The 57,671-nt window shown below is 47.0% G+C and carries 38 protein-coding genes (2 of these 38 running past the window's edge); 24 read left to right on the top strand and 14 right to left on the bottom strand.

The window, feature by feature from the left end:
* Together KOE27_RS29395 and KOE27_RS29390 are read left to right on the top strand one after the other, a co-directional pair.
* Window positions 1–374 carry the end of a phosphoribosylaminoimidazolesuccinocarboxamide synthase gene (locus KOE27_RS29395; RefSeq protein WP_215242399.1) on the top strand. Its footprint begins 559 nt before the window's first position, so 374 of the gene's 933 nt are visible here — the last part of the coding sequence; the start codon falls outside the window, past its left edge; its stop codon occupies window positions 372–374.
* 57 nt (window positions 375–431) lie between these two features.
* Window positions 432–854: an anti-anti-sigma factor gene (locus KOE27_RS29390; protein ID WP_215242398.1), complete on the top strand. Its 423-nt coding sequence runs from the start codon at window positions 432–434 to the stop codon at window positions 852–854.
* 98 nt (window positions 855–952) lie between these two features.
* On the opposite strand, the gene KOE27_RS29385 is transcribed toward KOE27_RS29390, so the two are convergent.
* The gene (locus KOE27_RS29385; RefSeq protein ID WP_215242397.1) at window positions 953–1,516 is read right to left on the bottom strand and encodes a DUF4142 domain-containing protein; all 564 of its coding nucleotides are present in this window, start codon (window positions 1,514–1,516) and stop codon (window positions 953–955) included.
* Window positions 1,517–1,887: 371 nt separating this feature from the next.
* Between KOE27_RS29385 and KOE27_RS29380 the strand changes: the two genes are divergently transcribed.
* The 8 genes from KOE27_RS29380 (at window position 1,888) to KOE27_RS29345 (ending at window position 13,851) form a co-directional block, all read left to right on the top strand.
* A complete protein-coding gene (locus KOE27_RS29380) occupies window positions 1,888–2,988 on the top strand; it encodes a DNA topoisomerase IB (RefSeq protein ID WP_215242396.1) in 1,101 nt (366 codons plus the stop codon).
* 175 nt (window positions 2,989–3,163) lie between these two features.
* Window positions 3,164–3,634 (top strand): ferritin-like domain-containing protein, encoded by a 471-nt coding sequence (locus KOE27_RS29375; protein WP_215242395.1) that lies wholly within the window; start codon window positions 3,164–3,166, stop codon window positions 3,632–3,634.
* Between the two features lie 382 nt (window positions 3,635–4,016).
* Window positions 4,017–8,600: a glutamate synthase large subunit gene (gene gltB, locus KOE27_RS29370; protein WP_215242394.1), complete on the top strand. Its 4,584-nt coding sequence runs from the start codon at window positions 4,017–4,019 to the stop codon at window positions 8,598–8,600.
* 56 nt (window positions 8,601–8,656) lie between these two features.
* Complete coding sequence (locus KOE27_RS29365; protein WP_215242393.1) at window positions 8,657–10,165, top strand: glutamate synthase subunit beta; 1,509 nt, start codon at window positions 8,657–8,659, stop codon at window positions 10,163–10,165.
* A 155-nt stretch (window positions 10,166–10,320) separates the two neighbouring features.
* Window positions 10,321–10,950, top strand: coding sequence for a polysaccharide deacetylase family protein (locus tag KOE27_RS29360; RefSeq protein ID WP_215242392.1), 630 nt, complete (start codon window positions 10,321–10,323; stop codon window positions 10,948–10,950).
* A gap of 18 nt (window positions 10,951–10,968) precedes the next feature.
* A complete protein-coding gene (locus tag KOE27_RS29355) occupies window positions 10,969–11,982 on the top strand; it encodes a glycosyltransferase (RefSeq protein WP_215242391.1) in 1,014 nt (337 codons plus the stop codon).
* A 25-nt stretch (window positions 11,983–12,007) separates the two neighbouring features.
* Window positions 12,008–12,766, top strand: a complete 759-nt coding sequence (locus KOE27_RS29350) for a TatD family hydrolase (RefSeq protein ID WP_215242390.1) — start codon at window positions 12,008–12,010, stop codon at window positions 12,764–12,766.
* Window positions 12,767–12,780: 14 nt separating this feature from the next.
* Entirely contained in the window at window positions 12,781–13,851 is a 1,071-nt protein-coding gene (locus KOE27_RS29345) for an asparaginase (protein WP_215242389.1), read from the top strand.
* A gap of 12 nt (window positions 13,852–13,863) precedes the next feature.
* Here the strand turns inward: KOE27_RS29345 and KOE27_RS29340 are convergent, their stop codons facing one another.
* Together KOE27_RS29340 and KOE27_RS29335 are read right to left on the bottom strand one after the other, a co-directional pair.
* Window positions 13,864–14,250 (bottom strand): iron chaperone, encoded by a 387-nt coding sequence (locus KOE27_RS29340; protein ID WP_215242388.1) that lies wholly within the window; start codon window positions 14,248–14,250, stop codon window positions 13,864–13,866.
* A 48-nt stretch (window positions 14,251–14,298) separates the two neighbouring features.
* A complete protein-coding gene (locus tag KOE27_RS29335; RefSeq protein WP_215242387.1) occupies window positions 14,299–14,637 on the bottom strand; it encodes a hypothetical protein in 339 nt (112 codons plus the stop codon).
* 340 nt (window positions 14,638–14,977) lie between these two features.
* Here KOE27_RS29335 and KOE27_RS29330 point away from each other — a divergent pair, with 340 nt between their 5' ends.
* From KOE27_RS29330 to KOE27_RS29320, 3 genes are all read left to right on the top strand, one after another.
* Window positions 14,978–16,156, top strand: a complete 1,179-nt coding sequence (locus tag KOE27_RS29330) for a cytochrome-c peroxidase (protein ID WP_215242386.1) — start codon at window positions 14,978–14,980, stop codon at window positions 16,154–16,156.
* A gap of 222 nt (window positions 16,157–16,378) precedes the next feature.
* On the top strand, window positions 16,379–18,037 hold the full coding sequence (locus KOE27_RS29325) for an ArnT family glycosyltransferase (protein WP_215242481.1): 1,659 nt from the start codon (window positions 16,379–16,381) through the stop codon (window positions 18,035–18,037).
* A 164-nt stretch (window positions 18,038–18,201) separates the two neighbouring features.
* Complete coding sequence (locus KOE27_RS29320) at window positions 18,202–18,894, top strand: DUF2461 domain-containing protein (protein WP_215242385.1); 693 nt, start codon at window positions 18,202–18,204, stop codon at window positions 18,892–18,894.
* Window positions 18,895–18,961: 67 nt separating this feature from the next.
* Here KOE27_RS29320 and KOE27_RS29315 read toward each other — a convergent pair whose 3' ends face one another.
* The 3 genes from KOE27_RS29315 to KOE27_RS29305 all read right to left on the bottom strand — a co-directional run bounded on the left by KOE27_RS29315 (window position 18,962) and on the right by KOE27_RS29305 (window position 22,832).
* Window positions 18,962–19,489 (bottom strand): DinB family protein, encoded by a 528-nt coding sequence (locus tag KOE27_RS29315; RefSeq protein ID WP_215242384.1) that lies wholly within the window; start codon window positions 19,487–19,489, stop codon window positions 18,962–18,964.
* Window positions 19,490–19,611: 122 nt separating this feature from the next.
* A complete protein-coding gene (locus tag KOE27_RS29310) occupies window positions 19,612–21,462 on the bottom strand; it encodes a MutS-related protein (protein WP_215242383.1) in 1,851 nt (616 codons plus the stop codon).
* Window positions 21,463–21,638: 176 nt separating this feature from the next.
* Window positions 21,639–22,832, bottom strand: coding sequence for a hypothetical protein (locus tag KOE27_RS29305; protein WP_215242382.1), 1,194 nt, complete (start codon window positions 22,830–22,832; stop codon window positions 21,639–21,641).
* A 279-nt stretch (window positions 22,833–23,111) separates the two neighbouring features.
* On the opposite strand from KOE27_RS29305, the gene KOE27_RS29300 reads away from it, so the two are divergent.
* The 7 genes from KOE27_RS29300 (at window position 23,112) to KOE27_RS29270 (ending at window position 37,143) form a co-directional block, all read left to right on the top strand.
* On the top strand, window positions 23,112–23,777 hold the full coding sequence (locus KOE27_RS29300; protein WP_215242381.1) for an RNA polymerase sigma-70 factor: 666 nt from the start codon (window positions 23,112–23,114) through the stop codon (window positions 23,775–23,777).
* 48 nt (window positions 23,778–23,825) lie between these two features.
* Window positions 23,826–24,830 (top strand): FecR family protein, encoded by a 1,005-nt coding sequence (locus KOE27_RS29295; protein ID WP_215242380.1) that lies wholly within the window; start codon window positions 23,826–23,828, stop codon window positions 24,828–24,830.
* A gap of 3 nt (window positions 24,831–24,833) precedes the next feature.
* Entirely contained in the window at window positions 24,834–28,271 is a 3,438-nt protein-coding gene (locus KOE27_RS29290) for a SusC/RagA family TonB-linked outer membrane protein (protein WP_229253058.1), read from the top strand.
* 20 nt (window positions 28,272–28,291) lie between these two features.
* The gene (locus KOE27_RS29285) at window positions 28,292–29,749 is read left to right on the top strand and encodes a RagB/SusD family nutrient uptake outer membrane protein (protein WP_215242379.1); all 1,458 of its coding nucleotides are present in this window, start codon (window positions 28,292–28,294) and stop codon (window positions 29,747–29,749) included.
* 499 nt (window positions 29,750–30,248) lie between these two features.
* Window positions 30,249–33,224, top strand: a complete 2,976-nt coding sequence (locus KOE27_RS29280; protein ID WP_215242378.1) for a PVC-type heme-binding CxxCH protein — start codon at window positions 30,249–30,251, stop codon at window positions 33,222–33,224.
* Window positions 33,225–33,346: 122 nt separating this feature from the next.
* Window positions 33,347–34,789: a hypothetical protein gene (locus KOE27_RS29275; RefSeq protein WP_215242377.1), complete on the top strand. Its 1,443-nt coding sequence runs from the start codon at window positions 33,347–33,349 to the stop codon at window positions 34,787–34,789.
* An 11-nt stretch (window positions 34,790–34,800) separates the two neighbouring features.
* Entirely contained in the window at window positions 34,801–37,143 is a 2,343-nt protein-coding gene (locus KOE27_RS29270; RefSeq protein WP_229253057.1) for a hypothetical protein, read from the top strand.
* A 129-nt stretch (window positions 37,144–37,272) separates the two neighbouring features.
* On the opposite strand, the gene KOE27_RS29265 is transcribed toward KOE27_RS29270, so the two are convergent.
* The 4 genes from KOE27_RS29265 to KOE27_RS29250 all read right to left on the bottom strand — a co-directional run bounded on the left by KOE27_RS29265 (window position 37,273) and on the right by KOE27_RS29250 (window position 44,270).
* A complete protein-coding gene (locus KOE27_RS29265) occupies window positions 37,273–38,772 on the bottom strand; it encodes a SusD/RagB family nutrient-binding outer membrane lipoprotein (protein ID WP_215242376.1) in 1,500 nt (499 codons plus the stop codon).
* Window positions 38,773–38,798: 26 nt separating this feature from the next.
* Window positions 38,799–42,452 (bottom strand): SusC/RagA family TonB-linked outer membrane protein, encoded by a 3,654-nt coding sequence (locus KOE27_RS29260; protein WP_229253056.1) that lies wholly within the window; start codon window positions 42,450–42,452, stop codon window positions 38,799–38,801.
* 26 nt (window positions 42,453–42,478) lie between these two features.
* Window positions 42,479–43,501 (bottom strand): FecR family protein, encoded by a 1,023-nt coding sequence (locus KOE27_RS29255; RefSeq protein ID WP_215242375.1) that lies wholly within the window; start codon window positions 43,499–43,501, stop codon window positions 42,479–42,481.
* Between the two features lie 106 nt (window positions 43,502–43,607).
* Complete coding sequence (locus tag KOE27_RS29250; RefSeq protein WP_229253055.1) at window positions 43,608–44,270, bottom strand: RNA polymerase sigma-70 factor; 663 nt, start codon at window positions 44,268–44,270, stop codon at window positions 43,608–43,610.
* 467 nt (window positions 44,271–44,737) lie between these two features.
* Here KOE27_RS29250 and KOE27_RS29245 point away from each other — a divergent pair, with 467 nt between their 5' ends.
* Both KOE27_RS29245 and KOE27_RS29240 read left to right on the top strand, forming a co-directional pair.
* Entirely contained in the window at window positions 44,738–48,697 is a 3,960-nt protein-coding gene (locus KOE27_RS29245; RefSeq protein WP_215242374.1) for a hypothetical protein, read from the top strand.
* A 345-nt stretch (window positions 48,698–49,042) separates the two neighbouring features.
* Window positions 49,043–50,584 (top strand): glycosyltransferase family 39 protein, encoded by a 1,542-nt coding sequence (locus tag KOE27_RS29240; RefSeq protein ID WP_215242373.1) that lies wholly within the window; start codon window positions 49,043–49,045, stop codon window positions 50,582–50,584.
* A gap of 95 nt (window positions 50,585–50,679) precedes the next feature.
* Here the strand turns inward: KOE27_RS29240 and KOE27_RS29235 are convergent, their stop codons facing one another.
* Both KOE27_RS29235 and KOE27_RS29230 read right to left on the bottom strand, forming a co-directional pair.
* A complete protein-coding gene (locus KOE27_RS29235) occupies window positions 50,680–52,503 on the bottom strand; it encodes a sulfatase family protein (RefSeq protein WP_229253054.1) in 1,824 nt (607 codons plus the stop codon).
* A 437-nt stretch (window positions 52,504–52,940) separates the two neighbouring features.
* The gene (locus tag KOE27_RS29230; RefSeq protein WP_215242372.1) at window positions 52,941–54,275 is read right to left on the bottom strand and encodes an acetyl-CoA hydrolase/transferase family protein; all 1,335 of its coding nucleotides are present in this window, start codon (window positions 54,273–54,275) and stop codon (window positions 52,941–52,943) included.
* Window positions 54,276–54,447: 172 nt separating this feature from the next.
* Between KOE27_RS29230 and KOE27_RS29940 the strand changes: the two genes are divergently transcribed.
* Both KOE27_RS29940 and KOE27_RS29220 read left to right on the top strand, forming a co-directional pair.
* Window positions 54,448–54,690 (top strand): type II toxin-antitoxin system HigB family toxin, encoded by a 243-nt coding sequence (locus tag KOE27_RS29940; protein ID WP_215242475.1) that lies wholly within the window; start codon window positions 54,448–54,450, stop codon window positions 54,688–54,690.
* 26 nt (window positions 54,691–54,716) lie between these two features.
* Entirely contained in the window at window positions 54,717–55,073 is a 357-nt protein-coding gene (locus KOE27_RS29220; RefSeq protein ID WP_215242371.1) for an iron chaperone, read from the top strand.
* 10 nt (window positions 55,074–55,083) lie between these two features.
* Here the strand turns inward: KOE27_RS29220 and KOE27_RS29215 are convergent, their stop codons facing one another.
* Together KOE27_RS29215 and KOE27_RS29210 are read right to left on the bottom strand one after the other, a co-directional pair.
* The gene (locus KOE27_RS29215; protein WP_215242370.1) at window positions 55,084–56,007 is read right to left on the bottom strand and encodes a glycerophosphodiester phosphodiesterase family protein; all 924 of its coding nucleotides are present in this window, start codon (window positions 56,005–56,007) and stop codon (window positions 55,084–55,086) included.
* 198 nt (window positions 56,008–56,205) lie between these two features.
* On the bottom strand, window positions 56,206–57,671 hold the 3' portion of the coding sequence (locus tag KOE27_RS29210) for a hypothetical protein (RefSeq protein WP_229253051.1). 910 nt of this gene lie beyond the right edge of the window; the window shows 1,466 of its 2,376 coding nt (coding positions 911–2,376); the start codon falls outside the window, past its right edge; it ends in the stop codon at window positions 56,206–56,208.

Below are 57,671 nucleotides of genomic sequence, written 5' to 3'. Positions count from 1 at the left end.
CCGCGGATCAGGGGCTTATACTGGTAGATACAAAGTACGAGTTCGGGAAACGCGACGGGGTGATTTATCTGATAGACGAAATCCATACGCCGGATTCCTCGCGCTATTTTTACCAGGATATTTATGCCGAAAACCAGGCACTCGGGAGATCACAGAAACAGCTTTCTAAGGAGTTTGTACGCGAATGGCTGATACAGAACGGTTTTCAGGGAAGGGATGGTCAGCAGGTTCCTGAAATGACCGATGAGAAAGTACAGGAAATTTCGGACCGTTACATCGAGCTGTTCGAAAAAGTAACAGGTAACAAATTCCAAAAAAACAAACTGGACAATCCGGTGGAACGAATAGAAAAAGCTATTCTGGCAACACTGTGATCTGGACCCGGCCAAGAAACAGATTTAAACAATTATTCCTGATAAAACAGAATAACGATGGATTACAAAATCGAAAAAAAGGAACAATTCGCATACATTGATTTGGAAGAGGCGGCATTTGCGAAAGAAGTCCCTGCCTCTTTTGAAGAAACTGCCCGGTCTCTTTTTCGTGAAGGTTATCACAGCCTCATAGTGAATATGCAGGTTACGAAGTCAATTGACGCAGGCGGCACTACGGTATTGAAAAAGGTAAATCGCCTTTGCGCAAATGACCTGGGATTATTGGTGGTGGTAACCCGTGACGATGATTTTATTGATACGCTGGAGGCATTAAAAATTCCCGATCTGAACATCCTTCCCACCAAAGAGGAAGCAATAGACGCTGTTTTTATGCATAACCTTGAAAATGAATTCGGTGCGGGGGATGATGATTATGATGATGAAGACTATGAAGGCGTGAGCGAATCATCCGAACCCTGATAAAATAGGATCGGAGCCGGAAAACCCTGGTCAGGATTCCGGCTCCGATCATTGCCTGAACGAATCATAGGCTACTCATGGAAGCCGTAAGCGGCATTTTATTTCAGTCCGTCCTTCACGGTTTTCGCCATTTCCAGGTGATGCTGCAGCGTCGATACTTTGCCGCCAGCCCACGCTTTTATATCAGGATCCTTGGCGTCTTTCGCAGTTTTCTCAAATTCCCGAACATCCTTTTCATGATCATCTACCATAAAGGCAGCATAGTCTTTGTCAAAATCCTTGCCTTTTTTCTCAGCCAGTTTGTCAAAATCTTTTTGTTTTTCATCACTGAGACTCATGGGTAAGGTAATGTTCTTTTGCTTGGCAAGCGCTGACAGTTCCTCGTTGGCCTTGGAATGATCAGCCACCATGGTTTTACCAAAATCCTTCACAGATTGTGCCGCACCGTTGGTTTGCGCAAGCTCTCCAAGCTTAACTTCCAGCATACTTCCCTCTGCGGCAGCTACCGCAAATTCGGTATCATCCTCCAGATTGGTATCATCAAATTTTTGCTCGTTCTGCTCTTCGGCTAATTCTTTTGAGTCTTCTTTTTGGGAATTGTTACAGGCAGAAAAAAGCAAGGCACTGGCCAATATAAATGAACTTAATGTGATCTTTTTCATAACGATTTACATTTTTTTGTGATTTGGATAACGGATCGGTTAAAAAATGCGTGCCACTGTCATTGGGGCTATCCACCCTAATTGATGCTGCGGTTAATGCTGCATTATATAGCAGTATCAGCAACATTCCTTATTTCCACGGTATGCTGTCTTTCGCCGGACTATCTGATTTCCTGTTCCACAATTGTGAGTACATACTTCCGCAATTCGGGTTTCTCCGGGCATTGCATGATTGACTGACAATGATATCTGCTCTCATTTTTGTCTGGTAAAATGTTGAATCATTGATTTTTAACCACTCACCGGCATTTGTATTTTACCCTGGTATCAGTTTGGATAGGATAATTCCGTACTTATTAAAATTCATCAGCATGACAGCACAGCAGGTTGCATCAGGTTCAACGGTGCCTTTTCTGATTCCTTCGGGACAAATAAAAAAACTACGGAACGATCCCGCCAAAACAGCCGCCGCAGCGGGACTTCATTACATTCAATCCGCCAACGCGCCCGGATATTTTCGTAAGGGCAGGCATCCTCGTTTTTATTATGTGGATGACAACGGCCAACGCTGCGCTGACAAAGCTCAGATCAGGCGGATTAAATCGCTGGTGTTGCCACCGGCCTGGCAAAGCGTGTGGATCAGCCAGGATCCGGAAGCACACCTTCAGGCCACTGGTATTGACGCGGACGGACGCAAGCAATACCGGTACCATCCGCACTGGAACCTGATCAGGAACCAGGCTAAGTATTACAGGCTTCTGGCGTTTTCGGAAGTGTTGCCAGCGTTGCGGGAGCAGGTGGAGCACGACCTCCGCCGTCATGAGCCGACGTTGGAAAAGGTAACGGCGCTGGTGATCAGGCTGATGGATAAAACCTGTATCAGGGTAGGAAACGAAAGGTACAGGGTGAAGCACGGTTCGGCTGGTATGACAACCCTGGATGCCAGGCATGCCACGGTAAGAGGAAGTACCATACGTTTTCTTTTTAAAGGAAAAAAGGGAATTAAGCAGGATATTGTCTTACGGGATGCGCGTCTGGCCCGTCTTGTGAAGCAATTCAAGGATATGCCCGGCAAAAGACTTTTTAAATATGTAAATGAAAACGGCGGAAAATGTGCCCTTAACGCCAGCCAGGTGAATGCGTATATACGGAAACATACCGGTGGGAATTATTCTGCAAAAGATTTCAGAACCTGGATGGGTACCCTGACGGCCTTTGAGTTTCTGGGAACACAGCAAAAATTTGAAAACCAGCGTCAGTTTACCCGTATCATCAATAGCTGTTATGATACTGTGGCGGGGCATCTGGGTAATACACGTGCCGTTTGCAAGAAATACTATATTCACCCGGCCGTGATTAGAGCCTACGAACATCACAAAATCCAGCGATTCCTTCACAAAGAGGTAGGGCCATCAGCACAATTGACTCCCAGTGAGCAGTTGCTTAAGTTGTTGCTGGCTCGTCCGGCTTAGGCGTAAGGAAGGATTGACACTAAACGGTTGAATAAGTTTCCCATTTGATGGTGCATAGTCAGCAGTGTTTGGTTCTGAAAACAGGCACAGGAGTACATCAGGGCACATCTGGACTGAATGGCACAGGTTTTTAGACTACTGCTGCAAGTTTATCACAAATTAAAAAATCAACATTATGGAAACGAATAGCAAATTAGTCGAGGTATTGAATGATCTGATACGTATCAATAATGACCGTATCGATGGTTACGAGAAAGCAATGGACGAAGTGGAAGACATTGATGTGGACCTGAAAGCAATATTCCAGAAAATGGCAAATGAAAGTCGTGGCAATGTGTCAGAGCTTAGCACGGAGGTAGCGGCTTTGGGCGGGGAAATAGCTACAGGTACCACCGGATCGGGTAAAATATATCGGGTATGGATGGATATCAAGGCAACGTTCACAGGCCATGACAGGCAGTCCGTACTGGAAAGTTGTGAATATGGTGAAGACGCAGCGCAAGACGCTTATGCAGATGCGCTGGCATCGGACGCTGAAATTCCGGCAAATGTGCGCCAGCTGATAACCGATCAGAAGGCAGAGCTAATGGAGTCACATAACCTTATAAAAGGGTACAGGGATGCGCATAAAGCGGTCAATGCCTGATCGCACAAAACGCTCTGACAAAAAAGGAACTTCTCAAAAGGAAGTTCCTTTTTTGTTTTTTTTCTAGTATATTATCCAAATCAAGAAGATCCTCTGAAAAAGGAAGTGTAGGTGGGGCGGAGGACATTTATGATTTTTTCATCGTCATTCCGGGTTTTATTGACAGATTATCAATATTTTCAGAAAAATTGTAACAAATTAACCAATTCGTGTTTTTGAAATAAAATTTTGCCATTTCCCTATTCGGCCAAATATTTTTTATGGTTAAATTGCGTGACTTTACCCAATTCTGAATGTAAACCCGGTAAGGCCAGTTATTTTAATTGCTTATTTATATAAATTCTATATACGAATTTGTTAATTACTCTACAATCTTCGATATATGTCGCAAATGTCTGAACCAATGGTAGAAAATCAAGGGCTGTATCGTCCTGAATTTGAGCACGATGCATGTGGGATAGGTTTCCGTGCTAACATTAAAGGCCGTAAGTCACACCAGATTGTGGCTGATGCCATACACATGTTGGAACGTATGGAACACAGGGGAGCTACCGGTTTTGACCCTAATACGGGAGATGGCGCAGGTATATTGATTCAAATTCCCCACGAATACTTTGTGGATGAATGTCTGAAATTAGGATTTCAGCTTCCTCCTGCGGGAGAATATGGCGTTGGGATGATATTCTTTCCTGGTAAGGAAGAGATGCGTGAAGAGTGCCGTGATATTCTGAACCGTAAAATCAAGCGCCTAGGCCTGCAGTTGCTGGGATATCGTAAAGTACCCACGCTTAATAACACATTGGGTGAAGGATCTCTCTCGGTGGAGCCATTTGTTGAGCAGGTATTTATTAAACGTCCGGACGACATTACCGATGATCTCGCTTTTGAACGCAGGCTGTATATCCTGCGCCAGGCTTCTGCAAGGTTGATATCTGATACGGTAAAAGGGGCGAAGAAAGCATTTTATTACTCGTCGTTATCTTGCCGTACCATCTCTTATAAAGGCCAGCTTACAACTGCCCAGCTAAAATATTATTTCCCTGACCTTGAAAATGAGTCGGTCGTATCTGCCCTGGCGGTAGTTCACTCCCGTTTCTCAACCAATACATTCCCATCGTGGGAACTTGCCCAGCCGTTCAGATACATTGCGCACAACGGTGAGATTAACACTGTGAAGGGCAACGTGAACTGGATACGGGCCGGTGAAAAAACTTTTTCTTCCGAGTTTTTTACAAAGGAAGAAATGGATATGATCCTGCCCATCTGCGATAGAAACCAGTCGGATTCTGCAAATTTGGATAATGCCATTGAACTGCTTCATTTGTCCGGACGTTCGCTTCCGCATGTCATGATGATGCTGGTGCCGGAAGCCTGGGACGGAAATGAGCAGATGGACCCGGCCCGGAAAGCATTCTACGAATACCATGCCGCTATTATGGAGCCATGGGATGGCCCGGCTTCCATTTCCTTTACGGATGGAAAAATGGTGGGAGCTACGCTGGACCGGAACGGATTGCGCCCTTCGCGCTATTGGGTACTGGATGATGATACCATCATCATGGCCTCCGAAGCGGGTGTGCTGGAAGTGGATCAGTCCCGTGTTGTAACGAAGGGGCGTCTCCAGCCTGGGCGTATGTTTATTGTAGATATGGAGCAGGGGCGGATTATCCCGGATGAGGAAGTGAAAGCAGCGGTATGTTCCGCACAGCCTTACCAGCAATGGATTGAAGAAAATAAACTTCAGCTCGAGGAACTTGAAGCGCCGATCCGTACTTACCGGCCCTACGAGGAAAATGCATTATTGAAACGTCAGGTTGCTTTTGGATATACTTCCGAAGACCTGCGCATGATACTGGCTCCGATGTCCCAGTCGGGAGCGGAGGCCATCGGGTCGATGGGAACGGATGTTCCGCTGGCGGTCCTATCAGAGCAAAGCCAGCACATGTCGAGTTATTTCAAGCAGCTTTTTGCACAGGTAACCAACCCGCCGATCGACTCGATCCGGGAGCGGGCGATTATGTCGCTGATCTCTTTTGTAGGAGCAACTGAAAACATTCTGACCGAAACACCGCTTCATTGCCGCCAGATATCTCTGCCGCATCCGGTGCTGACGGTTCATGAGTTTGATAAACTTCGTTTTGTAGATAAAAGTGGTTTTCAGGCTAAAACAATAAATACTTACTTCCGTGCCGATCAGGGCGGAAAAGCCTTGGAGCGTGCGCTGGAACGTATCTGCCGTTATGCCGTAGATGCCATCGAAGACGGGTTTGAGATACTGATACTGTCGGATCGTGCCATTGATTCCGATCATGCGCCGATTCCTTCACTGCTTGCTACGGCCACCATCCATCACCATCTGATCCGTGAAGGGTTAAGGGGTAAAGTAGGATTGCTGGTAGAAGCAGGTGACGTTTGGGAAACCCACCATTTTGCAACACTGATCGGATACGGCGCATCAGGGGTATGCCCTTATATGGCGTTTGAAACGTTGAGCCATATGAATTCCAAGGGGATGATCGAGCCCGGCTTTACAGACGACAAACTGCATTATAATTATATCAAAGCTGTTAACAAGGAACTACTGAAGATTTTCTCGAAAATGGGAATTTCTACCTTGCAGTCGTACCAGGGCGCGCAGATATTCGAATGTGTAGGTCTGAACAAAGATGTGGTTGACCGCTATTTTACGGGAACAATATCCAGGATAAGCGGGATGGGTATCTCTGAAATTGCGAGGGAAATTTTGGTTCGCCATAAAGTGGCATACCACGAAACCCCTGATAAGCATCCAAAACTGGAAGTAGGAGGGTTTTATCAGTGGAAGCAGCGCGGAGAAGCACATATTTTTAATCCGCAGACTGTCCATTTGTTACAACAGTCTACCAGAAATAACAGTTACGAACAGTTTAAGAAGTTCTCCAAACTTATTGATGATCAGAGCCATAAGGCGCTTACATTGAGAGGTCTTCTGAAATTCAAAAAAGGTAATCCAATACCTCTTTCTGAGGTGGAACCTGTTGAGAATATTTTCAAGCGCTTTGCCACAGGTGCAATGTCGTTTGGGTCGATATCCTGGGAAGCACATACCACACTGGCCATCGCAATGAACCGCATCGGTGGTAAGTCCAACTCCGGAGAAGGGGGTGAAGATGAACTGCGGTACAATAAATTGCCAAATGGCGACAGCATGAACTCGCAGATCAAGCAAGTCGCTTCGGGCCGTTTCGGGGTGACAAGCCATTACCTGAGCAACGCGGGCGAACTGCAGATCAAAACGGCGCAGGGTGCCAAGCCAGGCGAAGGAGGGCAGTTGCCAGGTTTCAAGGTCGACGACTGGATTGGCCGTACACGTCATTCCACACCGGGTGTGGGATTAATTTCTCCGCCTCCCCACCACGATATTTACTCGATCGAAGATTTAGCGCAGCTGATCTACGACTTGAAAAATGCAAACCGTGCGGCGCGTATCAGTGTGAAGCTGGTATCCGAAGCAGGTGTGGGAACGGTGGCATCCGGAGTTGCCAAAGCACACGCTGATCATATCCTGATCTCGGGTTATGATGGCGGAACAGGCGCATCTCCGTTGAGTTCGATTCGTCATGCCGGATTACCCTGGGAACTTGGACTGGCCGAAACGCATCAGACCCTGGTGAAGAATAAATTAAGAGGAAGAGTTACCGTTCAGGCGGATGGCCAGCTGCGTACCGGCCGGGACCTTGCTGTGGCTGCCCTTCTGGGTGCTGAGGAATGGGGTGTTGCCACGGCGGCGTTGGTGGCTGCTGGCTGTATCATGATGCGCAAATGCCACCTGAACACTTGTCCCGTCGGTGTTGCCACGCAGCGTAAAGAACTACGTGCACTGTTCTCAGGGAAACCTGAGCATGTGGTGAACATGTTCACTTTCATGGCAGAGGAACTCCGTGAAATTATGGCCCAGCTTGGATTCCGCACCGTGAATGAGATGGTCGGCCAGGCACAATACCTAGAGCTGCGTAATGATATCAAACATTGGAAATACAAGAACCTCAATTTCGACGCCATACTTTATAAAGAAGGAGATATCTCGGTGGCTCAGTTCAAACAGGAAGAACAGGATCACGGTATTGCAGAGGTACTGGACTGGGACCTGATCAAAGGTGCAGCGGCTGCTCTGGAAAACAAGGAAGAGGTATATGGTGAGTTCCCGATCAATAACCTGAACCGGGCTGTGGGTACGATGCTTTCCAACGAAATCTCCAAGAAATACGGTGGCCCAGGTTTACCTAAGGGTACTATCCATTATAAATTCAATGGAACAGCGGGACAAAGTTTCGGGGCTTTCAATACCTCGGGGCTGCGGCTGGAATTGGAAGGAGATGCCAATGACTATTTTGGAAAAGGTCTTTGTGGAGCAGAACTTATTGTGTACCCCGACCGGGATTCGAAGTTTAAACCAGAGGAAAATATCATCATAGGTAATGTGGCATTCTACGGGGCTACATCGGGTGATGCTTATATCAGAGGTACTGCAGGTGAACGTTTCTGTGTCCGTAACTCCGGAGCTAAGGTAGTGGTAGAAGGGGTAGGAGATCATGGCTGCGAGTACATGACGGGCGGTCTGGCAATTATCCTGGGAGAAACCGGGCGCAATTTCGCGGCAGGTATGTCGGGAGGTGTGGCTTATGTGCTGGATAAAGCGGGTGATTTTGCTGAGAAGGTCAATAAGGAAATGGTTACCCTGGAAGCATTGAATGAAGAAGATCAGGGTATACTGAAAGAGTTTCTGGAAAGACATTTCCAGTATACCACCAGCAATGTAGCGTTCCAGCTGATCCAGAACTGGGAACAATCTGTAAAACAGTTTGTAAAAGTACTGCCTGACGATTTCAAGAAAGCTTTGGATAGCCGCAGTATCACACTTGCTCAGCAGATTGCAGACAAAAATGTTGTGTATCAGGATATTGTTGTGGATGTGGAACATCTGTAATATTCGGTCAGCAACACAGTTTTATTTATCTAACGACATAATCAGTATAATATAGAATGGGAAAACCAACCGGATTTTTAGAGTTTGAACGGGAATTACCTAAAAAGCGTCCAGTAGAGGAACGCCTTCATGACTACAAGGAAATAGAAGCTGCTCCAACCGACTCTCACTCAAAACAACAGGCTGCCCGATGCATGGATTGTGGTATACCATTTTGCCACAATGGTTGTCCGCTGGGCAATATCATCCCTGAGTTTAACGATGCGGTATATGATGAGAACTGGGGACTGGCTTATGAAATTCTGACATCAACCAATAATTTCCCTGAGTTTACGGGCCGTATTTGTCCCGCACCCTGTGAGGCTTCCTGTGTCCTGGGAATTAATAAACCTCCGGTTGCCATTGAATTCATAGAGAAATCTATCATAGAAAAGGCGTTTGAACTGAATCTTGTAAAACCTAAGCTCCCTAAGAAACGTACCGGTAAAAAAATCGCAGTTGTTGGGTCAGGACCTGCCGGGTTGGCAGCTTCAAATCAGCTTAACCAGGCAGGACATACGGTGGTGCTGATTGAAAGAGCAGATAAAATTGGCGGCCTTCTACGTTACGGTATCCCTGATTTTAAACTGGATAAAAGAGTAATTGATCGCCGCCTGGAGGTGATGCAGCAGGAAGGTGTGGAGTTCCGTACCGGCGTAAACGTTGGCGTGGATATCAAAGCAGATGAACTGCTGAATGATTTTGACGCAGTGGTGCTTACCATGGGTTCCACCGTTCCGAGGGATGTAAAGATCGAGGGCAGACACCTTAAAGGGGTTCATTTTGCAATGGAGTTTTTAAGCCAGCAAAATAAACGGGTAGCCGGCATTGAACCCGTTGTAGACCACAGGGGAGCAAAATATATTAATGGCCAGATCATTGCGAAAGATAAAAATGTGGTGGTGATCGGAGGCGGTGATACGGGCTCCGACTGTGTGGGTACTTCCGGAAGGCACGGAGCGCGCTCCGTAACGCAGATCGAGCTGATGCCGATACCCCCCAAAGAAAGAGATGCCAGTACACCATGGCCCAATTGGCCCATGATGTTGCGTACCTCTACTTCTCATGAAGAGGGCTGCGACAGACACTGGTCCATCAATACCAAAGAGTTCATCGGCGATGAAAACGGGAATCTGAAGGCATTAAAAATTGTGGATCTGGACTGGCAGAAAGATCCGGAAACGGGACGTATGCAAATGAAAGAGGTGCCAGAAAGTGAACGTAACATCCCTTGTGAACTGGCTTTCCTGGCAGCCGGATTTTTACACCCCCAGCAGGAAGGACTGCTGACTGACCTGGGCGTAGAATTTGACGACCGCGGAAATATAAAAGCAAACGGGTACCAGTCAACCTCCAACGAAAAGATTTTTGCTGCGGGTGACTGCCGCCGGGGCCAATCGCTGGTGGTATGGGCCATCAGTGAGGGAAGAGAAGCGGCAAGGGCTGTGGACGAATACCTCATGGGAGAATCATTCCTGGAAGCAAAGGCGGTTTCCATGCTGAACCCCATTTTTGCCCACGCATAAGTTGATATTTCTGAAGATATATTGATCACCAAGGGCTATCTTAAAAGGTAGCTCTTTTTTTATGCCTGTATAAGCAGGAGCCTGATGTGGAGGCTATTTGTTATCTTTGGCGGGTCGAGTGAGCTTAGCTGACCATTTTACCATTACCTTATTCCATGTTTTTGCATTATTCTCCCTTTTGGCTGAAAGCAATATATCCGAGGTATACCTGGCATGTCCCAACAACAGAAAAGGTACTCTATCTTACTTTTGACGATGGTCCTATTCCCGATATCACAGCGTTTGTACTGGAAAACCTTGCCGCATACAAAGCCAAAGCAACGTTCTTCTGTATCGGGGATAATGTCAGAAAACATCCGGAGATCTTCCGTGAGGTACTGAAAGCCGGGCATTCCATTGGCAATCATACCTTCAATCACATGAATGGCTGGAAATCGGACGACAAAGAATATATTGCCAACATCGAAGCATGCGATCGGCAGCTGGGGCTGGAAACCAATCTTTTCAGGCCGCCTTATGGCAGAATGAAAAAGAGTCAGGCAAGGTTGTTGCCGGGTAAAAGGGAAATTGTCATGTGGGATGTACTGAGCGGAGATTTTTCAAAAGAGATAAGTCCGGAATTATGTCTGCAGAAGACGACACGATATACCCGTCCGGGCTCCATCATACTGTTTCATGATAGTATCAAGGCAGCGCCGAACATGCAGTATGCCCTGCCGAGGTTTCTGGCTGATTTTTCGGAAAAAGGGTACCGTTTTGATGCGCTTCCGATGCATAAAAATTAAGATCTATCACAAGAATCGATGGCAGGTAATAAGGAGGGTATTGAGGTAAGTGTATTGGTGGCAGCCCGGAACGAGGAAAGCAATATACTGCGTTGTCTGGAATCACTTGCCCGGCTGGATTACCCTGCAGGCAAAATAGAAGTATGTATTGGGGATGATGATTCTTCGGACCGCACGGCAGAAATAATCAATACCTTTATGCTGGAAAATCCGAACTTCCGGTATGTCCGTATTACCAGTGCGGTGAGCAATTTGCGGGGGAAGGCCAATGTCCTTGCCCAATTGGCCAAACGGGCCGGGGGAGAATATTTTTTCTTTTGTGATGCGGACATTGCCGTGTTACCTACCTGGATAAATGCAATGCTGGCTCATTTTGACGAGCATACCGGCGTAGTGGTGGGGCTTACCAGAATGCGAAAGGGGAACTTGTTCGCTGATTTTCTCTCTCTCGAATGGCTTTTTACATTGACTATCACACGGTTACTTTCTCTGTTTAATATTCCGGTAACTGGTTTGGGAAATAATATGGCCATCAGCAGGAAGGCCTACGAGGCTGTGGGCGGCTATGAAACCATCGGATTTTCAATTGTGGAAGATTATGCGCTGTTTATGGCGGTAGCCCGGCGAAAACTGGGCTTTAAAATGGCCTATAATCCCCGGATTGTCTCCGTTTCGGAGCCCGTTCTTTCTTTTGCGGATTGGTTGATACAGCGAAGACGTTGGATGCAGGGCGTCATGAAATCGTCATGGTTGACGCGCATGAGTATCCTCGCCGCTGCTTTTGTTTTTCCGTCTATACTCGTCATGCAATACTGGTTTCCGGTGCAGGCCGGGCTTGTTTTTGCACTTCATTATAGCTTTGTAACGCTTATTGCTGTTGCTACTATCCTATTATTGCGGCAGCACGATTTGTGGAAGACGGTTTTCCTGTTCTGGTTTTATATGTTTGTTAGTTTAAGCATCATGCTTGTCAATTATTTTTTTCCAGGAAAAATGAACTGGAAGGGGAGGGTTTACGATAAGGAAGTTTGATTTATAATGAATATTCAGTTTTAAAATGATAGAAACCCACGCACATATTTACAGCGAGGACTATGCAGAAGAGCGTACCGCCATGCTGGAACGCGCATGGCAGGCGGGTATTGAGCAGATATGGATGCCCAACTGTGACCATACCACCATTGGTGGTATGATGGATCTGGCCGGGCAGTACCCTGGTAAATGTTTACCAATGATCGGTCTGCATCCTTGTTATGTAAAGGAAGATTTTGAGCAGGAGCTGCGGATTGTGGAGGAGCAGCTTTCGGTTCATCCGTTTATTGCCATAGGTGAGATCGGTATGGATCTGTTTTGGGATAAAACTTTCAGGCGGCAGCAGGAAGAGGCTTTTCTCCATCAATGCAGGCTGGCCAGGCAGCATGGTTTATGGATTGATATCCATAGCCGAAACGCTTTTTGGGAAACAGTGGCACTCATTGAGAAATTTGCGGATCCTGCGCTCACGGGGATTTTCCACTGTTTTACGGGGAATCTGGAGGAAGCTCTGAAGGTAATCGAGCTGGGTTTTAAAATAGGTGTGGGGGGCGTGGCAACTTTTAAAAACGGGGGGCTGGACAAAGTTTTGCCTCACGTTGATCTGGCCCACATCGTGCTGGAAACGGATGCTCCTTACCTGGCGCCGGTACCTTATCGTGGCAAAAGGAATGAACCTGCCTACCTTGAGCTTGTTGCCCAGCGGGTAGCCGATTTAATGGAAACCAGTAAGGAAGACGTGATCGCAAAAACTACCAACACCGCTTTGTCGTTACTTTCTTAGCAGTAATAAATACAATGGCCTATAAAACTGTACAAATCAATCCGGTTTCACCAGAGCCGGGCCGGGGGACGGTCCTGGTTATTTACACCGGGGGTACCCTCGGAATGGTTTATGATGTGAAGGACAAGCAGCTGGTACCTTTTAATTTTGATCAGATCATTCAACGGGTTCCGGAAATAGCGCGGCTTGATTTTGAAATAACATTTCTGACGCTTGCCCAACCGATCGATTCATCCAACATGACACCGCAGATATGGCTGGAAATCGCTCACATCATTTCGCAGCATTACCAGATTTATGACAGTTTTGTGATTCTGCATGGTACCGATACGATGGCCTATACGGCTTCTGCGTTAAGTTTTTTGCTGGAAGGACTCAATAAGCCGGTTATTCTCACAGGTGCTCAACTGCCGATCGGCGTGGCCCGGTCGGATGCGCGGGAAAATTTCATTACTGCGCTGGAGATTGCCGCCGCCACACTGGATAATGGGAATCCGGTAATTTCCGAGGTGTGTATCTATTTCAATTCCAAGTTACTGCGCGGGAATAGGTCCAAAAAACAGGAGAGCTCAGATTTTAATGCATTTCATTCAGAGAACTATCCACACCTGGCCAATGCCGGTGTACGGATCGATTATAATTTCCCTTTTATAACACCCTATAATCCGGAAACCACCTTGACCGTTCAGCCGGTGATGGACACTCAGGTTGCTTTCCTGAAAATGTTTCCGGGCATCCATGAAAGGGTAGTGTTTTCCATACTGGGTATCGAGGGCCTGAAAGGCGTTGTACTCGAAACTTACGGCGCCGGAAATGCAACTACAGAAAAATGGTTTCTGGATGCCGTAGGAAATGCAATTGATCGGGGTATTGTTATTTTTAATGTGTCGCAGTGTGACGGCGGACGGGTTACGCAGGGGCAGTATCAGACCAGCAAATTCCTTAAAGATGCAGGCGTTGTGAGCGGGTCTGATATTACTGCCGAAGCCGCGATCACAAAAATGATGTATGTCTTTGGGAAGCAAGGTAAAGTAGACGTGCCCGGATTGCTCGGGAATGCCCTGCGGGGTGAGATGAGTAATTAATTGACCTTGTACTTATCCTTTGACCATTCTCTTTTGCTCCGCTTTTTTCAGGTTTCTCTGAACATTGAATTTTGTGATTTTTGTAATCAGTTCCAGAGGCATAGGTTTATCAAACGGAAATTGTACGGATCCTTTTCCTATTTTGTAAAAGGCCAGGTCTTTTTCAAATTCAGGAACGCCGGTAGGGGCAGGGTAAAATCCGATGTGTTTTTTGAATGCTGCAAAGTGCGCGATATATCCGCCGTGGAGTTTAAAACCGGGCATGTCGTAGCTGATCACCTCCACCGAATCTGGAGCTGCCGACCTCACCGTTGTTCTTACAACCTCTAAAATCTGCTGAATGTCTGCTGGAAATCCGGCTATGTAACTGTCGATACTTTCGGGTTTTGAATGAGGCATAACATTGTGTTTTATCGTAGATGTATCAATCCAATATTTTTACTTTGATTATTTTAAAAGCTGATAAATGGTAATTATTATGATCACGGCGAGGATGGAGGTGTAGATCAATTTGGTATATTTTGCCAGCCAGTCGGGCAGATAAATATCAAAATTGTTGCGGGTGGAGTCCGAATATCTGCGGGCGACGAGGGTCAGCGGGCAGGTGAACCTGAAAATAAGCAGAACGATTCCTTCCGCCAGACAAAAGGCATAACCTATCCACAACCATTTATCAAACTTATTCATCACGACAGCATAAAGCATATAGAAGATAACGATGTTGAAAAATATCCATATCAAGGTATGCACTACTTTTACGACCTTCAGTTTTCCCGCATTGTGCATATAACCAATGTGACTTTAAACAATAACCGGATTGATTTCCTTGCTAAATTAATAATAAAATGCTGAATCATTTCTGATATTTGAACGATGGCAACCTGCCGGTTTTTCGTTTTCCAATGGCTGACCGGTCATTAGGATATGCCTATATCTACCGGATACCGGTGATGGCAAAGAGCCAACAGGTCTTTAGCTGACAAGTTTTCTTGCCGATGAAATTCTGTATTTAATAGTTTGTCTCATTTCTGAAACATTAAATATTATTCCTTAAGGCCTTTTACTCTTATATGGGTTATAAATACCTGTCTTTTACAGCTTCTTTTCAGAGTATATGCAGTATAACATGGTCTGTTTGTTTAAGTATGCGTTAACGGTTGTTTTATTTACGATTGTTAGTATAGCCTGCGTGAATGAGCAAAAAGGCGGTAATTCTTCCCAACAGAAGGTTATAGAAACCCTTGCGGACCTGGGCGCATTACCGCAGTATGTTACCGACCCGCCCGGAAACCCGACTAGCCCCGAAAAAATAGAATTGGGGCGGATGCTCTTTTTTGATCCGGTATTATCGGGCAATAGGGATGTAGCCTGTGCCACCTGCCATCAGCCCGAATTTAGTTATGCCGAATTCCTCGAAACTTCAATTGGTGTGAATGGTACCGGCAGCGGAAGTAAAAGACAATTCGTAGCCCCTAACGATATTCCTTTTGTCAAAAGAAATTCGCAGAGTGTACTCAATACCGCATTTAACGGCATCAGAAACCATGAAGCTTACCATGCAGAAATGGCTCCCATGTTCTGGGATAACCGTGCCAAAGGATTGGAAGAACAAGCTCTGCTACCCATTAAAACCCTGGAGGAAATGCGGGGACGTGCTTATACCGAGGATGAGATTATTGACGAAGTATTGTCTCGCATTCGGCGTATACCAGCATATCATACGTTGTTCGCCAGGGCTTTTCCGGGGGAGCTCAATCCTGTGAATGCTGTCAATCTTGCGAAGGGAATTGCAGCCTATGAACGTACCCTCATCTCGAACAATTCAAGGTTTGACCTTTATATGCGGGGGGACAGCAATGCACTCACATTGGGAGAAAAGGAAGGCCTCAACCTTTTCCTTAAAACAGGTTGTGCCAAATGCCATTCTGGCCCTATGTTCTCTGACTACAAACTGCATACCCTGGGTGTGCCCGATTCTCAGAACAGGACGGAAAGTGACCGGGGAATTAACAATGATTATGCTTTCCGGACGCCTTCCCTGCGGAACCTGCGCTACACAGGACCTTACATGCACAGCGGGAAATTCGCCACACTGGAACAGGTACTGGAATTTTATGAGGATATCTCGGGCGGCAAAATACTTAACCCTAAAGTGAAAGCGAGCCAGATGGATACGCTGGCCACCAGAATGGACGTCAATTTCAAGGATCTTTCACGAATTGTGGAGTTTCTGAATGCCCTGAATGACGATCATTTTGATAAAACCGTCCCTGCCAAAGTTCCCAGCGGTCTTGTAATGAAATAAGGTCCGATCGGCCGGCTGGTCCGTTGTATCGGTCGGTTTATTTTCAAAGCTTGCCACTCTTCCAGGGGAAAATAATCCTGAGGCACCGGTTCGGATTTCCTGCTTTTTGGGTGTGACAGGCCTTGTTGCAATTCCTTAACAATATCGTAAAAAATACATAATCGCAGAAAAATGTCTGTGGCGTATCATTGCTGTAGCAATAATCCCGGATTTTGTATTTTGATGCCGACAGTTACCCCCGAAGAAAACCTGTTACTGAAACGATATTTTCCCTTGTTTTTGATAGTGGGTATCATCTTGAATATGCCTGGTCTCTGGCTTGATATTATGGAGCCGGATGGCGCGCTGTATGCCACCATTGCTAAACATATTGTACTTCATAACGACTGGGTCAATCTGATTGGCGATGGCCACGACTGGCTGGATAAGCCGCATTTTCCATTCTGGATGGCGGCAATCAGTTTTAAATTGCTGGGTATAAATGGCTTTGCATATAAGCTCCCGGCATTTCTTTTCTGGCTCGCAGGGCTCAGGTATACCTTTCTGATCGTTCAATATTTGTTCCGCTCCGCTGCCGCCCGCCTTGCTGTATTGATATATACCGTGGCTTTGCACAGTACACTGGCCAATTTTGATGTAAGGGCGGAGCCCTACCTCACGACCTGCATCCTGGCGGCTACCTGGTATATGCTCCATATTTATAACGGTAAACATTGGATTCACATCGTGCTGGCCGCATTTTTCATGGCCTGCGCCATCATGACGAAAGGTATATTTGTTTTGATTTCGGTGGGCGGCGGATGGCTGATTTTCCTGGTCATCACGCAGCAGTGGAGTCAGTTTACGAATTATAAATGGTGGTTAATGCTATTGTTATGTTTCATTTTTATTCTGCCAGAATTATACAGCTTATATGTACAGTTTGACCTGCATCCGGAGAAAATGGTTTTTGGCAAAACCGGTGTTTCGGGAATCCGTTTTTTCTTTTGGGACAGTCAGTTTGGGCGGTTTTTTAATAACGGACCTATCAAAGGAAAAGGAGATTTATCTTTCTTTTTTCATACAACGCTCTGGGCTTTTCTTCCATGGTCAGGCGTGCTGGTAGCCGGAGTGATTTATTTTGTAAGTAATCGACATAAAATCAAAGGCCTAAGCTGTGTTTTGTATGGAAATACCGTGCTGACCTTTTTGCTTTTTTCCTTGTCCAAATTTCAGCTGCCCCATTACATCGTTATTCTGTTTCCCTATTTCTCCATGGTTACCGGTAATTACCTGCTAAGTATCAACAACAGGCGGGCATTGGTACTTCTGCAAAAATTCCAGACAGGACTGTTATTGCTGGTAGAAGCCATTGTGCTGGTATTGCTGTACTACACCCGTATCCCCAATGGCCAGTATGCTGCAGGCATCACCCTGCTCCTGGTTCTGATAGTGACCATTGCCCCGGTCAGGGATACTTTGCTAAAGCTAATAGTACATGGTTATGCGGCTGCGGCGGTTGTATCCGTTTTTTTGTTCCTTTTCTTTTATCCGTTTCTACTTCAGTACCAGTCGGGTAGGGAAGCGGCCCGTTATTTAAAAGATACTACTTTGCCGGTGGCGGCATACCAATCCTTCTCTTATTCACTGGAATTCTACTCGCCGGGTGAGGTCCGGCTGATTAACGGACCTGCGTCTTTGGAAAAGTACCTCACCAACAGGCCCTGTTATTTGTACACAACTCCCCACACCGCCGACAGCCTCAGCAAGGCTGGTTATAGGATGGAAGTACTCTGCAAGCCTGCTTACTTCCGGATCACCAAATTGAAATGGGGGTTTATCCATCATGTGACCAGGAATGACGTGCTGGAAGAACGCCAGCTCCTTTATATAAAGCATTAGCGGCGAAATGACTTAGCGGCTTGCTAGCGGAATCTGGTATCCGATATATATTGAAATAAATCTTATGTTTACAGCTGCGGGGCGAACGAATAGACGTTGGCCCCTGTTATCCATTTTGTTTTGAGTGATTATATCAGTGTAAATTTTTGGCCCAAGGATATCTAATGTCACAGCAACTGCCCTTCATCCCGGTTTCTAGCCTGGATTTTTTAAAATCATTAAAGGAGAACAATAACCGCGAATGGTTCGGCGCAAACAAGGAGCAGTATTTGCAGGAGCTGGAAGTGATGGAGAATTTTGCAGAATTGGTGCTGTCCGAACTCAATAAACATGATCTGATAGAAACGGAATCAGGGAAAAAAAGCCTTCACCGGATTTACAGAGATACACGTTTTTCAAAAGAAAAGATCCCTTACAAGACCAACTGGGGCGGCAGTTTCAGACGTGCTACCAAACAGCGCCGCGGCGGTTATTATTTCCATGTAGAGCCAGGCAACAGTTTCGTTGCAGGCGGGTTCTACGGGCCGAATGCGGCGGATTTAAAACGCATCAGAGACGATATCAGTTTTGACGCCACTCCTTTGAGAAAAATATTGAGCAGCAAATCGTTCCTAGCAACATTTGGTACTTTGCGGGGCGAACAAGTGCGAACCGCGCCGAAGGGGTTCAATGCAGACCATGAAGCAATAGACCTGCTGCGGTACAAACAGTTTCTGCTGATCAAGGAATTTACGGATGAGCAGGTAACAAGTCCGTCGTACTATCAGGAAGTAAGCCAGGCTTTTCAGCACATGCGGCCGTTTTTTGACTATATGAGTGAAGTTCTGACGGTGGATGCGGATGGTGAGATGATCTGAGGGTTAAAACAAAACCGTCTCCTGTTGTTACACAGCAGACGGTTTTGTTAATATAGTACACAGACTTTTAGCTTCTGTCCCAGAAAAATGGCGGTTGTATGCCTAGGGCACGCAGATAAACATAACCCTGGGCACGATGGTGGATTTCGTTGTCGATGAGGTAAAACAAGGTATCAATAATACGTCCCTCATACTGGCCGAATGCCAAATCATTTTCCTGAAAGCGTTGGGCTGGAATCTGAGGCCAGTAAGTGTTGATCTTGTCTGTGATAGCATCCCATAGCGCCAGCATTTCTTCCTTGGTTTGAGGTGGCGTAGTGTGCCCGCCGTCGGCCGACAGTTGATACCCCGACCAGTCGCCGGTGGCAATGCCCTGGACACCCGCTCCGGCCAGGTCCGTTATTTCCATATTCAGATCTGCATACGTACGCATGCCGCCAATGGAGAACTGATAAAACTCTTTTTCCGGGAAAACTTCGATCATCCTCCTGGAAATACGACGGTGTCCCTGCCAGTGCTCAAGCAGCTGGGCGGGTGTGAAGGTTACAACTGAGGTTTCGTTCAGCGTGTTTGTGTCAATTGCGGTATTTTCCATTGCTGTAGTGTTTAAATGTTTAACTTCGATACAAAGTAAAACCGGGCAATTGACAGCCCTATGTCAGCAGTGTTCAGGAAAATTGATAAAAATCAGGAAAAGGCAGAACTTATCCCTAAGTACTAAGCCTTTTCAATATCGGACAGAATTTTAATCCCGCTTTTTCGCATTAACTCGCTGGCATTGAAGTCTGTGCAGATTCCTTCTGTGAGTTTGTAGTGAAAAATCATTTCGCCGCCGCGTATCTCGCTGTTGAAACTGAAATTGGCAACAATCATGTGCCTTCCCGATAATTTCGCCAGTTCCAGGTCGTGTGTAGAGATAATACCGAAAGCATTAAGTTCATTTAATTGCCTGATCAGCGAAACACCCCCTTTGTATCGGTCCTGCGAGTTGGTACCTTTAAACATTTCATCCAGCAGGAAGAAGATCGGTTCTCCGCTTTCGATCGACTTTAAAAGCTGTTCAATTTTTTTCAGTTCGGCATAAAAAGACGAAACGCCTTCTTCCAGATTATCCTGGGTACGCATGCTGGAGAATACTTTCATGTGTGAAACCCGTCCCGACCGGGCACAGCAGGGAGCGCCCATCAGCGCAAGTACCAGGTTAAGTCCCACGGTTCTCAGGAATGTACTTTTACCAGCCATGTTGGAACCTGTGATCATCGCAATTTCTCCGCGGCCCGCAAGGCTGAAATCATTACATACTCTTCTTTCCTGACGCAGGAGGGGATGCCCGAGCATTTCAAAATCGATGACATAGGGTTCTTCTGTTATTTGGGGGAAGGAAAAGGAGGGATTGGAATAAGCAAAGCCAGCCAAACTGCTGAGCGCTTCGAACGCACTGACAGCCGGCGCCCATATTTTCAACGAGTTCCTGTTTTTGTATTTCCACTTTTCGGCCAGTAGGATCAGGTATATATCTGAAAGCCACAGAAGGTTGAAAATGGCATAAAAGGTGTTGCCCCCGATCGGTTTTTGGTGACCCTTCTGCTGGAAGATTTCCAGTATTTTTCTCAGTTTATGAATCTCTTTTACAGCAGAGTACCCGTTGTGACTGAATGCGGATTGAAGCCTCACCAGTGCCCCGGACTGAAATTTTCCACCCTCAATTTTCGCGATCAGCGACTGATAACCTTTCAATATTTTTACATTATCCTGTGTGCCGAGGATGACCTCCTCCGTAACCGGATCAATTCTTTTAAGTGTAAATTTGTTGATCAGGAGGCTGATGATCAGCGGGAATGCGTGTGTTACCGAGAAACTTACGTGATCGGCAAACAGACCATAAATAAAATAAACTGCGGCAGCAGTGGATATCAGGGACAGGAGTATACCCATGCAGATATATTTTGTCTGCTGCGGAAGTAATTTCACGGGCTTTTCTATCCATTCCAGCAGTTTGTTATAATCGCTGCTGGTATTGCTGGAATGCATACCCGAAGCCTGAAAATCCTGCCGCCACTCCAGTTCCGGGCTAAGCTCCCTGATGATTTCCTGCCTCTCTGCAATAATGTTTTTTGGGGCGGGTTCGGACAGCCATGTTGCCAGCAAACCCTGGCCTGTTTCGGTTGTGGTACGGTTGATGAGCTGGAAAAGAGAGTGCGTGCCGAAGATGTCAAGATCCGAGACATAGGCATGGTCGCGTTTTAGAAACGTTTGCCCGGTTTCAAAACCCGATAATTTGTTTTCCTGTCTTAGTACCTCTTCTTCATTGATCTGCTTTAAAAAGGTTGTATGTTGTTTAAGATAAAAAAGCCGGTTGTAGCGTTTGATCAGCAAGGCAAAACCAAGCATGCATAAAGGAGCAACGAGCAACAGCAGGCCGACTGACCTCGCGTTGGCCAGCACCATAATCACGGCAACGGACAGCACAAAAGATAGCAGCCGGAAGATGGATAGTGTATTGATCACTTTTTCCAGCTTCATTGCTGCTGCGTGATATTCCTGAATTTTAATTTTATAAATGTCCATGCCTGTTTTTGATTTTTCCGGCAATAGCAACAGAGTAAGGTTTTCAGCCCGCTTTTCCAGCCGGGGGCAAATATATACACATTGCGCATATAAAATTTAGTTTTATATGCGCAATTCTTCTTTCAGGCATTTTTGCTTTCAGGTTTTGAGGCTCCCCTTCCAGGAACGTTTGTTCTTTATCTGGGAGCTCTTTCCCTGGGAGTGGAATTGCCGTTAGCGGGTCTTGGGGTACTTTCGCGGCTGTTGCTTCCCGGTCTGGCGGCGGGCCTTGATTCTGACGGCCTGGCCGCTGGGCGTGACGTATTTCCTGACCCCGGCCTTGTTGCAGGACGAGACGGAGGGCTATTCGTATTTCCCGGGCGCGAGGTTCCTGGCCTTGACGGAGACGTACTATTACCGGGGCGGGGGCCACTAGTAGCCGGACGAGTGGTGCCCGGCCTGCTGTATGACGGACCGTTTGTGACCGGTCGCCCGTTTTGATCAAAGGACGGTCGCCTGTATGCTCCGGAAGTATTCGGATGCTTTTCCCTCGATACATTATAACCCGCCCGGGCGGACGATGGCTTGGAATAGGTATTTCTATAATCGCCCCGCTGTTTTCTGGTTACAACAATTACGGACCTAGACCGAATGCCCCCTCCGTAATAATGCTGGCGCCAGGGTGGATAACGGTATACCACTGTTCTTCTGTACCGGTGAAAGTAGTAGGGATTGAGATTGTAGTGATACCCATAGTAATAGTGCCAGAAGCTGGGGCGCCATGGATGCCAGTAGGGTGGGTAATAGTTCCACCTCCATGGGGAGCGCCAGACCACATAGGTAGGCATAAAAATGAATCTGACAACAGGCCATGCCGCAACCTGATAGATTACATCCGGTTGCGGGACAGCCTGCCGATAACTGGGTTTATATCCGGGATTGGGCGTCTGGCCGGGGTCATTGGCTGTTTCGGAATTGGGTTCAATGATATAATCGGGGCCGTATAATTCTTCGTCTCCGACCAGCTGAATCTCCACCTGGCCATCACCCATTTTTCTGACAATAAATACGGCAACATCCTGGCTTTCATTTTCACTTACTGCAACTTTCAGGGAGATGTAATGTATATCTTCCTCTATATGGTCACTCACTTCAATGTAATCGATATTGTCATCTCCATTAAGATCCAGGTTGTTGATCTGGGACGATTCGTCATTAAGTGCTTTTTCAAAACCTTCCAGTGTTTCGGATTCCTGAAAAAGTTTTAGTGCCGCATACAGGTTAAGGTTATCTCCCGGTAAGTCAAGTTTTTCCTGTTCCTGTTGGGCAAAAATCTTGTAAGGCAGTACCACGGATAACAAAACGGCTATTAAAAAAACGGTGGGTTTCATTGTTATACGTTTAAATGTGAGAGTATTTGTTGAATGTTGTGTAAATGGTACGGGTAATTAGAGTGATACTGCTTTTGGTAACGTCAAATACAATAAATGCAGTACATAATTATGGAGTCAAATGATACCCTGTACTGCATTTTCCAGGACCCGGAAGTACATCTCTTTGAAAGATTGAATTATACCATAAAATATTTTTATTATTTCGAGTATAGGGAAAGATAGTCCAAACTTGTCTGTGTAAAATACCGAAAATTTCGGTGTGCGAACACAGCCGATATGGAAAATATTTATCCGGATAGTTTTAAGATTCCCGGGGCCGGGAAGGACCCCCAACTGCCCGACGACACTTTCAGGGAAACCTTCGTAACGGATGATGAACGCCTGCTTCGAAGTACTTTCGCGCTTAATCCGCAGAAAGGCTGTGAACTGCTGTTCAGGCGGTATTATATTAATCTTTGCAACCACGCAGTCCGGTTTGTTCATTCCAAAGAAATTGCTGAGGATATTGTTTCCGACGTTTTTGCTGGTTTCTGGCAGAGCCGTATGTTTGAACAAATCACTACTTCTTACCGGGCATACCTCTATAAAGCAATCCGTCACAGGTCGTACAATTACATCCGGTGGCAACTCAATAAAACTACTCCGCTGGAACTGGTCGAAATTCCCATGGCTTCTCAAACCATCAGTCCAGATGACTTACTGCAGTTCAGTGAGTTACATCAACAAATAGAGAAGATCGTTCAGCGGCTTCCGCCCCAGTGCCGGCGTGCCTATCTGCTCAAAAGAATGGAGGAGAAAAAATATGATGAGATCGCTCAGGAATTACAGATCAGTTCAAAAGCCGTGGAAGCACTGGTAAGCAGGGCGCTTGTACGCCTGAGGAATGAGCTGAAGGATGATTGGTTTCTGGGCGGTTTGGCGCTCTTCTATATACAATTATAACGATGCCGGCTGGCTTATTCCATTGCCTTCGACGACCACTTTTACACTATGAAAAAACAGGTAAACAAACATCTGCTATTTGATTTTTTCTCTGAAAAAACCACGCTTATGCAGAGAAAATTGATTGAGGAATGGCTGGAAGATTCTGAAAACCAGGAGCTTTATTATAAATACCTGGACGAATGGGAAGCCCAGCACCCGCAGTTTTTTCCCGATCTGGATAAAGCCCTGCAAACTTATCAGTTTGTGCTGGAAGGAGAAATATCATCCAAAGAGGGTCCGGAACCGATGGAAGAGGTACCCATGCCTGAGCAAAACAGGGGCAGGTGGTGGCTTCTGCGTGGCCTTGTTGCCGCTTCCGTTCTTTTCGCGGCCCTGTTCCTGTATCGGAAGGAACTGATGTACCAATCGTTGAAGTCGGCCGCGGGACATAGCAGCACGTACAGGCTGCCGGACGGTACACAGGTGATTCTGAACGTTAATTCTGAGCTGCTTATCCCCCGTTTTGGTTTCGGCCGTGAGTCCCGGGAGGTAATATTGTTTGGAGAGGCCAATTTTAATGTGACACATACCCGCTCCCACACCCGCTTTGTAGTCAATATGGGTGATCATTATCAGGTTGAAGTACTTGGTACTGAGTTTGTTGCTTATTCCCGTAAGGAAGGTAAGCGTGTGTTTCTCTCCCGTGGAAAGGTGAAACTCCAGCTGCCGGAGGGTAAACAGCTGTATATGAAACCAGGGAACCTGTTTAGCTCGGCCCAGGACGGGACCTTTAAAGTATCCACCCCTGTGAAACCTCAGGAGCTTACCGCCTGGAAGGAGCAGATGTTTTATTTCGACAATACCTTACTCTCGGATGTGGCACGTCAGATGGAGGAGCGCTTTAATGTTAACGTACGTATAAGTGATCCGTTATTGTCTGCCCGGCGGATCGGAGGCATTTACAGGGCTGAAAACGCAGACGATCTTTTACAGATTTTATCTGAACTGCTTCCCATCGAAATTATTCAAAATCAGGATTATATAGAATTACGTATACCTCAAAACCCATAAATTATGAGACAATCATTATTACAAAAAACAGGGCTACTCCTTGCGGCTTTTCTGCTGCAGCAGGTCTGTTTGTCGCAAAGCATTGCGTATGTAAGTCAATATAACACAACGAGCCAGCATCGGGATCAGGGAACATCTGCCTCCAAATTAAAGGATGTGCTGGTTGATCTGGGCAGGAAATATCAGGTCAGTATTGTTTTTGAGGAAGCCACCGTACAGGGAATTTCGGTTCAGTCAGGCGCAGTTACCGCGGGCAAACTCGAGCGACAGCTGGAAGTTTTATTGAAACCCTATGGCCTTGCTTACAGGAAAGCTGGGAAGGGTACGTATGTGATCGTGAGGAAGGAAAAGGAGAAAGTTTCAGCCGCTGAGTATATCCGGAAAAACCCGGTGAACCCGGTTATGGAAAAGGAGCAGCCCCTCAGACAAGAAACACCCGTACCTATATTTGCGGAGCAGCAAACAGAGGACAAAATTTCGGGAAAAGTGACCGACGAAAAGGGTGTTGGGCTCCCGGGTGTGAGTGTTGTACTGAAGGGAACACAAAAAGGTACCATAACAAGCCCCGACGGCGCCTATACGATTCTGGTACCGGACAGGAGTGCCGTTCTGATTTTTTCATTTGTAGGGTATCTTCCTCAGGAAGTTATTGTCGGGGGGCGGGCAGTGCTGGACCTGGTGATGAAGGTTGACAACAAAACATTGGAAGAAGTGGTGGTGGTGGGGTACGGAACTCAAACGCGAAGAGACGTTTCAAGTGCGGTTTCTTCGGTTTCGGAGGACGACTTTAAGGCCCAGCCTGTCACCCGGGTGGATCAGGTTTTACAGGGGCGGGTTCCCGGCGTGCAGGTAACCAATTCGGGAGGTGCTCCGGGCGGGGAAGTGCGGATAAGAGTGCGGGGTGCTAATTCGTTAAGCGGGGATAATGATCCTCTTTATGTGGTCGACGGCTTTGTGGGTGCCGATTTTACTACCATTAATACTGAGGACATTGCTTCCATTGAAGTACTGAAAGACGCTTCGGCCACGGCAATCTATGGCAGCCGAGGTGCAAATGGCGTAATCATCATCACCACCAAAACGGGTAAGAAGGGAGAAATGAAGGTTGACATTGGTGTGAGATATTACAGCTCGCAGGTGATCAAGAAATACAATATGCTTGATGCCGCTGATTTTGCTGAGGTAGCCAACGAACGCGTGAAAGCACTGCTTCCGGCAGGAGGAACGTATGTGCCGAAGTTTACAGATGGGCAAATATCCGAATTCAGGAAAAACGGAGGTACCGACTGGCAGGATGAAATTTTCCGTACGGCGCCGGGCAAGGAATTTCAACTCTCCCTGTCGGGCGGGAACCAGAAAACGAGTTACCTTATTTCCGGCAATTTCCTTGATCAGGAAGGTATCATTAAAAATACTGACTTTAAACGCTACGCGATCAGAAGTAATGTTGCATCACAGATCTCCGATAAATTTTCGATACGCTTTAATTTCACCGGCACCAGGAAAGAAAATCACAACACCAGCGGAACTTCTCAGCGGAGCGGTGCGCTGGCACAGGCTCTTGCCTGGGCGCCCACCACACCCGTAAGAGACGAAAACGATAATTACATCTTGTTTGACCCCACAAGTTCGCTGTTTTCAAATCCGGTGGCGATAATCAATGAAAACGAATACCGTGCTGAAAATACCAGCGTTAACATGGTAGGCGGGCTGCGTTACGAGTTCATTCCCGGACTTTCCCTGGATGTTCAGGCGGGTCTTAACTATCTTAATTCCCAGGGAAAGGCTTTTCAGGGCTATCCCTCCACCCGAACCTGGGCTACGGCAGGGCGGTCATCCGGCGAAAATATCACCTGGCAGAATACCAACTCACTGAATTATTCCAGAGTACTCCGCATTCATCACAAGATAAGTGCCACTGCGGTTTTTGAAACACAGAAATTTATCGGCACCGGTTTTAATGCCAATGTTTCCAATCTCACCTATCCCGCCCAGTCTTATAACAATTTATCGCTGGCAGCCTCCGGTACCATCGGATCAGGATATTCCAGCTGGAGTTTGCTCTCTGCCCTGGCAAGGGTAAACTATTCCTTTAAAGACAGGTACCTGCTGTCGGCCACTGTGCGCCGGGATGGTTCGTCCAAATTCCAGGGTAAGAACAAATACAGCAACTTTCCGTCAGTTTCGGTAGGATGGCATATCTCTGAAGAATCTTTTCTAAAAAATCACGGACTGGTGGACGACCTTAAAATCAGGGCAAGCTGGGGACTCACAGGCAGCCAGGGGATAGGTTCCTACGGGACGTTGTCGAGTTATGTGACCAACCTGGATGATGCCGGTGTGGTATTTAATGGAAACGGCGGGCCGCTGGTTGCCGGTATCCTGCTGGGCAATCCAGGAAATGTTAATTTGAAATGGGAAACCACCGAACAGTATAATCTGGGTACAGACCTGGAGTTGTTCAAGGGAAAACTTCGTCTTTCGGTTGACTATTTTGTTAAAAATACCCGAGACCTGCTGATGCTGAGATCATTGCCCGGTTATGTGGGCGGATATAATATCCAGTCCAACATCGGGGAAGTTCAGAACAAGGGGTGGGAATTTGCACTGAACGCAACACCGCTGCGGGCAGCCGATTTTGAATGGACCACTACTTTGAACGTGGCGCTTTTGAAAAACAGGGTAGTAAATCTCGGTACCGAGCGGGATACCATTCCGTTAAATGAAAATGTGCTGATCCCGGGCCAGCCGATGAACTCATTCTGGGGATACAAATACCTGGGTACCTGGAAAGCCAACCAGACCGATGAAGCTGCGCTGAGCGGTCTTAAGCCCGGAGATGCACGCTATCAGGATCTGGATAACAACGGGGTGATCAATGAAAAGGATCAGCAGGTTTTGGGAAATGGCACCCCAAAAGTATCCCTGGGTTTCAATAATACTTTTTCATATAAAAACTTATCAATGAATGTGTTCTTTCAGGGACTGTATGGTTTCCAAAAGCTGAATTATACTTATGCCAACGGGATTATGGGCAGCACGGATGCAAAAGAGATAACATTTGCGGATATTAAAAACAGGTACATTCCTGGTGAAAACGAAACCTCGGACATACCTGCATTCAGTGCGGCTTCCAGTAATTCACTCATACAGACTTCGCGGTTCATTGAGAAAGGTGATTTCCTGCGGCTCAAAAATATCAGTCTTACCTACACTTTACCGAAGTCTCTTCTGAAAAATATTGCAGCCGTCAGACTGTTTGTCAGTGGTACCAATCTGCTGACCTTCACCCAATACAAGGGTATTGATCCTGAGGCAAATTCTAACGCTGTCAGCGGAATTACCTGGCAGAATTTCGGAACGGATGTACAGCAGGGGATAGACTTCGGCGCATACCCCAATTCGAAAACCTATACCGCGGGCATCAATTTCTCTTTTTAAAACCTATCCGACTTTCAATCATGAGAAAAATATTTATTTTATTCGTTTTGTTTAGCTGTTTGGGATGTAAGGATTTTCTGGAAGAGGATCCGAAGGGAGCCATTGTAGGTAACAATGCGATCAGTGATGTGCAGGGCCTCGAAGCCGCGCTTACAGGTACCTACAAAGGTCTGTTGCGAACCTGGACGCGTGGATTTTTAAATTCTTCAACCCAGAGCTTTGCGATGGGCGGAGATGATTTATCGACCATTACGGCTGGTAATCTTCCAAAAATGTGGTCACGTCAGCTGGACCAGTTTGACGTGACCTCGGGCAACACTCACACGGCTTTTATCTGGGATGGCTGTTACAAAACCATTCAGGGCGCCAACAATATCATTAATAATTACAAGCAGACCAACGGTGAGCAGGCGAAGATTAATCAGATCCTGGGTGAAGCTTATTTCCTTCGGGCGCTTTCCTACTATTGGCTGGTACGGGGCTTCGGCGCTATTCCGCTCATTACTACTTCCGACTTCACGGATGAATTGTTAAATGTTACCAAAACGGAACCCGCCGCAATTTATACCCTCATCGAAGACGATCTTAAGAAGGCAGAAGAACTGGTAGCCGACAAAAAAAGGGATCCTGGACGTCCTAACAGAGGATCGGTGAAAGCCCTGCTGGCGGACGTGTACCTGACCGAAGGCGGCTGGCCCATCAAGAACCAAAGCAAATATGCCCTGGCTGCCGCCAAGGCCAGGGAAGTAATTGATAATAAAACCCTGTATGGATTTGACCTGGTAGATCTGAGCATTCTATGGGGAGGTACCACAGCAGCCATAGGTACAGCAGAGGAGGTGATGGCGTTTCATGCTTCGTCCAATTACGGGGGATCGGTGAATGCTTATTACGGGCATCCGGGTACCCCGTCCGAAGAAGGTGGCTGGGAAGATTTTTGTTCCGAAATCCACTTCTTCAATAAATTCCCGGAGGGGAAAAGAAAGGATATTACCTTTCATACCAAGTTCGTGAAAGCCGACGGGACGATTGTACCATGGCAGGAAAGCAAAGAAAAGAAACCATATTTCCGTAAATTCAGGTTGCAGGTCAATAATACCTGGCAGTCGTCCCTGCCGGTTCACATGATCCGATATGCGCACGTGCTGCTCGTTTATGCAGAAGCTGCGGCGCGTTCGGGTTCAGTTTCCCCTGAAGCCTATGCAGCCCTGAATGCCGTCAGAACCCGGGCGGGCCTGGAAGTACTGGCGGGGCTGTCCACTGAGAATTTCGTCAAAGCGGTGGTAGACGAAAGAGCCTGGGAGTTTGCCGGAGAGTTTACAAGATGGTTTGATCTGGTGAGGCTCGAAATGGTAGAAAGTGCCAATGCCAACAAGGATGTCAATGATTTAAAGCCGATCGGGAGCATTACAAAAGCGGACTATACCTTTCCTGTTCCGCTTAAAGATGCTAATCTTAACCCCAACCTGACGGAGTAAAAGAAGGTATCCCTTACCGCAAAACCGATGCGTAGGCGCGCAGGGATCATTCCGGAAGCTGATGTTTTCTATATCCCAGCAATGGCGAAGGCCAGGCAGGCGTATGGAAAACATTACTTTTTTACAGAGAGATGTAATTTTATAAACCGTTTTTATTTAGTCATGCCGGTAAAAAACGGCGGTCCGGGATGCCCGGACCGCTGTATCTAATCATAACATGCAAAATGTTCAGTCTTCATACCACTTGCTGCTAAAAAAGGCTGAGTATCTATTAATACGACAATCATTTGTTTTTCGGCTACAACCCGGCCGGGACATTTGCAAAGAAATTAAAAGGCAGGGCGCTTTCTGGTTTTTTTTATACAAACTCCTTTTTGGATTTTATCGGTAAAGGCTTCGGGATAAAATTTATTTTTTAATCAAAAAAATGTGAGAAGATAATGCGTTAAAAGGGCTTTTCTTTATAATTGAACTGTTCTTGCCCTTAATGCCTAAACCAATGTTTTATAACAAGCTTCTGCTGATCCCGCTGATTATTTTGTTGCTCCTTGCCGGTACGAACCGGAATGATGAAAGAATTTCTGAACCCAGTGCGCGGGCGGATTCCACCCGGCTAAAAAAAGCAATGGCAAGTTTCAAGCTGGAACCCGGCCTGCGCATCGAACTTATTGCAGCGGAACCCCTTGTAGTAGATCCCGTAGCGCTGGCATTTGATGAAAAAAGACGAATGTATGTGGTGGAAGACCGTGGTTATCCGGATCCGGCAGAAGGAGGGTCACCCACGACCCTGGGCAGAATTGCCCTGCTGGAAGATAAAGATGGTGACGGGAAATATGATCATCGTTCCGAATTTGCCACCGGACTTACCTATCCCAACGGCCTGCTCGTATGGAAGGGTGGGGTTTTTGTGACCTGCGCACCCGATATTTATTATATGAAGGATACCGACGGTGACGGCGTGGCAGACATCCGGCAGGTAGTGCTGACGGGTTTCAGCAACAAACAAACAGCCCAAATCAGGGTCAGCCATCCCACACTCGGGCTGGATGGGAAGGTATATGTTACCAGTGGGCTAAACAGTGGCGAGGTGCGTTCTCCGCTGTATCCGGATCGCCCGGCGGTAAGTTTTGCACCGGCAGACGGCCGTTTTGATCCTGAAACTTTTGAATTTGAAACAACCGGAGGCCGCAGCCAGTTCGGGCTTACTTTTGATGCCTACGGTCGGCGTTTTGGATGTTCCAATCGTCATCCGGTTCGTCAGATTGTACTGGAGCCGTGGCATTTGCGAAGAAATCCATATCTTTTATTTACCGAAACCATCGAAAATGTTTCAAAAGTGGAGGCCGAAGCCGCAGTGTTTCCCATCAGCGGAGCCATTACCTCGGCTGATTTCATTCCCAGATTAATCGGATTGTCACATACGGGTACGTTCACGTCGGCTAGTGGGGTGATGATGTACAACGGAACGGGCCTTACTGCTGCTCACCGCGGAAACGTGTTTATCTGTGAGTCGGCCCAGAATTTGGTCCAGCGGCAAATTGTTTCTCCCAAGGGTGTTTCGTTTCAATCGGAATTGCCTTACAAGGGCAGGGAATTTCTTTCTTCAACCGACGAGTGGTTCAGGCCGGTATTTCTTCAGCATGGTCCGGAGGGAGCATTATATATAGCCGATATGCACAGAAAGGTGATAGACCATCCCTCTTATGTACCAGAAGAAGCCAGAGGGGGCCTGGATTTTGAAAGCGGGAAAACCGACGGTCGGATTTATCGTGTCATTCGCGAGAGTTTTAAAGATAAATCTCCTGTGGGTCTGGCTTCATTTGGTTCTGTCAAACAACTGGTAAGTGCCTTGCAGTCGCCAGAGGAATGGGAGCGGCAGACTGCACACCGGTTGTTGCTAGAAAACCGTGACCAAGCTGCGGTGCCTTTTCTGAAGCAAGCGGTAATTTCTTCAAAGTTCCCCGAGAGCCGTTTGCGGGCATTATGGATATTGGAAAGTTATAAGGCCTCTGATCCGAAAACCTTACAAGTTGCCCTGGCCGACAAGGATGCCGGGGTACGTGAACAGGCCGTTTTGCTGGCAGGTAACGCGTATTCCAGTCATCCGGAATTGTTGTCGTTCCTGACGGCCGCCGCCCATGATCCCGCCGCAAGGGTTCGTTTCACAAGTGCACTGGTGTTAGGATCGGTGGAAGGCAGCCGGGCCACTTCGGCTTTGTGCAGCATTGCCGCCAGAGATGGTGCGGACCGTTGGGTAAGGGCAGCCGTACTGAGTGGTATTGGCAACCGGCTCCCGGAATTCCTTGCGGCGTTCCGTGCTCAGCCAAAACCTGACCCGGTAGCATTTTCTGCTGTGATGCAGGATCTGGGACAGTTATTCGGTAATGGAGCTTCCTTTGCCGACTGTCGGATTCTTTTAAAAGATATGATCGAAAACCATGGTGACTACGGCTGGCGAATCTCGACAACACTTGGACTGGCGGAAGGCGTCAGCCGAAGAACAGGGCTGCCGTCATCCGAAGATGGTATCTTGTTTTCTCTTTTGGGAGAAAATGCGCAGGTATCAGAAAAGCAGCAGTTGAACAAGTTCATAACCGAGGTGGCCAGCAGGGCAGGCAACCCGGCACTCGGCACCCGTTCCCGTATTTCGGCCACTGCTTTGCTGGGTTACACCCCATTTGACAAAAGTTTAAAGGTACTTCAGAAACTCATGGATGCCCGTAACCCTGCTGAACTTCAGCTGGAAACCGTTTCGGCCCTGGCACGCCTGGGTGACGTGCGCGGCGGGGTATACCTGACTCAAAAAAATATCTGGTCAAACTATACACCACGGGTGAAATCTGCGGTGATTGCGGCTATGGTTTCCAGCCCTGCTTTTATCAACGTCTTGTTCGGAACGATAGAGAAACAGGTGATCAGTGCTGCGGAAATTTCGTCGATGGACCGGCAGCGATTGATGAAGAATAAGGATGAAGCTATCAGTGCCAGGGCGCAGGAGTTGTTCAGGGAGCTGGAAGGCGGGGGAAGAATGAAGGTATATCAAGATTATCGTTCCATACTTACGTCAACAGCCGATGCAAAGTCGGGTAAGGCGGTATTTACCCGAGCCTGTTCTGCCTGCCATACTTACGCCGGTTCCGGCGGAAAGGTGGGCCCGGACCTCACGGGTGTTCGGAATCAGCCTGCCGACGCCTTGCTGCTGCATATTTTGGTTCCTAATTATGAGGTACTGCCTGCGTATCAGGCGGTGTCGGTCGAAACCAACGATGGCCGTTCGCTGTCGGGCTGGCTGATGGCGGAAAGTGATAATAGCCTTACCCTGAAAACAGCCTTCGGAACGCAGGAATCCATTCTGCGAAAAAACATTAAAACGTTGTCTAATTCAGGACTTTCGCTGATGCCGGAGGGACTGGAACAGACAATGACCAGAGACGAGCTGGCGCAGCTGATTGCATTTCTGAAAGCGGGCAGTTGATGAAACGAACCAGGGTAAAATTAATAAGCGTAATCGTTTGATTATTAACAGACAGGTAATTCTTTGGCTATCTGCTATCGTACCTGTAACCGAGTGATGCACATTCCTAAACCTGTATAAAAATGAAAAATGTTTGTTTAAATCTGCTGTTGTTGCTCAGCAGTGTATCCCTTTTTGGCCAGCCTGCTACACCCCCGGCGGGTAATATCTTTCGTGCGGGTGCGGCCACCAGCAACATCACCCCCAGGATCGGGACTTCCATCAACGGTAGTATGACTGATATAACCATCAGAAATATCCATGACGAAACCCATGCCCGGTGCATCGTTCTGGACGACGGGCAGACCCGTCTGGCTATTGTAGTTTCGGATCTCTGCATGGCCTACCGCGAAATGATTGATGAAGCAAAGAAACGAGCCAGTGCCGTGACGAAAATCCCGGTAGAAAACATGATGATGTCCACCACCCACACACATTCCGGAGGTACGGCCTGTTCCGTTTTCCAGAGTGATCCCGACAAGGACTATGTTAACTTCCTTACGGAACGGATTGCGGATGCGGTCATCAGAGCTAACAATAATCTCGCGCCGGCGCGGATTGGCTGGGGAGTTGGCAGCGAGCCTACCCAGGTTTTTAACCGTCGCTGGAAAATGAAACCAGGGGTCGTTAACAAGAATCCTTTTGGCGGGCAGGACCAGGTCCGGATGAATCCGGGCGTTGGTAATCCTGACAGACTGGAACCAGCTGGGCCAACGGACCCCGAAATTCCAGTAATAGCTATCCAGACGCCAGACGGCCGTCCGGTTGCACTACTGGCCAATTACTCGCTGCATTATGTCGGTGGTGTAGGTTCAGGTGATGTCTCAGCGGACTATTACGGTATTTTTGCCAACCGTATGACGCAGTTACTGGGTAGCTACGGTCAGGACCCGCCATTTGTGACGATCATGTCCAATGGAACCAGCGGTAACATTAACAATGTAAACTGGGGTGGTGAAGTGCCAAAACCTGCCCAGCCATATGAAAAGATGACCGCTGTTGCCAATATTGTAGCTGCGGAGGTTTTTAAAGTATATCAAAAAATAGAGTACAAGAACTGGGTATCACTGGCCAGCCGGCAGAAGGAGATTTCCCTGGCCGTCCGTAAACCTGCACCGGCCGAACTGACACGGGCCAAGGATATTGTTTCAAAGGCTCAAAAGCCTACAATGACTTCATTGGAGGAAATATATGCACGGGAAACCCTGCTCCTGAAAGATTATCCAGACCAGGTACCTCTTATTCTCCAGGCTTTCAGGATCGGGGAGCTGGCTGTTACGGCTATACCCTGCGAGGTGTTTGTGGAGATAGGTCTGGAAATTAAGAAGAAAAGTCCGTTTAAACCTACTTTCAGTATCTCTCTTGCCAATGGATACAATGGGTATTTGCCCACCGCAGAGCATCACCAGTTGGGAGGATATGAAACCTGGCGGGCGCGATCCAGTTATCTGGAAGTCAATGCAGCTGCCAAAATTACGGACAATCTATTTCAGCTTTTGGAAAAATTAAAAACGTCGCAGCCCTGATTACTGATTCCATGACTCATTCAAGAAGGAAATTTCTGACATCCGCGTCCTTGCTGACCGCCGGCCTGCTGGCCGCACCCGATATGAGAGGGATGTCATTTTATAAGAGGTTTAACAAACTGGCTCTTGACTTACCCCATTTTCCTGACAAGCTGCATGCCTTTCTGTGGAGGAACTGGAACCTTGTTCCGTTGAGCCGGCTTGCAGCGGTTTTGAAAACTGCACCGCAGGAGGTTCTCAGCCTTGCCAGTGCTATTGGCCTTCCGGCATCCAGGCAGGTATCAGCAGACCAGCAGGAGCGGAGTTACCTCACGATCATCCGCCGTAACTGGCACCTGCTTCCAAGGGAGCAATTGTTGGAACTGCTGGGCTGGACGGATGAAAAACTTACCTTTACCCTTCAGGAGGACGATTTTTTTTACATCAAACTGGGGAGTCTGAAACCTGAATGCGGCAAGGTAACTTTTAAGCCCCGTTCGGCGGAAGTAAAAGTAAAGGAACAATGGGTGACCCGTGTGATCCGTGAGGAGTTTAAAGATGGCTTTCCAGAACAGAAACAACCTCTTTTTCATTTTATTAACGACTTATCCGCGGTTTCAGCAGAAACTGTCGTACAGAAGTCTTCGGGTTTTTCTCCAAGGTTTGGATATGCCTATTTTGCCTTGTTTGGAGATCCTTTGCTTCAACCGGATATTGATCCTTATCCAGAGGGATATCTGGCCCGTATGTCGGCTTCGGGGATGGATGGTACCTGGATCCACATTGTGCTTTCCAAGCTTACGCCTTTCCAATGGGATCCTTCACTGAGCGAACACTGGGAAAAGCGGCTGGAAAACCTGGGCCGGCTGGTAAAAAAATCGAAGCAACACGGGATTGGGATTTATCTTTACCTGAACGAGCCGAGGTTTTTGCCGCTTGCTTTTTTCGAAAAGCATCCTGAACTGAAAGGAGTTACCATTGGAGAGCAGGCAGCATTGTGTACCTCGCACCCGCAGGTGCAGCAGTACCTCACTGATTCCATGGCCTTGATCACCTCCCGCGTTCCCGACCTGGCGGGTTTCTTTTCTATTACGGCATCTGAAAACCATACCAATTGCTGGTCGCATGGTAAAGGTGCCGAATGCCCGCGCTGCGGAAAGCGGAGCCCGGGGGCGGTCATATCAGAACTGAATAATTTGTATCTGACGGGTATACGGAGAGGTATGGCAGGGCTGGGGCCATCAGCGGGTGCAGAAGCAAGCGGGCCCCGCCTGATCGCCTGGGACTGGGGGTGGAAAGACGGATGGGCCGAAGAAATTATTCCATTACTTGGGAAGGAAACGGCATTGATGAGCGTAAGTGAGTGGGACTTACCAATCGAAAGAGGTGGTATCCAAAACAAAGTGGGCGAGTATTCTATTTCGTCGATAGGCCCCGGGCCACGGGCGCTGCGGCATTGGGAAATTGCGAGAAGGCATGGTCTTAAAACTATCGCTAAAATCCAGGCGGGTAATACCTGGGAAATTGCTGCCGTACCCTACATTCCGGCTTTGGAAAATGTGGCAAAGCACGCTGAAAATCTAAGGCAGACCAAAGTGGATGGCCTGATGCTGGGCTGGACATTGGGAGGATATCCCTCGCCAAATCTGGAAGTAGTGGCCGAAATGGGAAGCAGCGACACAATATCGGCCCGGGAAGCCATGGAAAAAGTAGCCCGAAGAAGATATGGCCTGGCTGGCACTGCTGTTACAGAGGCCTGGCAGAAGTACAGCGAGGCTTTCAGAGAGTTTCCTTACCATGTGGGTGTGGTTTACTCGGCGCCCCTGCAGGCAGGACCGTCCAATCTGTTATGGGACAGGCCTACTGGTTATAGGGCAACCATGGTGGGGCTGCCCTATGACGATATCAACGGTTGGCGGGCTAATTACCCTACAGAAGTTTTCATTTCCCAGCTTCAAAAAATAACAGACGGATTCAACAAGGCACTGGCGGCGCTGCGTGTAAAGGCAAAAACATTAAAATTAACCGGTTTGCAGCAAAAGGCATTGCTGGAAGAATGTCATGTGGCAGAAACCGTAGCCATTCATTACGGGAGTATCGTTAACCAGTCGCGGTTCGTCGTTAACCGCGACAAGCTTTCCGCAGGTATAGAAAAGAAAGAGGCGCAGGTACTGATTTCAGAACTCGAAACAATTCTAAAGGAAGAAATCGTTTTGGCCAGGAGAATGGCGGTCCTTCAGGGAAATGACAGCCGCTTGGGTTTTGAAGCATCCAACCATTATTTCTATGTTGTAAACGACCTGGTGGAGAAGGTATTGAATTGCCGTGATTTGCTGGACCGCTGGTTGCCGCAACAAAAAAAGAGATGGTCCTGATTGGTGAGAAATTGCCTGGCCTGAATTCAACGATGGAAACCGGGCCTTTGTACCGCAGGTGCAAAACAACACAATTTATGGAATCCTGTTGTTTTGTACCTGCGGCAGGTTAATTCAATCCACCACCTGTTATTTCTTATCCCACCAGATTTTTGAAACGTAAGAGTCCCCATTGGATAATCGGGCTACTGCCTGCTGGTAATTATCTTTATTAAGCAGCGCTTCACGTGATGAGTAAATGGTACGGCGTGGAATGGTACCATTGGTGGAGCCTGCAAAAGGTCCTGCCTTCAGTGTTGGATAACCCATTCTTCGCCATTCGATAAAGGCCTCATAGGAACGTCCAAACAGCTGGATCCACTTCTGGGTACCTATTTTTTCCAGTTTCTGCTCTTTGGTCAGTCCCGTAAATGACAGTTCTTTCTCAAAAGCTGCCGGTACTGTGGTGATGTTATAGGGCGCTTGTGCCAATGCTGCTTTCACGCCTGCCTGGTAAAAACCTTCCGCGTCTGCCTCGGTGGCACCCCATCCCTCCAGTGCCGCCTCTGCTTTGTAAAATGAAATATCGGCGTAAGACATGGCTATGCATGGAATGGCGGGGCTGTAATCCCGGTTGAAAAAAGTGGCAGTGGATGCGGTACTGTAATCATCTTTAATGATTGTTTTCAGGATTGCATCCGTCAGTGCCACACCTATTCCCTTATATGCCGGTGAGCCTGCTTTTACGGAATTGACGCTTGGCTGTGCAATCCTTGGCAAACGAGGGTCGCCGGTCGTTACCAGTTTAGTTACAAATGCGTCAGCCAGATATTTAAGATCCGGGCTGCCTGCGAGAAAGTGGTTTAGTACCGGGTGTACATTGGCGTTGGTTGCGTTGTTGTAGGTGGGGATGGCGGCATCATCACTGTTGCTGGCCAGTAATGGCTGGCCCATCGCTTCTGTTACTGTTTTCTGTGCAAGGGAAGGGTTCGCATACCTTATCCGCATTCCTAATCTAAGTTTGAGCGAATTGGCATATTTTTTCCATTTGGTGATATCGCCTTTGTAATAAAAATCCGCATTGCCGTAACTCACGTCACCTGCTGTGAGTTGTGACATAGCCGCATCCAGTTCGGTTATCAACGATTTGTAAATGGATTCCTGTGAATCAAAAACAGGTTTGGTATTCACATCATCCGATCCCAGAGCGGTTTGCGAATAGGGCACATCACCGAACAGATCAGTGAGCCGCTGCCACACGGAGATCTCTACAATCTTGGCAATTGCAAGTTTGGTTCTGCCAGTAGGATCGTTTTCTTTCCCTTTCAGGATGGAACTCCTGATCTGGCTGATGTTACGAAGCAGGGTGTAATGGCTTTCCCAGGCGCCGTTGTCACTCTGTTCAATATAACGGGAGCTGCTGATCAGAACGCCGCCCGCCCAGTGCTGTATCCACGAGCCATACTGGTTATTGGGATATTCGTACCCTTCCGAAAAAGCGGCATCTTTTTGTACCTTGGAAAGAATAAGTCCCGGGTCAATGGTGGTTACAGAAGTGGGAGGTGTATTGATCTTTTCAAAGTCACCGGTACATGCCTGTACCAGACAAACGGTGCCGGTCAGCAGGATGGATTTTATTATATTTTTCATCTCTTAAATCATTTCTGGTTTGAAAACTACAATTCTACATTTAAGCTCACGCCAAAATAGCGAAGCAGCGGTAAGGCCGTTGATTCCAGACCCAGCGAGGAATTGTTCACATTGAATGCCGAAGCTTCGGGTGCAAATCCTTCCGTTCTGCGCTGCAGATAAAACAGGTTACGTCCATAGATCCCGGCGCGGATACTCTTAAAGGGCGTCCGGCTGATCAGAGCTGACGGCAACTGGTAGTTGAGGGTTAGTTCCCTGAAAATGACATAACTGGCGTCGTTCAGCATTTCTTCGGGAATGACATTGTCCTTATCCGGTGCAACCACGTTCCAGTAGTCCTGTGCACGCACTGCTTTTGTATTGGTCTGTCCCGTACCCGTCCAGGTTCCGTTATCAGCTTTGGAGGCTACCACACCTTCGGCAACGTAAGAGCCGTCGCGGCCTGGCAATGTTTTCTTGATAGTACCATAAACAAGTTCTTCACGCATACTCTGTGAGTAGATTTTACCCCCCTGGCTGATATCAATCAATCCTGAAAGGCCTATCCCCTTGTAACGGAAGCTGTTGTTAAACCCGCCGATCCAGTTGGGAAGTGCATTCCCGAGTTCATATAAAAACTTGGAGTTTGATTTGAGCGGCAGGCCGGTCGTCGGGTCAATCAGGCGGTTTCCGGCATCATCTCTCAGCCATTGAAAACCATTTCCTACAAGGGTACCAAACGCTTTTCCGGGTTCAGCCACTACGTTCACACCGCGGTCGGTTCCGAGCACATAGGTATCCACACCGTCCGCAAGAGACATCACCTGGTTCCGGTTACGGGAAAAGTTGAAAGTGGCATCCCATGTAAATCCGTCGGCAGTTTTTACAGGTGTACCGTTCAGGGTAAGTTCTACCCCGCGGTTACGGATTTCACCGGCATTGATCCTGCGCGATGCAAAAGTACTGGAAGGAGGAAGTGGTACATCCAGGATCTGATTTCTGGTGGAAGCATTGTAAAAGGCAAACGACAGCCCGGCCCGGTTTTTAAAGAAACGTGCTTCGACCCCCACTTCTACGGAAGTTGTGAGCTCGTTTTTAAGGTTAGGATCCGGGATGGTAGAAGCAAAAGACGCAAGTGGAACACCTCCATGGGCATTCTGGTCTAATGAGTAGGTACCGGTCAGCTGATAAGGAGAACCCGAACTACCTGCCTGTGCAACCGAGGCCCGAAGTTTTAAAAAGCTGAGTACATCACTTTGAATATTAAAAGCGTCAGTGATCACATAACTCGCACTGACGGCAGGGTAGAAAAAGGAATTGTTTTTGGGCGAAAGGGTGGAGGACCAGTCATTTCTTGCCGAAAAATCCAGAAACAAATACTCTTTAAAACCAACTTGTCCCGAGAGGTACACCGAATTGATGGAAGATTCCGTCAGGTTGAAAACATAGGAATTGATCAGTGTATTGTTGATGGCGTATAAGTTCGGCACGATAAACTCGTTTCCTGTATTGCCCGTGGTACGGGAATAGAACTTCTGGTGGTTAGCTCCCAGGTTCAGGGCAAAGGATATATCCTTCGATAGCTGCGGTGTAAGCGAGAGCAGCACATCGCTGTTATCTTCCCGTACACGGGTAACCTGTTCGGAAATATCTCCGTTTTTGTTGGCACTCTGGTAAGTACCTTTTTCGCGGTATCGCAGGCGCTGGTCAGTATAAAAATCGGTCCCTGTTTTAGCTGTCAGTCTGATCCAGTTGTTGAACTGGTAACTCAGGCGGATAAGTCCCAGCAAGCGCTGGCGGTCATCGAAATTTTTGGTATGATCCACCGTCCAGTAAGGGTTGGCGGTTGAGGAATTGGTTGCATAGGTTTTTTCCATTCCTACAAAAGGTACCGTTCCATATCCCAGCTGTTTGCTGATATCTGCTGCCGTCCATGTAGAGCTGGCAAGTGTGCTCATGGGGATACTTCTCGGCTGGCTGATGAACAGATACGCCGGATTATCGCTAGCATCTGAAACCGTGGGGCGGTTTGCACCTTTTTGCCCGATATAATTTGCTTTTACGTCCAGTTCCAGTTTGGATGTAAGTTTGGCAACGGTTCTCAGGTTGACGTTATTACGTTTCAGTGTATTCAGCGGTGTGTAGCCGTCAATATTGGTATTGCCATATGATAACCGGTAATTGATATTGTCATTGCCTCCTTCCAGGCTCAGGTTGTTAACCAGCTGGGTTTCTTTCTTAAAAAAAGTCTGAAAGGTTTTAGGCTGCGGGTTGAAATTCAATACATTCCCCCATTGATCCTCATACTGCTGACCTTCCATTTTAGGTCCCCAGCTGGAACGTGTGAACCTGTCGCGGCCACCGCTGGTTTTTGGCATTCCCTGAATATTCCCTGCCTGTGCAGCCGCCCAGGTATATATCTTGCCGTCTGTTCCGCGGAAGTGTGTGAAGGTGCCGTCAAGCCCCTGTCCGTACTCATCCTGGAAGTCAGGTAGTACCAGGGCATCGCCAACCGAATAGTCGATACCATATTTGATGCCGATCCCCTTACGTGATTTTCCGGATTTTGTAGTGATTAAAACCACACCATTGCTTCCGCGCTGTCCGTACAGGGCAGCTGCATTAGGCCCTTTCAAAACCGAAATGGATTCAACATCTTCCGGGTTGATATTGGAAATACCGTCTCCATAATCGATACCGCCGGAGCTTCCCGGAGAGTTGGGATTACTGTTGTCCATCGGAATGCCGTCGATCACGTACAAAGGCTGGCTGTTACCTACCAGCGAGTTGGCACCTCTGATCACCACCCGTGAGGAGCCTCCTGCCCCATTTCCTGAACGTGTAACCTGAACCCCCGCCATTTTTCCCGCAAGGGAAGTGGCAAGGTTTGCTTCTTTGGCCGTAGATATGGCTTCTCCGCCAATTTCCTGAACAGAATAACCCAGCGCCCGTTTATCCCTTTTGATACCAAGGGCGGTAACCACTACTTCCGACAGGTTTTGAGTATCTTCGGAAAGCGTTACATTAATCTCTGACTGGTTGCCAACCAATACCTCTTTTCTTACATATCCGACAAAAGAGAACACCAGCGTTGTGCCTGCGTCGTCAGCGGCAATTTCATATTTTCCCGCTACGTCTGTGGCCGTGCCGCGTGTAGTTCCTTTTACGAGCACGCTCACACCGATCAGCGCTTCTCCCTTGGTATCGGTGACCATTCCTTTAACAGTGGTTTCGGCAGTGGACACAATGTTGTCATTTGTTTTGGTCTCTATTGTCTGCGGAAGTGTGTTATCCCGATTGAAAAGTGAAGACGAAGTAGGTTCCGGAGCCGAAACAGCCGGATCTTTTTTTCGTTTTTTCCTGTCGGGGAGCAGCACATACGTGTTTTCTTTTAGCTTTTTATAGGTGAGCCCTGAGGAAGAAAGAAGCGCCGTCAGATTTTGTTCCAGTGTCCGGCTGGAATTGATTGCCGAAGAAGGCACTTTCATATCTTCCAACTGCTTTTCTTCAAACAGGATATCTGCTCCGTAGGTCTCTTTCAACTTAAGCAATGCATCTCTGAGTTTAACTGGCTGCATCGTTTTGCTCTGATTCTCGGTTTGGGCAGCGGACGCCAGCAGCTGAGCAAAAACCAGCGAGGGAAACAAACTGACCATTACATAAAGGCAACATGTCCTTGCCGAAGGTAATTGTAGATTCATGGGTTGCGTTATTTAAAATAAAAAATTCAATTGGGACTGGTATCACCGGGTATGAGATAGATCTTATCCTTCTGTACCTGCACCGTAAGGTCAAGTATTTCGGAAAATGCTACCAGCAGCTCATCGGCCTGCTGTGCGTTGAATGTGCCTGTGACTTCCCGGTCCGAAAGGGCGGGGTCTTCTACAACGATATTGGTGCCGAATACTTCGTTTAACCGTACCGCAGCGTCTCTGAGAGATGTATGGTCAAACTGAAAACGGTGTTGTTTCCAGGTAACGGGGTCTGCCAGTTCGGTTTTAGACAAGGTTTCAATACTTATTTTCCCATCCTGGCTGATAGAAGCTTTTTCTCCAGGCTTCATGTCGAGCGGGCTGGCAGCCTTGTGGGAGGATATCTGCACTTTGCCTTTGTTTAAAACCACTCTGGTACCTTTCTTCCGGGTGTAGACAAAAAACTCGGTTCCCAGGACCGTTACTTTGCCGGCATCGGCGGTGTGTACGGTAAATGGCTGGTTATCGGACTTATGCCTGACGACAAAACCGGCCTCTCCTTCAAGCGTAACCTCCCTGTTAAATAACCCGAAGCCCCAGCGTAGCAGTTGCAGACGGGAGTTGGGATTGAGTACCACCTCGCTGCTGTCGTCCAGCATAATGGTTCGGGTTTCATTGTAACTGGTTTGGTAACTTCTGTTGACAATAGTGTCCCTGAAACTATATGCGCCAAGTCCGGCAGTCAGTATCAGCACGGCTGCCCACTTTGACCCCCTCATTATCCGTTCGTACCAGGTGATATGGATGGATTCTGTCAGGTCAGCGGCTTTGTTTTCGAGCTCTTCCGGGCATTCCAGGCGTTGTCTGATATTTTCAAAAGCTTTGCTTTCATCCGGCAGAAACTGTGGCTGGCTTGTTTCCCACTGTTGAAGCCACTCGAAATACAGCTCTGCGTTGTCAGAATTTTCAAGCCATTCTGCGATCAGTTTTTTCTGTAAAACCGTAGCATTGCCCGAGAAATAAGTAAAAGCGGTTTCTTTTGACAATTGAGATTTCATACTTTTTTGTAAAATGCTTCATTTGCAATGACCAGTCCCTCGATGTGAACCCTACCTTTTGAAGTAATCAGGTCGCAAAAAATAAGTGGAATACAAAGGCTGGCCATTAAAAAAAATTGTGCAGCGGCAATAGCAGGATGATGATATTCCCGAGCGATTTTCTCAGTACAACAAGTGCTTTGCTGATATGTGCCTCCACCGCTTTGCGGGATATACCTAATTTTTCAGCGATTTCGAGATATGATTTTCCTTCAAAACGGCTGAGCAGAAACACTTTCTGGCATTGTGGCGGCAGCCCGCTGATTGTCTTTTCGATCTGCAGGTACAATTCGTCAAATTCCATGATGTTATCAGGCAGAGATGGTTCTGTACTGAGGTCGTCTTGCAGCTCTTCCTTTGGGATTTTGTTAAATTCCCATTTTAAATAGGTAAAACATTTATTACGGACAGATGTAAACAGATACGCACGGAAAGACGAGGTGATCTGTTCCTGCAGATTCTTTTTCCAGAAATTCAGGAATATCTCTGTAACCAGATCTTCCGCTATTACCTTATTGTATACAAAACGCACGGCATGGCTGCAGAGTGGTGTGTAGTAGGTACGGAATAACAGTTCGTAACCTTTCACAGGATCCTGTTCAAAAGTTTTTTTGATAAAGAATTCCTTGTCTTGTTCCCTGCTACCCGCGTCTTTCAGGCGTATACCATGGGCAGCATTTTCCCGGCTCGTGTTCTCCTCCAAAAAATCTTCATATAATTCCGCTTTCACAAGAGAGAAATTTAATTGTCTTTATATAAAGTAGGACAAAATATTTTAATGGTACCCTAGGTCAGGTGAGAGAAAAATTTAGGAAAATCTGTTGGTGTAATAAAAATCGTGGTGTAAACCGTTTTGGTTGAAGGTTTCTCCGGAATATCAGACGTGTGTGGCAGGTATCCCAATCAGAAATTTAGATGCCTCACGCAGTCAGGTACCTTATGATCTACGGAATTGTAATATTTTGCTACAAAAATGTAGAAATAATTTTTTAATACCTTTTTTTTAATTGGCTATATTTCGGGTTGTGAGTGGCGGAAAGCGGATGAGATAATCGAAAAATTTAGATTAATTAAAAAATACTTATAGTTTAAACGAACCTCTTTGCCTCCGAAAATGTCTGTTAGGGACATTCCCCTCTTAGCAACAGGATGGGAACTTTTGAATTTTATTCCCTTTCCCTAAACCACTCATTGTTAATGAAAAGAAAAATTTCTACACTATTTTTTTTCCTCATACCCTGCCTTGCTCTCACCATATACCCTTCATTTGCTCAGAAATCTCTTCAGGGTGAAAAAGTACAGACCAATCAGGTAAAAGCCCATTTTAAAAACGGCAGTTTTGCCAAAGGAGATAAGGCCGTCAGGCTGGGTATAGAACAATGGCTGGCCAGTCAGGGCGTTCGTCAAACAGCCGGGGCCGAGTTTACTGCCAAAGAACTGGGATTGATGTTCGCAGATCCTTCTAAAATGACCAGTGCCTCACGATTTACAAAGCCAGGCAAAGGAAAAACCGGCCACATGGGTGGGTTGAAAGACGCCAGTGCGGGTAAAAATACAAAGATTGCGGCGCGCCGGATACCCCGTTTAAGGCCTTCGTCCTTTACAACCCGGAGGGCTGGCTCGGACGTACCAACGACCTTATATGTGAACTGGGCTGTTGCAGATCCTTTAGGAGATGGAAGCAGTTGGGACCAGGCTTATCCTGAACTCGCAGATGCACTGATTTTTGCAAGGGACAACCCTAGCGTGGAGCAGATATGGGTTGCAAATGGGGTGTACTTGCCCGCCTATCCGGCAGACTACGAGGTTGGGGATGACTGGGATTATCAAAACCGTAACAATGTCTTCGTTTTACCTGCTAATGTCAAAGTATATGGCGGTTTTGCCGGTACGGAAGCCACGCTGGCAGAAAGGGTTTTTAAGGTGGCCGATCAGTTTATAATTATGGGTGGTTCTCAGATGGTAAGCAGTACCATTCTGTGCGGAGATGTAAACGGGGATGACTTTTATTACCTTTACCAGGATGATCCTACCGCCATTGAGGATAATTGCTACCACGTAGTGGTGGCAGCCGGAACCAGCGGAGCCGTTCTGGATGGTTTTACGATTTATGGGGGGAATGCTGACGCTACGGGAGATCTGACGATCGGTGCTCACACGATCCCCGGCACGGCAGGCGGTGGTATTGCCGTTGTTAACGCTACGCCAGCACTGTCCAATCTGATCGTGAGGGAGAATTTTGCATCCACCGGCAGTGCAATTTATGGCGAAGGCGCTTCCTTTACCTTAACCAATACGGTCATTGCCGGGAATGTATCATCTGAGAAAGGCGGGGTTTCTCTGGTCAGCTCTGCGCCTGTTTTTACCAACGTCACCATTGCTGGAAATTCAGCGGTAGAGAACGCAGGAGGGATCTATTGTACCGGTAATTCATCGCTCCCGATTATCCGAAATACGATCGTTTACGGAAACACGGCACCAGCCGATCCTAACATCCTTTTGGCAGATGATGCGTCACCCTCTTTCGAATATAGTATTATTCAGGGAAGTAGAGGAAGCGGAAATGGAACCTGGGATAGTTCTTTCGGAGAAGACGGAGGAAATAACATAGATGCCGACCCAAAGTTCCAGGACCCGGAATATGGTTTGTTTGGACTTCAGCCGTCCAGTCCCGGGGTAAACGGTGGCAATGACCTGTACTTTCAGGCAAGCCAGTCACCTGATCTATCGGGTATCACAACAGATCTGAGGGGCATCACCAGGATTACCGGAGCTCACGTCGAGATTGGAGCACTGGAAAGTCTCTATGATAATTTAACTACTACACTGGTACATACCGGTGGGAGGCTGTATGTAAAACAAGGGGGAGCTGGCAATGGAAGTAGCTGGGGCAATGCTGCGAGAGAAGTAGCGGATGCCTTGCTTGCTGCCAGGCTTAATGCTGATATTACCGAAATATGGGTGGCAGGAGGTACCTATTATCCGCTTTATCGTCCGGATAACCTGGCCGCTGACCCAGACAGACGTAACCATGCTTTTGTGCTGGTGGACGGGGTGAAAATATATGGTGGTTTTGCGGGTAACGAGGGCTCGCTGAGTGACCGTATTTTAGGGGCTACTCCCAGTATACTGAGTGGTGATTTTAATAATGATGATATTGCCCTATCCAATATTGATCTGGAAGATTTCCTGCAAAATGGCCCTTCTACAACACTGGATGAAAATGCGCTGCAACTGATATATGCCGCCGACCTGTTCAGTGAGAATACGGTTTTCGACGGGTTTACCGTCCAGGGCGCCGCTTTACTATCCCGGATGCAGGAGTTCAATATCGAGGATGAGGATGCAGGGGAATTCTTTGGGAAATTTTTCACCGATTACCTGCTGGTTAATGAGATCGCAGCCCCGAGGATTCTGGGCTCGGGGTTTGTGTCCCTTGGTTCCGACGTGGAGATATCAAACGTTACAGTGAGAAATAACTTCGGGATTTTAGGGGGGAGTGTATTTACTTTTGGTTCGCTGAACAGGATTTATAATTCAGTCGTTTACAATAATTTTTCTCTCATGATGGGTGGTGGTATTACCTGCTTCAGTACATTTTCGGATGTAATTAACGCGACGGTTACCAAAAATTTGTCCTTTGGGGCACCTGCGGGCATGATTGATTTTGATGGAAGAAGTTTTGTTTCCAATAGTATTTTTTACGGCAGCATATTAAATGAAGAGTTACTGGGGCCTGAATTTAGCAGTATCAGTTTGAGTTTTCCTTTCGACTCTCAAATTGATCACAGCATTATTGGGGGCAGTGGCGGCAGTAGTAACTGGAGCCTGCCTGATCCTGTACTGGACGGCGGGGGCAATCTGGACGAAGATCCATTGTTCGCTAACGCTGCCACAGATGACTTTACACCTACTGCCTGCAGTGCGGCAGTGAATGCAGGGGTTAATAATTTTATAAATCCGGATAGTGAAGAAAATTTAGATCTGACCGCCCTGTTACCTCAGGATCTGGCAGGTAATGACAGAGTATTCAATACCGTTATCGACATGGGCTCTTTCGAATTCCAGGGCAGTACGCCGCCAGGTGTTTTGCCACTGGCTGGTAACGGAAAGGAAAGTGAGCATGAATTTACAAGTAACACCGCCCATTCTTTCACGGCCGGAAGCGGCCTCTGCACCGTTGATTTACTGCAACTGGAACCTACGGAAGGGCTTTCCGGAAACGTAATGACAAAGGTATGGGTAGACCCTTCTGTGAGAACGTATAATAATGCTGTTTACCTGCAGAGACATTACGATATCGAACCCGAGACAAATGCGGGGTCTGCAAAAGGGAAAGTCACCTTGTATTTTACCCAGGCCGAATTTGATGCTTTTAACCTGCAGGTAGAACCTGAGGAATATTTGCCGACTGGTACTGAGGAAGGAGAAGGGGACCGTAAAGCCAATTTTAGAATTTACCAGTTTCATGGGGTAGACGCTGGCGGTTATGGAGATCCCTCCTCGTATGATGGGGACCGTACAGAAATTGACCCCGGCGTTAATAATATCGTATGGGACTCTGACAAGGCGCGCTGGGAAGTTACCTTCACTGTCAACGGTTTCAGTGGATTCTTCGCAGGTACGGCCAGCCATTCCCCATTGCCGGTCAGGCTGGTATCCTTTAATGGTAAGTTAACCGAACAGCAAAAAGTGCAGCTCGACTGGAAAGTAACCGAGCAGGTGAATATTGACACCTATATAGTGGAGTACAGCGCTACTGGTAAAAGCTTTACAGAAATTGGCAGGAAAGTTGCTAATACGGTTGCCAGCACAAATTATACCTACCTTGATACCCTGTCGCATGCTGGCGGAACCGCTTATTACCGGTTGAAAATAGTGGAATTGGATGGTACAAAAGCTTACAGCAGGTTAATATCTGTGAAGCTGCCGGAAGCCCCTAAAATGATTGCCTATCCGGTACCAGCCAAAAATGAGCTATGGATCGACTGGAAGAAAAGTGATGCCGACAAAGCTGAGTTTTTTGACAAAAATGGTAGGTTACTACATACAGTGGGTAAAACAAAAGGCGTTCAGCGGGTTGATATTTCCAGGTTTCCTTCTGGCCTGCTTCTGTTAAAAGCAGGAAATGATACTCGAAAAATACTCAAAGAATAATACAGAAACGGGATGGATATTTAGAGAACTTTTAGCTGATTAACGGAGGAACTGTTTCGGAAAGAGACAGTTCTTCTGTTTTTTATATCATGAATTTTTCACAGAGCCTGGTTTCGCCTAGGCGGGCTTTTAATTCAGAACATTGCGCACAAAATTGTTGTTAGAAAATAGCAAACGGTTTGTGGTTGATTTCCAATGGTTTCCATGAAGAGCCCTTTAGGTTTTTAGATTTGTTTCGTATATATTTTAACAAATGTATTTTTTTATGTTACCATTAGTAAATATTTGAATACTTTTGCAACATCCTATTATACTCCTCCACGTTTTAAATAGTAATTTTTTAGTATGAAGCAACTGGTAACAGCGGTTTATGTCTTTTTAAAAAATAACACATATCCGTTAACATTAGGTTTCTGCATCGTTTGCACCCTCATTCTTTTGTACATCAAAGGCGTATTTGTTTTTAGCTTTCATCCTGATATCTCGGGCAGCGAACGCGGTACAACTTTTGGTATTCAGATTGTTGCGGACAATCAGCCTCTTTACAGAAATCCGGAAGTATCGCCATTCTGGATCGTTCAGTATGCTCCTCTGTATTACTATCTGGTGGGCAAAACCTATCAGCTCCTGAACTGGGATCCTACCAACATTTACCGGATACAGTTTCTTAGCAGAGTGATCTCTTTTGTACTTGTTTCTATGGCCATGGTGGTTGGATATTTTACCGCGCGTAAATTCTTCAATATTTCCAAGGTACTCAGTTTTATATTTTGCTGCCTTTTATTTGGCCAGTTACAGCAATGGCATCTGACCAACTCACGGATAGATAGTCTATTGTTTTTTTGGACGACTCTCTACATATATATCATCCTCCAGGCCATTAAGCAGAATACCGAATGGAACAGGTATTTTGTTTTTGCGGCATTTATTGCGGTTACCGCATTTTTTACCAAACAAAGTGCGTTGATTCATATTGCTGTGTTAGCAGCGTATTTTATTTACCGGCAGCAATGGTTTTCATTGGTCAAGTTTTCGGGGTTTACAATTCTTTTCTTTGCACTTTTTGCTCTTGCGCTCAGCCAGTTTCAATTAAAAGTATTTTATGACAATCTGTTCGGTAGTCTGCAGTTACCTATTGCACCAGGCTGGTTTTACTCTTATACCTTCCGCGAGTTAATACCTGCCATGTCTGTTTTTATTGCTATCACTGTCATGATTAATTTGCGATGGTTAGCCAGTTCTGCAGAGCCTCAAATAATATTTATTTCCCTGGCCACATTTTTGTTCTTTGGCTTTGCAACGGCTACCGCGTTTAAACATGGTGCGGCCGTAGGGTATTATCATGAGTACGTATATGTTGGTCTTCTTGGGATATTCTATTATTTCTATGGCAGGAATAGTTTGGCGCGGTATTCATCTTTTGCCTATTACTTTTTTCCTGCCATGATCGGCATGACAATGCTCTTCTTTACCAGTCGGCAACTGGAAAAATATTACACCACCAACCTGGGAAAGTACATAACAGATTATAAACACCAGAACGATGTCAAGAAATATGTGGAAGAGCATATTGAAGCGGACGAGAAAGTAGTTGTTTCCGGTGGTGAGGATTTCAGGGGGTGGTTGTTGCAGCACATGTTATTCAGGCACATGCTGGCTTATCAGGATACGGAGGTTCGTTTTTTGTTCGAGTCCAAACGATTTGATTATTCCAAATTTTATGAACTGGAGCGGGACAGTAAAATAAGATACCTCATCATAGACGAAAAATCTGCACCCCATCTTTACGCTTTCAATTATACTTTCGATCTCCGCGATTATCAAATGGAGAAAGAAATGCACGGGTATAAAATATACCGGCTGATCCGGCCTGACAGAAAGACCTGATTACTTCCGGTTATCAGATCCGCTAAGGCTTTATTGAAATAATATCAAAATCAACGGATAGCATTCTCTGGATTGACTGGTATCGCGGCAATAGCCTATTTCTCTATTTGTTCCAGTATCTTTTTCGCAGCTCTTACATCATAATCCGAATCCTTTGGATTACCTTTCAAAAGTGCCCGCACGTTCTCAAATGAAGGTTTGGCCTTTGCACCAATGGTTTCCAATACATTCAATGCCTGCACACGGGCCATCTGGTTGGTATCCTTGAGTGCTTCGCTGAGTATCTGCACAGGTTTGTCAGTTTCTCCTATGGCCAGTAATGCCTCGGCGGCTGCAATACGGACACTTATTTCGGGATCAGCGAGCAACACCATAAGCTGATTTTTAATTTCGGCTGTTCGGGCTTTAAGAATCACGGTACCTGTAACGGCCCAGTATCTTACCACAGGATCAGCGTCGCTGAGGCGTTTAACCAGATCGGGTAGTTTGGATTCGTCCCGGGCAGAAGCTATTTCGGCCGTTTCAATTACTTTTTTTAAATTGTACTTTCCGCTTCGTGCGTACTCGTACAAAGGTGTGGTTGCTGAGATCTTGCTCAGCATAGCTTCCGGAATAAACCCGACATCCCTGGATGCAATCAGCCAGTTATGATTCACTTCCCGCAGCTTTGCCAGTACGTTTTTGTACTTCGGATCGGTGGCTAGGTTATGGATGTTATGAGGGTCTTCTTCAATGTCAAACAACTCTTCCGCAGGTTTTTCCTGCCAGAATTTTTGCTGGATTTGATTCAGTCTCCCTGCCCTGAACTCCGCTTCCCAGGAAGGCATGGAGGGCGCTTTCCACAGATATTCCAGGTACTGAGCATAGATTTTATGCGGCAGATAGTTGCGGATATACCGGTATTTCTTGTCCCTCACAGTTCGGCAAAGATCAGTACGTTCGTCCATTCTTCCCCGAAATCCGTAGGCATAACCCCTTTCCTTTACCTGCTGTGTACCCAAAAACGGTTTGCCCTGCATGTAAGCAGGGACCGGAATGCCGGCTATACTTAGTATGCTTGGGGCGAAATCATTGAAAGTAACAATCCGGCAAGTAACGGAACCGGGTTTTCCGGAAGCAAGAGCGGCAAATTTTTCAGGAAAACGTATGATCAGCGGCACTCTCAGCCCCGACTCGTACACAAAGCGCTTGCTCCGGCCAAGTATCCCACCATTGTCACTGTAATAAAATACGATGGTGTTTTCAGCCAAGCCTTCCTTTTCCAGTTCTTTCAGGAGCTCGCCTGCCTGGCGGTCCATTTCTTCTACCTTGTCGTAATATTGGGCCCAGTCGTGTTTCATTTCGGGTGTGGCGGGATGGTAGGGCGGAAGCGGGACCTTTCCAGGGTCATGTTTCAGCTTTTCGTTGGGTATGGAGCTGTGTATGATGCTTTCATGAGAAACATTCAGATTAAACACTGCAAAGAATGGCTGTCCGGGTTTTCTGTTTTTGTAGGTTGCCCGCTGATCCGACTGATCCCAGGCTTCTGGCTGGTCTACAGTGTTGTAATCTTTCTTGGCATTATTGGTGGTGTAATACCCTGCTTCCCGGAGGTATCTGGGAAAGAACCGCACGAAATCAGGAACCGGATAGGTGCTGCGCATATGCTCGGTACCCATCGAGGGGGGGTACATGCCTGTGATGAGCGTGAAGCGTGAAGGTGCGCAAACCGGTGCTGTCGCAAATGCATTTTCGTAACGAATACCCTGTTTGGCCAGGTTATCCAGGTTTGGCGTGGTAGCAAAGGAATCACCATAACATCCCAGAAAAGGGCTGTTGTCCTCGCTGACAATCCACAAAATGTTAGGCCTGTCCTGCGCAGATACTTCAGCACAAAAGGAAAGCAGGCTGATGAAGAGTAAAAATCGTTTGGTCATCATCTGAATAATTTTCAGTCTGTGTGGTTAAAACCACTAAGGTGGGTCAATCTAATTGTCGGACAGTGTTTTGAATGCGGAATTGCCAAGAGAGCAGAATGCCAGGAAGGAGCAGCAATCGGATGTGATATCTCAGGGATGAAAACAGGAGGGCGGGATTCCTCATACATTCCGGAGATTATCTTTCTAAAAGTTGGCACCTGAGGCATCCGGTCTGGCGGATCAACAAATTCATTTAATGTAAATGGGATTGAAGGAGGTAAAACCGGTGGCTGGTTATTATTTCCTATATAATTGATAGACAAAGTAATTTATTTAAAGACAAACTTACAAGCGCAAAGGTTATATTATTTAAATTCGGTTTGGTACCGAATAGAATGGACAAAAAAAAGGGAGGTGCAACTGGCAGCCTCCCTTTGGGAATATTCAAACAAATGATGTCAGCCGAGCGGGTGGTATACCCTGTCGGATATGGAGGAGACGCCCGGGCGATAGAAGCTGCCAAAACGGTCGCAGAAGGCTTTTTCCAAAGATTCCCGGTGATCCGGATGTGCGAGATTGATCAATGCCCGGGCACGTTGCTTCAGACTTTTACCAAACAGATCCACCACTCCAAACTCGGTAACCACCCAGTGGATATGGCCACGGGTCGTTACCACGCCAGCTCCTTCTTTTAGAAAGGGAACGATCCTTGAAACACCTGATGAAGTAACTGAAGGCAGAGCGATGATCGGCTTGCCTCCTTCCGAGAGGGAAGCTCCGTGAATAAAATCCATTTGTCCGCCAATGCCGGAGTATTGGTAAGTACCCAGGGAGTCGGCGCAGACCTGTCCGGTGAGGTCCAGTTCCAGGGCTGAGTTAATGGCGGTTACCTTTGGGTTCTGGCGAATGATACTGGTGTCATTCACATACCCGATATCCTTCACGCTGATAGCGGGATTGTCATGTACAAAATCGTATAATTTTTGTGTCCCTACCAGAAATGAAGTAACAGATTTTCCCCTGTTCAGTTTTTTTAGACTGTTGTTAATCACACCGTTTTCAATAAGTGGGATGACACCGTCCGAAAGCATTTCGGTATGCAGCCCGAGGTTTTTATGATTTTTCAGATTCCGTAATACCTGATCCGGAATGGCCCCGATGCCAACTTGCAGCGTGGCACCGTCTTCAATAAGAGATGCAACGTTTTCACCGATCTGTACGGTTGAACTTTTGACGTTCACGGCATAATCTACTTCGGGCAGAGCGGCTTCATGCCATACCATCGCGTTGATTCTGCTGATATGCACGAAACCGTCACCAGTAGTACGGGGCATCCGCGGATTAACCATAGCGATCACATGCCGGGCAGAATCCACCGCTGCCCTGGCGATATCCACCGATGTACCCAGCGAGCAGTAGCCATGGGAGTCGGGCCGGGATACCTGAATGAGCGCTACATCAATAGGTAACTTATGGCTTTTGATGAGCTGCGGTATCTGGCTCAGGAAAATAGGCACGTAGTCACCATAATCACTGTTGACCACACCACGGGTATTGGCCGAAACAAACAAAGAATTGAAATAGAAACTCTTATGATGTTCAGGATTGTTGAAATCAACATCTCCTAGCGTGGTGATACTTACAAATTCAACATTTTTTAGTTCCCAATGCCTCCGTTGCAGGGCATGGACCAGATGCGCAGGCGTTGCGGCGCTGCCATGGATGAAAACCCGGTTTTCGGACTGAATGGCTTTGACCGCTTCTTCGGCAGTAATATATTTGGGCGTGTTCATAAAGCGCTGGTTTGAGTGGTTAACAATAATCGGTTTTCTAAGTATAAGTTCATGAAAGTCACCGATTATTGTGATTTGATGATGCGAAATTAATGTCTGCTGATACCTTTTAAGGTGACAGCGGCAGGTTCAGAACATGATCCTGGTCATGTTTTTAGGTAATGCATAGAACATTTCACCTCAAAGTGATTACCTGACCGGTTTACCTCAAAATTTTGTCGGATATTGGAGGGGAAACAAAAAGGCGGTCTGGAAAAAATCAGCTGATGTTTTGAAAGATTTTCCAAAGGCATCGATCATTCCAGGTAGCCGGGCCAGATTTAAGATTGTGGGCAATAAATATCGTCTGATTGTAGAAATAGACTATTTAGATGAAATTGTTGAAGTAAGATTTATAGGAACACATAGCGAGTAGGATACAGTTGATGCTTTAAAGAACCTATGGCAACAGAAAAACCGACAACGATAGATGAGTACCTCAGCGGCTTCCCGGAGGACGTAAGGCTGCTTCTGGAGGAGGTAAGGGCTACCATCAAAAAAGTAGCCCCCGATGCGGAAGAAACGATCAACTATGGTATTCCCACGTTTAAGCTCAAGGGAAATCTGGTACATTTTGCCGGATACCGTAATCACATCGGGTTTTATCCTACGCCTACCGGGATAGAGGAATTTAAGGACGAACTTTCTGTATATAAAGGAGCTAAAGGTTCGGTTCAATTCCCGATTGATCAGCCGTTGCCTATGGAACTGATTGCCAGAATAACCGCCTTCAGGGTGAAGAAAAATCTGGGGCTTTAAAAACCGGCTATCATTTCCTGCTGAAAAATTTCTTTTGAGGGCTTTTCTCCTGTTGCAGAGGCCGGATAGATTCTGCCACTTCAATAGGGTAGTCCGACTCAATAATGGTAGCACCGTCTCTGGCAATGGACAGATAGGCGGCTTTCCGTTCCTCAGCACTTTTGAGTTTGTCATAGGACGACGCCGCTGATATCATACACATTGCACCCTCTTTGTTCAGCAAACGATATAATTCCTGATTCTCCGGTTTCACCCATGGCCCTATGTAGGCAATGAGTTGCGTAAAAGGGATACCTGCTTTACGGTAATCCTCAAATTCCTCTTTCGACCTGATAAAAGCGGAGAAGGTACTGTTTTTATTTTGTTCCAGATAAAAGCTTGCCTGCTGCGGGTTGTGTACAGTGAGCATAACAAAGCCGTCTGCCTTATGTTTCCGGATAAGTGCTGCCGTCATTTCAAGGGGTACATCCTTATGATCCAGATTCAGAATGGTCTTTCCCCGCGCCCATTCGATCACCTCAGCCAACGTTGGAATGGGATAATCGGTAACATGTCCCTGTGCATCTTTCAGGCGGAAGTTTTTCAGTTCTGCAAAAGTGTAATCGGCCAGTTTTCCCTTGCCCGTGGTGGTACGCTCCAGCGTAGGGTCATGCAGGAGCATGATCACGCTGTCTTTGGTGAGCCGGGGATCAATTTCGAAAAAAGCGGGGGTGTGTTTTAAGGTATTTTCAAATGTGGCAATTGAATTTTCGGGGAACCCTTTCACCATTCCACCACGGTGCCCGGTTACCAGTATGGCATCATTGCCAGTGTATCTGAAAAAAGCATGAAGTTCCTTCGCATTTTTTGTCTTGATAAAGTGCATGTTACGCTGGCCAGATACTTCAACAGACAAAAGCAAAATCAGCACCAGACAAAAATGGGGGTTTTTCATAGTCAGTCAAATGATCCATCCGAAGGGAAGATACAGGTATCTTCAGAGGGTATATACAATATCAAGAGCGGGCAAATTAACAACCGATAACGATATGCCGATCAGCGCAGCGTTAATTTATTTTTACTTTTTGCAATGCCTTATAAAGATCATCGCGCAGATTTGGCTTTCTGCGCGATGAATCAGGTACATTTTTTACTATTGCTTCAACAACCAGATATCAGATATTTTCGAGTTTTTCCTCCAGTTCAGCTCCGATTCTTCGGGGCCGTCAAATGTCACGGAAATTTTTCCATCCTGCGTAAGCGACAGGGGGACAATCCATTCTTTAAAACTATCCTGTTCTTTGTTGTACAAAACCGGTGCAAGGCGTTTCCCGTCTACACGCAAAAGAGCATCCCCGTAGCCACACACCCGTATCCTGTAACGAGCCTGGGGGTCGAGGTTTTCGTAATCGAGCTCAGGTTCGCGTTGGAAAAGCTGAGACGAAAGCCGTTTTCTGCTTTTGCCATTGTCCCACCAGGCCACATCAGTGGCATCATCCGAGATGGTTTTCACACGGGGGCCCTTGCTTACACTGGAGATATCGTCATAATAACTTCCAGGTCCCGGATTTTCCCAGGTCACGATCTTTTTAAGCTCCGCCAGTTGTTGGTCCGGATCGGTTATCTTCCTGATCCTTTCAAATTCGTCGGTGAGCCACCAGCGGTTGTTGAGCGGATAATCCACAAAATCCATTACCACACCGCGCTCGGGGCTCTTTGGTTTGTGTTTGGCGGTACTAGTCTGGTAACCTATCGTGATATAAAGCGCGTCGCTCAGGTCGTCCAGGTGTTTTCTGATATCCCTGGCAATGGGTTCCGTATCACCCTTGTTTACTGTTTTCAGGGCAAGTTCCATTGATTTTTCAATGGTTTGGACGTTGGCACTATTCAGGATTTCATTGGCCTGTTTTTCCAGCTCCTGCTCGTAAATAAGCCTCAGCCGGGTATACTGGTCGTAATAGGCCCGGTGCACCAGCATTTGCCAGCGCCAGTTATTTTTCAGTTTTGGGTGGGCAGCTTCCAGGTTTTTCCAGAAAAGGTAGGTCATTTCCACGCCACCGTTTTCGGCCAGCGGTCCTTTCCAGTTTTGTTCCAGGGCTTCTATGCCACTGGCAGCCGTGTTTTCGGTACTTTTTCCAAAGAAAAAGCTGGCATATTCTTTCAGTATCTGGTGAACATCTTTTTTGATATCCCAGGCGCGCATGCTCCACAGTACCTTGTTGAAATCGTCGTGGCTGCCGTCCGAATAGGATACGAAGCCATCAGTGAACGGGGCATATTTCTCATGGATTTTTGCAAATGCATAAGGACGGGGGTTTACCGATTCCCTTCCGAGTGTCAGGGCATAGGCCTGGTCGAATTTTTCAACCGGGAACTCACAGCGTACCGAGTGGGTAATATCGGGATACTCCCGGTGCTGGTAGTTTTTGGGCAGGCGATACCGGGTTTCGGCCATGGAAGGACTTCCCGGGCCGGACACCACCCCTTGCAGCCAGGTGGGCTTTTCGGTTTCCAGGTAATGATAGAAATAATCGATTTGTTCAACGCTGAAACCCTGCAGGGAAATCCACACTTTTGCGTTGGGATGGTATTTCACCAGCCGGCTCTGAAGCTCCTTTA

The organism is Dyadobacter sp. CECT 9275 (assembly GCF_907164905.1).
GTDB lineage: Bacteria > Bacteroidota > Bacteroidia > Cytophagales > Spirosomataceae > Dyadobacter > Dyadobacter helix.
This window is presented reverse-complemented; position numbering and strand designations above follow the sequence as displayed.

What these genes read in the sequence shown, in the direction of transcription:
- KOE27_RS29390 (WP_215242398.1), top strand. Translation starts at nt 432, where the DNA reads ATGGATTACAAAATCGAAAAAAAGGAACAATTCGCATACATTGATTTG.
- KOE27_RS29385 (WP_215242397.1), bottom strand. Translation starts at nt 1,516, where the DNA reads ATGAAAAAGATCACATTAAGTTCATTTATATTGGCCAGTGCCTTGCTT.
- KOE27_RS29380 (WP_215242396.1), top strand. Translation starts at nt 1,888, where the DNA reads ATGACAGCACAGCAGGTTGCATCAGGTTCAACGGTGCCTTTTCTGATT.
- KOE27_RS29375 (WP_215242395.1), top strand. Translation starts at nt 3,164, where the DNA reads ATGGAAACGAATAGCAAATTAGTCGAGGTATTGAATGATCTGATACGT.
- gltB (WP_215242394.1), top strand. Translation starts at nt 4,017, where the DNA reads ATGTCGCAAATGTCTGAACCAATGGTAGAAAATCAAGGGCTGTATCGT.
- KOE27_RS29365 (WP_215242393.1), top strand. Translation starts at nt 8,657, where the DNA reads ATGGGAAAACCAACCGGATTTTTAGAGTTTGAACGGGAATTACCTAAA.
- KOE27_RS29360 (WP_215242392.1), top strand. Translation starts at nt 10,321, where the DNA reads ATGTTTTTGCATTATTCTCCCTTTTGGCTGAAAGCAATATATCCGAGG.
- KOE27_RS29355 (WP_215242391.1), top strand. Translation starts at nt 10,969, where the DNA reads ATGGCAGGTAATAAGGAGGGTATTGAGGTAAGTGTATTGGTGGCAGCC.
- KOE27_RS29350 (WP_215242390.1), top strand. Translation starts at nt 12,008, where the DNA reads ATGATAGAAACCCACGCACATATTTACAGCGAGGACTATGCAGAAGAG.
- KOE27_RS29345 (WP_215242389.1), top strand. Translation starts at nt 12,781, where the DNA reads ATGGCCTATAAAACTGTACAAATCAATCCGGTTTCACCAGAGCCGGGC.
- KOE27_RS29340 (WP_215242388.1), bottom strand. Translation starts at nt 14,250, where the DNA reads ATGCCTCATTCAAAACCCGAAAGTATCGACAGTTACATAGCCGGATTT.
- KOE27_RS29335 (WP_215242387.1), bottom strand. Translation starts at nt 14,637, where the DNA reads ATGCACAATGCGGGAAAACTGAAGGTCGTAAAAGTAGTGCATACCTTG.
- KOE27_RS29330 (WP_215242386.1), top strand. Translation starts at nt 14,978, where the DNA reads ATGGTCTGTTTGTTTAAGTATGCGTTAACGGTTGTTTTATTTACGATT.
- KOE27_RS29325 (WP_215242481.1), top strand. Translation starts at nt 16,379, where the DNA reads ATGCCGACAGTTACCCCCGAAGAAAACCTGTTACTGAAACGATATTTT.
- KOE27_RS29320 (WP_215242385.1), top strand. Translation starts at nt 18,202, where the DNA reads ATGTCACAGCAACTGCCCTTCATCCCGGTTTCTAGCCTGGATTTTTTA.
- KOE27_RS29315 (WP_215242384.1), bottom strand. Translation starts at nt 19,489, where the DNA reads ATGGAAAATACCGCAATTGACACAAACACGCTGAACGAAACCTCAGTT.
- KOE27_RS29310 (WP_215242383.1), bottom strand. Translation starts at nt 21,462, where the DNA reads ATGGACATTTATAAAATTAAAATTCAGGAATATCACGCAGCAGCAATG.
- KOE27_RS29305 (WP_215242382.1), bottom strand. Translation starts at nt 22,832, where the DNA reads ATGAAACCCACCGTTTTTTTAATAGCCGTTTTGTTATCCGTGGTACTG.
- KOE27_RS29300 (WP_215242381.1), top strand. Translation starts at nt 23,112, where the DNA reads ATGGAAAATATTTATCCGGATAGTTTTAAGATTCCCGGGGCCGGGAAG.
- KOE27_RS29295 (WP_215242380.1), top strand. Translation starts at nt 23,826, where the DNA reads ATGAAAAAACAGGTAAACAAACATCTGCTATTTGATTTTTTCTCTGAA.
- KOE27_RS29290 (WP_229253058.1), top strand. Translation starts at nt 24,834, where the DNA reads ATGAGACAATCATTATTACAAAAAACAGGGCTACTCCTTGCGGCTTTT.
- KOE27_RS29285 (WP_215242379.1), top strand. Translation starts at nt 28,292, where the DNA reads ATGAGAAAAATATTTATTTTATTCGTTTTGTTTAGCTGTTTGGGATGT.
- KOE27_RS29280 (WP_215242378.1), top strand. Translation starts at nt 30,249, where the DNA reads ATGTTTTATAACAAGCTTCTGCTGATCCCGCTGATTATTTTGTTGCTC.
- KOE27_RS29275 (WP_215242377.1), top strand. Translation starts at nt 33,347, where the DNA reads ATGAAAAATGTTTGTTTAAATCTGCTGTTGTTGCTCAGCAGTGTATCC.
- KOE27_RS29270 (WP_229253057.1), top strand. Translation starts at nt 34,801, where the DNA reads ATGACTCATTCAAGAAGGAAATTTCTGACATCCGCGTCCTTGCTGACC.
- KOE27_RS29265 (WP_215242376.1), bottom strand. Translation starts at nt 38,772, where the DNA reads ATGAAAAATATAATAAAATCCATCCTGCTGACCGGCACCGTTTGTCTG.
- KOE27_RS29260 (WP_229253056.1), bottom strand. Translation starts at nt 42,452, where the DNA reads ATGAATCTACAATTACCTTCGGCAAGGACATGTTGCCTTTATGTAATG.
- KOE27_RS29255 (WP_215242375.1), bottom strand. Translation starts at nt 43,501, where the DNA reads ATGAAATCTCAATTGTCAAAAGAAACCGCTTTTACTTATTTCTCGGGC.
- KOE27_RS29245 (WP_215242374.1), top strand. Translation starts at nt 44,738, where the DNA reads ATGAAAAGAAAAATTTCTACACTATTTTTTTTCCTCATACCCTGCCTT.
- KOE27_RS29240 (WP_215242373.1), top strand. Translation starts at nt 49,043, where the DNA reads ATGAAGCAACTGGTAACAGCGGTTTATGTCTTTTTAAAAAATAACACA.
- KOE27_RS29235 (WP_229253054.1), bottom strand. Translation starts at nt 52,503, where the DNA reads ATGATGACCAAACGATTTTTACTCTTCATCAGCCTGCTTTCCTTTTGT.
- KOE27_RS29230 (WP_215242372.1), bottom strand. Translation starts at nt 54,275, where the DNA reads ATGAACACGCCCAAATATATTACTGCCGAAGAAGCGGTCAAAGCCATT.
- KOE27_RS29220 (WP_215242371.1), top strand. Translation starts at nt 54,717, where the DNA reads ATGGCAACAGAAAAACCGACAACGATAGATGAGTACCTCAGCGGCTTC.
- KOE27_RS29215 (WP_215242370.1), bottom strand. Translation starts at nt 56,007, where the DNA reads ATGAAAAACCCCCATTTTTGTCTGGTGCTGATTTTGCTTTTGTCTGTT.